At 64.6% G+C, this 56672-nt stretch carries 52 protein-coding genes and 2 tRNA genes (1 of these 54 running past the window's edge); 37 read left to right on the top strand and 17 right to left on the bottom strand.

All coding sequences use genetic code 11. From position 1 onward, the window contains the following. The 12 genes from dcd to RLQ26_02755 all read left to right on the top strand — a co-directional run bounded on the left by dcd (position 1) and on the right by RLQ26_02755 (position 8287). A complete protein-coding gene (gene dcd, locus RLQ26_02810; protein ID MEQ9087654.1) occupies positions 1-555 on the top strand; it encodes a dCTP deaminase in 555 nt (184 codons plus the stop codon). 12 nt (positions 556-567) lie between these two features. Beyond that, positions 568-1848 (top strand): UDP-N-acetylglucosamine 1-carboxyvinyltransferase, encoded by a 1281-nt coding sequence (gene murA / locus RLQ26_02805; GenBank protein MEQ9087653.1) that lies wholly within the window; start codon positions 568-570, stop codon positions 1846-1848. Positions 1849-1852: 4 nt separating this feature from the next. Then, a complete protein-coding gene (locus RLQ26_02800; protein MEQ9087652.1) occupies positions 1853-2326 on the top strand; it encodes a DUF2948 family protein in 474 nt (157 codons plus the stop codon). A 141-nt stretch (positions 2327-2467) separates the two neighbouring features. Continuing rightward, complete coding sequence (gene hisG / locus RLQ26_02795; protein MEQ9087651.1) at positions 2468-3139, top strand: ATP phosphoribosyltransferase; 672 nt, start codon at positions 2468-2470, stop codon at positions 3137-3139. Then, entirely contained in the window at positions 3129-4433 is a 1305-nt protein-coding gene (gene hisD, locus RLQ26_02790; GenBank protein MEQ9087650.1) for a histidinol dehydrogenase, read from the top strand. Before hisG ends, hisD begins: the two co-directional genes overlap by 11 nt. Then, complete coding sequence (locus tag RLQ26_02785) at positions 4423-4953, top strand: UPF0262 family protein (protein MEQ9087649.1); 531 nt, start codon at positions 4423-4425, stop codon at positions 4951-4953. The genes hisD and RLQ26_02785 overlap by 11 nt, the downstream gene beginning before the upstream one ends. 5 nt (positions 4954-4958) lie before the next feature. Beyond that, a complete protein-coding gene (locus RLQ26_02780; GenBank protein ID MEQ9087648.1) occupies positions 4959-5402 on the top strand; it encodes a low molecular weight phosphatase family protein in 444 nt (147 codons plus the stop codon). 140 nt (positions 5403-5542) lie between these two features. Further along, positions 5543-5761, top strand: coding sequence for a translation initiation factor IF-1 (gene infA, locus RLQ26_02775; GenBank protein ID MEQ9087647.1), 219 nt, complete (start codon positions 5543-5545; stop codon positions 5759-5761). Continuing rightward, positions 5721-6377, top strand: a complete 657-nt coding sequence (locus tag RLQ26_02770) for a nucleoside triphosphate pyrophosphatase (protein MEQ9087646.1) — start codon at positions 5721-5723, stop codon at positions 6375-6377. Before infA ends, RLQ26_02770 begins: the two co-directional genes overlap by 41 nt. A gap of 43 nt (positions 6378-6420) precedes the next feature. Next, complete coding sequence (locus RLQ26_02765; protein ID MEQ9087645.1) at positions 6421-7809, top strand: ribonuclease E/G; 1389 nt, start codon at positions 6421-6423, stop codon at positions 7807-7809. Positions 7810-7819: 10 nt separating this feature from the next. Next, the gene (yacG, locus tag RLQ26_02760; protein MEQ9087644.1) at positions 7820-8083 is read left to right on the top strand and encodes a DNA gyrase inhibitor YacG; all 264 of its coding nucleotides are present in this window, start codon (positions 7820-7822) and stop codon (positions 8081-8083) included. A 128-nt stretch (positions 8084-8211) separates the two neighbouring features. After that, positions 8212-8287 (top strand) — tRNA-Phe (locus RLQ26_02755). A 182-nt stretch (positions 8288-8469) separates the two neighbouring features. On the opposite strand, the gene RLQ26_02750 is transcribed toward RLQ26_02755, so the two are convergent. Further along, positions 8470-8964 (bottom strand): hypothetical protein, encoded by a 495-nt coding sequence (locus RLQ26_02750; protein MEQ9087643.1) that lies wholly within the window; start codon positions 8962-8964, stop codon positions 8470-8472. Between the two features lie 446 nt (positions 8965-9410). Here RLQ26_02750 and RLQ26_02745 point away from each other — a divergent pair, with 446 nt between their 5' ends. The 4 genes from RLQ26_02745 to fghA all read left to right on the top strand — a co-directional run bounded on the left by RLQ26_02745 (position 9411) and on the right by fghA (position 15461). Continuing rightward, positions 9411-10055: a class I SAM-dependent methyltransferase gene (locus RLQ26_02745; GenBank protein MEQ9087642.1), complete on the top strand. Its 645-nt coding sequence runs from the start codon at positions 9411-9413 to the stop codon at positions 10053-10055. Positions 10056-10272: 217 nt separating this feature from the next. Further along, positions 10273-13302 carry a PAS domain S-box protein gene (locus RLQ26_02740; GenBank protein ID MEQ9087641.1) on the top strand — a complete coding sequence of 1010 codons (3030 nt, stop codon included), beginning with the start codon at positions 10273-10275 and terminating at the stop codon, positions 13300-13302. Positions 13303-13428: 126 nt separating this feature from the next. Continuing rightward, the gene (locus RLQ26_02735) at positions 13429-14538 is read left to right on the top strand and encodes an S-(hydroxymethyl)glutathione dehydrogenase/class III alcohol dehydrogenase (GenBank protein ID MEQ9087640.1); all 1110 of its coding nucleotides are present in this window, start codon (positions 13429-13431) and stop codon (positions 14536-14538) included. Positions 14539-14612: 74 nt separating this feature from the next. Then, on the top strand, positions 14613-15461 hold the full coding sequence (gene fghA / locus RLQ26_02730) for an S-formylglutathione hydrolase (GenBank protein MEQ9087639.1): 849 nt from the start codon (positions 14613-14615) through the stop codon (positions 15459-15461). Between the two features lie 26 nt (positions 15462-15487). Here fghA and RLQ26_02725 read toward each other — a convergent pair whose 3' ends face one another. The 5 genes from RLQ26_02725 to RLQ26_02705 all read right to left on the bottom strand — a co-directional run bounded on the left by RLQ26_02725 (position 15488) and on the right by RLQ26_02705 (position 20264). Further along, a complete protein-coding gene (locus tag RLQ26_02725) occupies positions 15488-16132 on the bottom strand; it encodes a hypothetical protein (protein ID MEQ9087638.1) in 645 nt (214 codons plus the stop codon). Between the two features lie 115 nt (positions 16133-16247). Continuing rightward, a complete protein-coding gene (speE, locus tag RLQ26_02720) occupies positions 16248-17111 on the bottom strand; it encodes a polyamine aminopropyltransferase (GenBank protein ID MEQ9087637.1) in 864 nt (287 codons plus the stop codon). After that, positions 17108-17554 carry an adenosylmethionine decarboxylase gene (gene speD, locus RLQ26_02715; GenBank protein ID MEQ9087636.1) on the bottom strand — a complete coding sequence of 149 codons (447 nt, stop codon included), beginning with the start codon at positions 17552-17554 and terminating at the stop codon, positions 17108-17110. The genes speE and speD overlap by 4 nt, the downstream gene beginning before the upstream one ends. Before the next feature lie 247 nt (positions 17555-17801). Further along, on the bottom strand, positions 17802-19220 hold the full coding sequence (locus tag RLQ26_02710; GenBank protein MEQ9087635.1) for an FAD-binding oxidoreductase: 1419 nt from the start codon (positions 19218-19220) through the stop codon (positions 17802-17804). A 24-nt stretch (positions 19221-19244) separates the two neighbouring features. Then, positions 19245-20264, bottom strand: a complete 1020-nt coding sequence (locus tag RLQ26_02705; protein ID MEQ9087634.1) for an L-threonylcarbamoyladenylate synthase — start codon at positions 20262-20264, stop codon at positions 19245-19247. Between the two features lie 76 nt (positions 20265-20340). Here RLQ26_02705 and RLQ26_02700 point away from each other — a divergent pair, with 76 nt between their 5' ends. Continuing rightward, the gene (locus RLQ26_02700; protein ID MEQ9087633.1) at positions 20341-21051 is read left to right on the top strand and encodes an SOS response-associated peptidase; all 711 of its coding nucleotides are present in this window, start codon (positions 20341-20343) and stop codon (positions 21049-21051) included. A 16-nt stretch (positions 21052-21067) separates the two neighbouring features. Here the strand turns inward: RLQ26_02700 and RLQ26_02695 are convergent, their stop codons facing one another. Then, positions 21068-23881 carry an EAL domain-containing protein gene (locus tag RLQ26_02695; GenBank protein ID MEQ9087632.1) on the bottom strand — a complete coding sequence of 938 codons (2814 nt, stop codon included), beginning with the start codon at positions 23879-23881 and terminating at the stop codon, positions 21068-21070. A 54-nt stretch (positions 23882-23935) separates the two neighbouring features. Then, complete coding sequence (locus RLQ26_02690; protein MEQ9087631.1) at positions 23936-25579, bottom strand: FecR domain-containing protein; 1644 nt, start codon at positions 25577-25579, stop codon at positions 23936-23938. 527 nt (positions 25580-26106) lie between these two features. Here RLQ26_02690 and RLQ26_02685 point away from each other — a divergent pair. Next, positions 26107-27717, top strand: coding sequence for a ShlB/FhaC/HecB family hemolysin secretion/activation protein (locus RLQ26_02685; protein MEQ9087630.1), 1611 nt, complete (start codon positions 26107-26109; stop codon positions 27715-27717). Between the two features lie 90 nt (positions 27718-27807). Here RLQ26_02685 and RLQ26_02680 read toward each other — a convergent pair. After that, positions 27808-27882: transfer RNA gene (locus RLQ26_02680), tRNA-Val, on the bottom strand. 306 nt (positions 27883-28188) lie between these two features. Here RLQ26_02680 and RLQ26_02675 point away from each other — a divergent pair. From RLQ26_02675 to RLQ26_02595, 17 genes are all read left to right on the top strand, one after another. Then, entirely contained in the window at positions 28189-28455 is a 267-nt protein-coding gene (locus tag RLQ26_02675; protein MEQ9087629.1) for a FeoA family protein, read from the top strand. Then, on the top strand, positions 28445-30346 hold the full coding sequence (locus RLQ26_02670; protein ID MEQ9087628.1) for a ferrous iron transporter B: 1902 nt from the start codon (positions 28445-28447) through the stop codon (positions 30344-30346). The genes RLQ26_02675 and RLQ26_02670 overlap by 11 nt, the downstream gene beginning before the upstream one ends. 93 nt (positions 30347-30439) lie before the next feature. Then, entirely contained in the window at positions 30440-31402 is a 963-nt protein-coding gene (locus RLQ26_02665) for a DUF3108 domain-containing protein (protein ID MEQ9087627.1), read from the top strand. Positions 31403-31539: 137 nt separating this feature from the next. After that, positions 31540-32910 carry a bifunctional UDP-N-acetylglucosamine diphosphorylase/glucosamine-1-phosphate N-acetyltransferase GlmU gene (gene glmU / locus RLQ26_02660; GenBank protein MEQ9087626.1) on the top strand — a complete coding sequence of 457 codons (1371 nt, stop codon included), beginning with the start codon at positions 31540-31542 and terminating at the stop codon, positions 32908-32910. A 26-nt stretch (positions 32911-32936) separates the two neighbouring features. After that, on the top strand, positions 32937-34760 hold the full coding sequence (glmS, locus tag RLQ26_02655; GenBank protein MEQ9087625.1) for a glutamine--fructose-6-phosphate transaminase (isomerizing): 1824 nt from the start codon (positions 32937-32939) through the stop codon (positions 34758-34760). A 15-nt stretch (positions 34761-34775) separates the two neighbouring features. Further along, positions 34776-35477 carry a DUF599 family protein gene (locus tag RLQ26_02650; protein MEQ9087624.1) on the top strand — a complete coding sequence of 234 codons (702 nt, stop codon included), beginning with the start codon at positions 34776-34778 and terminating at the stop codon, positions 35475-35477. A 91-nt stretch (positions 35478-35568) separates the two neighbouring features. Further along, the gene (gene gor, locus RLQ26_02645; GenBank protein MEQ9087623.1) at positions 35569-36975 is read left to right on the top strand and encodes a glutathione-disulfide reductase; all 1407 of its coding nucleotides are present in this window, start codon (positions 35569-35571) and stop codon (positions 36973-36975) included. A gap of 162 nt (positions 36976-37137) precedes the next feature. Beyond that, positions 37138-38520 (top strand): 3-deoxy-7-phosphoheptulonate synthase class II, encoded by a 1383-nt coding sequence (locus RLQ26_02640; GenBank protein MEQ9087622.1) that lies wholly within the window; start codon positions 37138-37140, stop codon positions 38518-38520. A 27-nt stretch (positions 38521-38547) separates the two neighbouring features. Then, positions 38548-40233, top strand: a complete 1686-nt coding sequence (locus tag RLQ26_02635; GenBank protein MEQ9087621.1) for an NAD+ synthase — start codon at positions 38548-38550, stop codon at positions 40231-40233. Beyond that, positions 40233-41591: a glutamate--tRNA ligase gene (gene gltX / locus RLQ26_02630; GenBank protein MEQ9087620.1), complete on the top strand. Its 1359-nt coding sequence runs from the start codon at positions 40233-40235 to the stop codon at positions 41589-41591. Before RLQ26_02635 ends, gltX begins: the two co-directional genes overlap by 1 nt. Positions 41592-41651: 60 nt before the next feature. Then, positions 41652-43253 carry a citramalate synthase gene (gene cimA / locus RLQ26_02625; protein MEQ9087619.1) on the top strand — a complete coding sequence of 534 codons (1602 nt, stop codon included), beginning with the start codon at positions 41652-41654 and terminating at the stop codon, positions 43251-43253. A gap of 6 nt (positions 43254-43259) precedes the next feature. Beyond that, positions 43260-44087 (top strand): RNA methyltransferase, encoded by an 828-nt coding sequence (locus RLQ26_02620; protein MEQ9087618.1) that lies wholly within the window; start codon positions 43260-43262, stop codon positions 44085-44087. A 153-nt stretch (positions 44088-44240) separates the two neighbouring features. Beyond that, positions 44241-44858, top strand: coding sequence for a 30S ribosomal protein S4 (gene rpsD / locus RLQ26_02615; GenBank protein MEQ9087617.1), 618 nt, complete (start codon positions 44241-44243; stop codon positions 44856-44858). A 236-nt stretch (positions 44859-45094) separates the two neighbouring features. Then, positions 45095-45817, top strand: coding sequence for an SDR family oxidoreductase (locus RLQ26_02610; GenBank protein ID MEQ9087616.1), 723 nt, complete (start codon positions 45095-45097; stop codon positions 45815-45817). Positions 45818-45854: 37 nt separating this feature from the next. Continuing rightward, entirely contained in the window at positions 45855-46577 is a 723-nt protein-coding gene (locus tag RLQ26_02605; GenBank protein MEQ9087615.1) for an SDR family oxidoreductase, read from the top strand. A gap of 70 nt (positions 46578-46647) precedes the next feature. Beyond that, positions 46648-47406 carry an SDR family NAD(P)-dependent oxidoreductase gene (locus tag RLQ26_02600; protein MEQ9087614.1) on the top strand — a complete coding sequence of 253 codons (759 nt, stop codon included), beginning with the start codon at positions 46648-46650 and terminating at the stop codon, positions 47404-47406. Between the two features lie 27 nt (positions 47407-47433). Further along, positions 47434-48318 carry a sulfite exporter TauE/SafE family protein gene (locus tag RLQ26_02595; GenBank protein MEQ9087613.1) on the top strand — a complete coding sequence of 295 codons (885 nt, stop codon included), beginning with the start codon at positions 47434-47436 and terminating at the stop codon, positions 48316-48318. Positions 48319-48364: 46 nt separating this feature from the next. Here the strand turns inward: RLQ26_02595 and grxD are convergent, their stop codons facing one another. Genes grxD through RLQ26_02565 form a run of 6 tightly spaced genes read right to left on the bottom strand, consistent with a single transcriptional unit; the run spans position 48365 to position 52895 of the window. Then, positions 48365-48700 (bottom strand): Grx4 family monothiol glutaredoxin, encoded by a 336-nt coding sequence (gene grxD / locus RLQ26_02590; protein MEQ9087612.1) that lies wholly within the window; start codon positions 48698-48700, stop codon positions 48365-48367. Between the two features lie 48 nt (positions 48701-48748). Continuing rightward, positions 48749-48988 (bottom strand): BolA family transcriptional regulator, encoded by a 240-nt coding sequence (locus RLQ26_02585; GenBank protein ID MEQ9087611.1) that lies wholly within the window; start codon positions 48986-48988, stop codon positions 48749-48751. 32 nt (positions 48989-49020) lie between these two features. Further along, complete coding sequence (gene purL, locus RLQ26_02580; GenBank protein ID MEQ9087610.1) at positions 49021-51225, bottom strand: phosphoribosylformylglycinamidine synthase subunit PurL; 2205 nt, start codon at positions 51223-51225, stop codon at positions 49021-49023. Positions 51226-51238: 13 nt separating this feature from the next. Further along, positions 51239-51928, bottom strand: coding sequence for a phosphoribosylformylglycinamidine synthase subunit PurQ (gene purQ / locus RLQ26_02575; protein ID MEQ9087609.1), 690 nt, complete (start codon positions 51926-51928; stop codon positions 51239-51241). Continuing rightward, on the bottom strand, positions 51925-52164 hold the full coding sequence (gene purS, locus RLQ26_02570) for a phosphoribosylformylglycinamidine synthase subunit PurS (protein ID MEQ9087608.1): 240 nt from the start codon (positions 52162-52164) through the stop codon (positions 51925-51927). Before purS ends, purQ begins: the two co-directional genes overlap by 4 nt. Next, positions 52161-52895 carry a phosphoribosylaminoimidazolesuccinocarboxamide synthase gene (locus RLQ26_02565; GenBank protein ID MEQ9087607.1) on the bottom strand — a complete coding sequence of 245 codons (735 nt, stop codon included), beginning with the start codon at positions 52893-52895 and terminating at the stop codon, positions 52161-52163. The genes purS and RLQ26_02565 overlap by 4 nt, the downstream gene beginning before the upstream one ends. 658 nt (positions 52896-53553) lie before the next feature. Between RLQ26_02565 and RLQ26_02560 the strand changes: the two genes are divergently transcribed. Then, complete coding sequence (locus RLQ26_02560) at positions 53554-54903, top strand: DUF1329 domain-containing protein (protein ID MEQ9087606.1); 1350 nt, start codon at positions 53554-53556, stop codon at positions 54901-54903. Between the two features lie 75 nt (positions 54904-54978). On the opposite strand, the gene RLQ26_02555 is transcribed toward RLQ26_02560, so the two are convergent. Then, positions 54979-55752, bottom strand: coding sequence for an NRDE family protein (locus tag RLQ26_02555; protein MEQ9087605.1), 774 nt, complete (start codon positions 55750-55752; stop codon positions 54979-54981). A 135-nt stretch (positions 55753-55887) separates the two neighbouring features. Here RLQ26_02555 and RLQ26_02550 point away from each other — a divergent pair, with 135 nt between their 5' ends. Further along, on the top strand, positions 55888-56208 hold the full coding sequence (locus RLQ26_02550) for a DUF1476 domain-containing protein (protein MEQ9087604.1): 321 nt from the start codon (positions 55888-55890) through the stop codon (positions 56206-56208). 17 nt (positions 56209-56225) lie between these two features. Here RLQ26_02550 and purB read toward each other — a convergent pair whose 3' ends face one another. Further along, positions 56226-56672, bottom strand: the 3' portion of a protein-coding gene (gene purB, locus RLQ26_02545; GenBank protein MEQ9087603.1) for an adenylosuccinate lyase. The gene runs 852 nt beyond the window's last position; only the last 447 of its 1299 coding nucleotides appear in the window; the start codon falls outside the window, past its right edge — the gene reads right to left on this strand; its stop codon occupies positions 56226-56228.

Raw genomic sequence — 56672 nt, 5'->3', positions numbered from 1 at the left:
ATGGCCGTCATGCCTGATCGCTGGATTCGGGAGAACGCGCTTGGAAACGGCATGATCGAGCCATTTTCCGAAACCCTGAAACGCGAGGGCGTGATCTCCTACGGGCTTTCGTCCTTTGGTTATGACGCCCGCGTCTCGAGCGAGTTCAAGGTCTTCACCAATGTCGATTCGGCGGTGGTCGACCCCAAGGATTTCTCGACCAAGAGTTTCGTGGATCGGCCGGGCGACGTCTGCATCATTCCACCCAACAGCTTTGCGCTGGCGCGAACGGTCGAGTATTTCCGCATACCGCGCGATGTCATCGTCATCTGCCTCGGTAAATCCACCTATGCCCGCTGCGGGATCATCGTCAACGTCACGCCGCTCGAGCCCGAGTGGGAGGGCCATGTGACACTGGAGTTCTCCAACACAACGCCTCTGCCCGCCAAGATCTACGCCAACGAGGGCGCCTGCCAGTTCATCTTTCTCAAGGGCGATGCGCCGTGCGACGTTTCCTATGCGGACAGGGCCGGAAAATACATGGGCCAGCGCGGCGTGACCCTGCCAAAACTCTGACGCGGCCGGCCGATGGATCGCATTCGCATTGAAGGCGGGGTACCGCTCAGGGGCAGCGTCGAGATTTCCGGCGCCAAGAACGCCGCCCTGCCGCTCATGGCGGCCAGCCTGCTTACCGACGAGACCCTGACCCTCGCGAACCTGCCGCACCTCGCGGATATCTCAACCCTGGCCAATCTGCTGGTCCAGCACGGGGTTGAGATCTCCATGAATGGTGAACATGAAAACGGTCATGGCGGCCGCGTTCTCTCGCTCAAAGCCGGGAAGATCACCTCCACCGAGGCGCCTTACGAGCTTGTGCGCAAGATGCGCGCCTCCGTCCTCGTACTCGGCCCGCTGCTGGCCCGCGCCGGCGAGGCCAGGGTCTCCCTGCCGGGGGGCTGCGCCATCGGGACCCGGCCCGTGGATCTGCACCTCAAGGGGCTGCAGGCGCTCGGCGCCGAGATCGAGCTTGCGGGCGGCTATATCCATGCCCGCGCCCCAAAGGGGCTCAAGGGCGCGCAGGTGACCTTTCCCGTCGTCTCGGTCGGCGCGACGGAAAACCTCCTGATGGCGGCCAGCCTAGCTGATGGCGTGACCGAGCTGATCAACGCGGCACGCGAGCCCGAGGTCGGCGATCTTGCGAGCTGCCTCGTCGCGATGGGCGCGCGGATCGAGGGAATTGGCACGGACAGCCTGAAAATCACCGGCATGCCCCGACTGCACGGCGCGGCCCATCCGGTCCTGGCCGACCGCATCGAAACCGGTACCTACGCCCTGGCCGCGGCCATTACCGGCGGGGACCTCGAGCTGGTGGGCGCCCGGGCCGACCTGCTGGAGACAGGGATCACCATGCTGCGCGAAGCGGGAATCTCGATCACGCCGACCGATCGGGGACTTCGCGTGTCCCGGGACAACGGCTCGCTTCATGGTATCGATATCATGACGGAACCCTATCCCGGTTTTCCGACCGACCTGCAGGCGCAAATCATGGCGGTCATGACCCTGGCGGATGGCGCGTCCATGCTGACGGAGACGATTTTCGAGAACCGCTTCATGCATGTGCCCGAGCTGTGTCGCATGGGGGCGAATATCCACGTCCACGGGGCTTCCGCGATCATTCGCGGCGTGCCGCGCCTGACCGGCGCGCCGGTAATGGCGACCGATCTGAGGGCCTCGGTGTCGCTGGTGCTGGCGGGGCTCGCGGCCGACGGCGAGACGATTGTCAACCGGGTCTATCATCTGGACCGTGGATATGAACGGATCGAGGAGAAACTGTCCGCTTGCGGGGCGAGGATCGAGCGGATCAAATAGGGTCATGACCACCGAGGCTCCTCTCAGACTGCGCGCCCGGGACAAGGCGGATATCGAGACCTTGTCGCTGCTGCTGCAGGACGCGGTGGTGGCCCTGGCCGACATCGCCTATGTGCCGGAAGAGGGGCTGTTCGCCCTGACGGCAAGCCGGTTCTGTTGGGAAAACCTCCGGTACGGTCCGCTCAGCCGGGGCTTGCATGCCCGGCCCCGCTTCGCGCGGGTGCTGTCCGGTTTCGCCGTCCACCACGTCCGGTCGGTTCAGCGCCGCGCGCTGGAAGAGGCGGCAAAGGGCGGGTTTCTCGAACTCCTCGCCCTTTCCCTGGAGAACCGGCCGGCCGGCGCGGACGATGGCACCCTCGTGCTGCGCCTGACCTTTGCCGGCGGGGCAAGCCTGCGGCTGACCCTGTCCGCCCTGTCCTGCGAGCTGGAGGACCTGGCTGATCCGTGGCCCACCAGATGGCGGCCGTGGCACGGCTGAAAGCGATTTTCCGTCCCCGGCCGGGCCTTGCCCGGTTAAGGTGGCCATCCCGCCCGACTTCGTGATAAACGGGCGGCCCGCCGCCCGGACGGCCCCTGGACGGGCGCCCAGTCGGGAACAGGTGCAGATCAGGGAGGCTTCGTGCCGGACAACGCAAATTCGACCGACAAGCTTGTGCTGGCCCTGCCCAAGGGCCGCATTCTGAGCGAGGTCATGCCCGTGGTGCGCCGGGCCGGGATCGAGCCCGAGCCCGCCTTCGACGATCCCGAGAGCCGGCTGCTCAGATTTGCGACCAATCTGGACAAGCTGGAGATCATCCGGGTGCGCAGCTTCGACGTCGCCACTTTCGTTGCCTTCGGCGCCGCCCAACTCGGCGTGGCCGGCAGTGATGTCCTGATGGAATTCGACTATTCCGATCTGTATGCGCCCCTAGATCTGGGGGTCGGGCGCTGCCGGCTGGCGGTGGCCGAGCCGGCCGAGATGGTGGCCGGCGACGACCCGGCGCTCTGGAGCCACGTTCGGGTCGCGACCAAGTATCCCGAGATCACCCGGCGCCATTTCGCCGCGCGTGGCGTACAGGCCGAATGCATCAAGCTGAACGGCGCGATGGAACTCGCCCCCAGCCTCGGGCTTTGCCAGCGGATCGTCGATCTCGTCTCCACCGGCAATACCCTCAAGGCCAATAATCTGATTGAGATCGAGCATATCGCGGACGTCTCCTCCCGGCTTATTGTCAATCGCACCGCCCTCAAGACCCGCCCGGATGTGGGCGAGTGGATAAATAAATTCAGCGAGGCTATCAATGGCGCATAGGTTGTCGACCGTTGATCCGGATTTCGAGGACCGGTTCGCCGAAATCATCTCTGTTCGCCGCGATCAGGATGAGGCGGTGGATGATACCGTCGGCCGCATCATCCGGGATGTCCGCCGCGAAGGCGACAAGGCGCTGGTGCGCCTGACGCGGGAATTCGACCGTTTCGAGCTCACCGCGGATGCACTTCGCGTCGGCGCGGCAGACATCGCCCGAGCTTGCGCCCGCGTGCCGGCCAAAACACTCGACGCCCTCGACCTCGCAGCCCGGCGGATCGAGACTTTTCACGCCCGGCAGCTTCCGCAGGACGACCGGTACACTGATGACAGCGGAGTCGAGCTGGGCGCGCGCTGGCGCCCGGTCGAGGCGGTCGGCCTTTATGTTCCGGGCGGGCGGGCCGCCTATCCAAGCTCTGTTCTGATGAATGCACTGCCCGCTATCGTCGCGGGGGTGACGCGCCTCGTGATGGTCGTGCCGACTCCGGGAGGCGAACTCAACCCGCTGGTCATGGCCGCGGCCGATCGTGTGGGCGTTCACGAGATTTATCGCATCGGGGGTGCGCAGGCGGTGGCCGCGCTCGCTTACGGGACGGAATCGATTGCGCCGGTCGACAAGATCGTCGGGCCGGGAAATGCCTATGTGGCTTCGGCCAAACGTCAGGTTTTCGGACAGGTAGGCATCGACCTTATCGCCGGTCCGTCGGAAATTCTCGTGGTCGCCGACCGCGGCAATGATCCCGAATGGACGGCGGTGGACCTTCTCAGTCAGGCGGAACACGACCCGCTGGCTCAGGCCATCCTGCTGACCGACGACCGCGATTACGCACTGGCGGTCGAGGCGGCCGTCGAGTCCTGGCTCGACAAGTTGCCGCGCGCCGAGATCGCGCGGGCGAGCTGGCTGGATTTCGGTGTCGTGATCGTGGTCCGCGATTTCGACGAGGCGCCGCGCCTCATCGACCGCCTCGCGCCCGAGCACCTTGAGCTTGCCGTGGCCGATCCCGAAACGATTGCGTCGCGCGTTCACAACGCCGGCGCCATCTTCATGGGTTATCATACGCCCGAAGCCATCGGTGATTACGTCGCCGGCCCCAATCATGTCCTGCCGACATCGCGGGCGGCCCGCTTCGCGTCGGGCCTGGGCGTTCTCGACTTTATGAAACGCACCTCGGTCGTCCGTTGTCTGCCCCGGGGGCTGCGCAAGATCGGCCCGGCGGCCGTCATCCTGGCAGAAGCCGAGGGGCTGGGTGCTCATGCGGAATCCGTGCGGGTTCGGCTGGACGCGTCGGATGGCGAATGACGCGGGAAAGCGCATTGCGACGAAACGGCTGCCCGCGGCGGGGTTCGGCGAATCGCGCCAGCGCATCCAGCGTCTCGAACTGGATGAACGCGTCTTCATCCGGCGCACGCCGGAGGTCGAACATGAACGCGCTGTCGCGATCTTCGATATCCTCGAGCAGAATCATTTCTCGCCCAAAGGCCATGAGGGCGGGCCGTACAATCTTGTGCTTTCGCTCGAAGATAACCGTCTTGTGTTCGATGTCAGCGACCAGGAGGGTCAGCCCGTGTCCAGGTTCTCCCTGTCGTTGAAGCCGCTGCGCCAGGTGGTGAAGGACTACTTCCTTGTGTGCGAGAGCTATTATTCCGCGATCAAGACGGCTCCACCCTCGCAGATCGAAGCGATCGATATGGGCCGGCGGTCGCTTCACAACGAAGGCTCGGAGCAGCTTCGCGAAACACTGGCCGAGCGGATAGAACTCGATTTCGACACGGCCCGGCGTCTTTTCACGCTGCTGTGCGTGTTGCACGTTCGGGGATAGCCGCCATGACCAGCCGCCCCAGCGCCATACTTTTCGCCTGTACCAGCAATGCCGTGCGCTCACCAATGGCCGAGGCGCTGATGAAATCTCTGATCGAGTTTGCCGCTTATGTCGATTCGATCGGTGTTCTTGCGGCCGAGCGCAACGAGTTTGCCGTGGCCGCGATGAAGGAAATCGGGATCAATCTTTCCACACACAAGCCCAAGACCTTCGATGATCTCGAGGATGGCTCGGCCGATCTGATCATCACCCTTTCGCCGGAGGCGCACGAACGGGCGCTGGAGGTGACGCGCCATTCCGCGACGGAGGTCGAGTTCTGGGATATCCCCGATCCCATGCTGGTGGGGGGAAACCGCGATTCGCGCATGGAGGCGTTCCGCGACGTGCGTCGCCTGCTGACGGAAAGGATCAAGGCGCGATTTCCCGATTTGATCTCAAAACGGGCCTAACTATTTGAAGTTAAATAGGAAAAATTGACGTCTCTCGAGCGGTGCTTTCGGGCGGAGTTCATGTATAGTCCCCCCGCCGGATGCCGGGAGCGCGCCGGCGTCCTGCAAACACAAGAAAAGGTCGCAAGAACGGGTATTGTATGGCTAAAGAAGAACTTCTGGAGTTTTCCGGAGAGGTGCTGGAGTTGCTGCCGAACGCGATGTTTCGCGTAAAGCTGGAAAACGGCCACGAAATCCTCGCCCACACATCGGGCAAGATGAGAAAAAACCGCATTCGTGTTCTCGCTGGTGACAAAGTCACCGTTGAAATGACGCCCTATGACCTCACCAAGGGCCGGATCACCTACCGTTTCAAGTAATTCCGCGACGGAGACGGCCGCGCCGGACCGGCGCTCCACGGCCGCCGAGCTCGTGCTGGCTTCTGCCTCTCCCCGCCGGCGGGACCTGCTGGCCCAGATCGGCATCGTCCCGGGCGAAGTCCTGCCCGCCGAAATCGACGAAGCGCCCGGCCGGGACGAATTGCCGCGCGATCTTGCGCGCCGGCTCGCGCGCCAGAAGGCGCAGGCCGTCGCCGCCCACCGGCCGGGAAAATGCGTTCTCGCAGCCGATACGGTCGTGGCGCTTGGCCGGCGCGTTCTGCCCAAAGCCGAAGATCGCGATGACGCCCGGCGATGTCTGGCCCTGCTGTCGGGGCGGCGCCACCGGGTGCTCGGCGGCATGTGTCTGATCGACGCCTCGGGCCGCGAGCGCGAACGTCTCGTGACAACGGTGGTTTCCTTCAAGCGTCTCGCGCCGGCAGAGATCGAGTGGTATCTCGAGTCCGGCGAGTGGCAGGGCAAGGCCGGCGGGTACGCGATCCAGAGCCGCGCCGGCGCTTTCGTACGCCAGATCAACGGCTCTTATTCGAACGTCGTCGGGCTCGATCTCTTTCACGCCGCCCGGCTTCTCCGCAGTGTCGGTTTCTGGCCGGTCTGAAATGCTCGCCCCCGCCAGGCCGGACGCCGCCCGGTCCATTCTGATGGAGAACCTCCCTGGCGAGAGCCGGGCCGCGATCCTCGACGAGGACGGGCGGGCGATCGCGATTTTGCTCGAGCGCGATACCGGTGACATCGTGCCGGGCGATATCTACCGCGCGCGGGTGGAAAAAATCGTCCCTGGGCTGGGCGGGTTTCTCGACCTGGGCCCGGATGGCGCGGGTTTTCTCCCTGAAAACGCGCTTCGGGCGGTGCCCGATCTTTCCGTCAGCCAGACGGTCGTGCTTCAGGCCACCCGTCCGCCCCGACATGGCAAGGCGGCCGAATTCTCGCCCCGGATCGTCCTGGCCGGCATGTTTCTGGCCTATGCGCCGGCCGAAACCGGCGATCGGCTGTCACGCCGGCTCGCAGCCGTGGCGGGTGTAGCGGGCGTGAAAGACGGGCTCGCGCGCCTCGCCGACCTCAGGGCCGGCCTCGCGCTCGCAAGTGTGGAAGGCGGCTTCACCCTGCGTTTGGCCGGCTTCGCGGCCGATCTGCCCACGCTCCGGGGCGAAGCCGGCGATCTGGTCGCCCGTTGGCAGGCGGCCATGGGCGAGGCCGGACGCGGGGGTGCGCCGGGCCGGCTTATCGCCAGCCCGCCGGCGGCCGAGCGTGTTTTTCGTGACATCCTGGCCCGGACGGGCGGTGTTCGTCCGCTTACCCTGGTCGGCCCGGCCCCGGCGGGAGACCTCGTGGGCGCCGGCAAGAAGGCGCGCGCCCTTGGCTTCGCCCCCCAGGCCGGCGGGCCCAATGATGGCGCCCGGCTGGCCGATATTTTCGATGCTGCCCTGGCGCCCCGGGTATCGCTGGCTTCGGGAGCAGCGCTCGAGATCGACGAGACCGCACTCGGTGTGACGATCGATCTCGACCGGGGGCGCGCCGCGGGAACCGCTGCCACCATCAACCGGGAGGCGGCGGCGGCAGTCATGCGTGAGACGGCCTGCCGCGGGCTGGGCGGCCTGATCGTCATCGATTTCCTCAGGCTTTCCAGCAAGGCCGCGCGCGCGGCGCTTTTTGCTGCCATGCAGGAAGAATGCGCGGCCGCGGGCCTGTCCGTGCGGCTGCATGGGTTTACCCGGGCCGGGCTGTTCGAAATGACGGCGGAACGGGCGCGCCTGTCGTTGCTCGAACAAATGGCCTGCCGGGAGAGGACGGGTCCGGGCGGCTGGCGGATCCGCGATGAAAGCCTGGCCTTCGCGCTCATGCGCCGCGTGCTTGCCGAGACGGCGGCCGATCCGGGCAGACCGCCACGGGTGACGGCGGCGGCCAAAATTTGCCTGTGCCTTGAGGGAAAGCTAAGGTCGTCCTGGTCGGCCGTGGCCGCCCGCAGCGGCGCCCGGCTGGTCGCGGGCGGCGCCGACTGGCCACACAACCGCATCGACATCACACGCTGAAAGGCCGGCCATGGCGAAAGGCGGGAAGACGACGGAAGCACCGGGACAGGCGGCGAATGACCGCACAGCCCCGCCTTGTCCCATTTGCGGCCAACCGGCCCGGCCCAGGAATCGCCCCTTCTGTTCCGGCAGGTGCGCCGACCTGGACTTGCACCGCTGGCTTTCAGGCGGGTACCGGATCGAGACCGAGGAGCGTCCCGGCCCGGAAGACTGGGAGCAGCCGGGCGGGCTCGACCTCGCGGATGACGGGGGTCGAGACCGAGAGGGCCACTAGGCGGGCACGCCCGCCGGCGACCGACCGTTTCGGGGCGGATATCGCGCTGCCCGGTCTCTGGACAGGGGGCGGGAGTTCCCCTAAAACGGCCTTCCTTCCACGGCCCGCGCCCCGCGCGGCCATCGGGCGCCCAGGTAGCTCAGTTGGTAGAGCAACGGACTGAAAATCCGTGTGTCGGTGGTTCGAATCCGCCCCTGGGCACCATTTCCCGCCCGTGCAGGGACACTGCATACCCAAACTCCGGACAAGAAAAGATCCGGCGGCCGGGCCTACCTGGCGGGCCACCGGATCATCGTGTCGACGCTGGGAAGGACGTTCCGTTCCGGTCTCGCGCCCTTCGTGTGAGGCAGGTTCAGCGCCGCCTGTCGAGCCGCTCCAACGTGAAATCAGAAGCCCAGCCGGCCGTTGGCGACCTGGTGCAGTGCCATGAGGACGGCCGCGCCGATAATGATGACGCCAATGGCGAGGCCAGCGCGTCCGGCAAGCGCCCAGTCGGACGCCCTGACTCCGGGGCGAGAGGCCTGCCGGTAGGCCCTGCGCCGGGCTTCCCGCGCCAGCCCCGGGTCCGGCCGGCGCCGGGCTGCCGGGGCCAGGTCGCCCGGACCCCGGACCGGGTTTTGACTCCGGCTTTGACCGGTCCGCGCGGGGCTGTTGTGAGTGCGCTGGTAAATCATTTCCGAGACGAAGAGCTCCTTCTTCGGGTCGTACCGTTCGGCCCGGACGCGAACCCCTGCATAGCGGCCCTTTTTACTCAGCCGACCGGCTTCGCTGAGGGCTTCCTCGCGATCGGCCGTGGTCATTTTCGACACCCAGCTGCCTTGGCTCAGGGCATCGATGTCATAGAGGATTTCCTCCCCGTTCGTCACCGCATTGAACGACATGGCTCTGTCCCTCGTTCTCCCGGTCGCGCCGGACCGTATCTGTCCTGTGCTGTTCGCATTTTCCAAGCAGACCCGTTAGCCCGGGCCCGGATTGCCGCGTGTTTCCGGCAGACTCTCGAAAAATTTTTCCTGCCTTGCAAAGGAATTTAATCCGGGATTTTGAGCTTAGTTGTTGAAAATTTTAGAGATTTTTTCTCGACCCCGGAAACCGGCCACGCAGCGGCGGCCGTATGGTTAATAATAGGCCGAAATTTTTTTCAGAACCCGGCATAGTTAACGCGCCCAATCTGCGATGGTCGGGCGCTGTACGGGAACGAGCCGGCGCCGACGCCCGGAAATTGCGTTGCCGCACCGTACGCCGGACACAGCGCCGCGGGGAAAAGGACGCCAAAAACCAAAGATGGAGTCCGGCGGACGAGGCTCGTCCAAAAAAAAGGGGGACTGCTATGAAGAATAACGAGAGCGGCATTTTTGGCCGGGCCTATGAGCGCCACGTGCTGCCACGTCTCATCAACCTGGCGTGCGGCACGGAAGATATTGCTGCCCAGCGTCGAAAGATCGTCCCGGCCGCGGCCGGTCGCGTGCTCGAGATCGGCATCGGATCCGGCCTCAACCTGCCGTTCTATGACCGGGCCCGGGTGGACAGGCTCTGGGGGCTCGAGCCGGCTGAAAGTATGCGCCGGCAGGCCGAGAGCCGCGCGGCTGCGCTCGGCATGGAGGTGTCCTTCCTTTCGCTCGAGGCCGAAGAAATTCCGCTCGAGGCCGGCTCGGTCGATACGGTTCTGGTGACCTATACGCTTTGCACCATTCCGGATGTGGAACGGGCGCTTCGCGGCATGGCGCGAGTATTGGCGCCGGGTGGTCAGCTCCTGTTCTGCGAACATGGGCGGGCGCCCGATCCGGCGGTGCGACGCTGGCAGGACCGGCTCAACCGGCCCTGGGGCAAGATCGCGGGCGGGTGCAATCTGAACCGGCCCATCGCGGAACTGGTGCGGGCCGGCGGCTTCCGTATCGGATCGCTCGAAGAAAGCTATATTCCGGGTCCGCGGTTCCTGAGCTACCAATCCCTCGGCCGCGGAGTGCCGGGCTAGGTGGCGCCGCCCGCCCCGCCCGTGCCGGGCAGGATCAGATATTAACCCTGTGACCGGGTGGCGCGGGTCGGGCGATCCGGCCAATTGCCCGCCCGAAGGGTCGTGGGAAAGCCTTTCTTAAGCCTAATCCCGGAAGCTGGATGCGGGGCATCAGCACCGGGCGCGGCCCGATGCGGTCAAGACGGGGGACGCTGCCATGGCCGGTGTCCGGTAAACCATGATCGAATTTCAATCCTTGCCTGAACGCCTTGCGCTGGACAAAAGCGCTCCGCCGGCTGTCAACCTGGTCGATCTCCTGCACGACGCCAAGGTCGACGGGCTATTCTCCGGCGCGTTTGCCGCCCTGGCGGCGAACCTCGGCTGCGGCATCGCCGCAGTGTTCCTGACCTGGGGTCAGATCGAACGGGGGCCAGTCCTGATCTGGGCGGCTCTGCTCGCGCTGCTGAGCCTGGCGCGGGCGGGCCTCGCGCTGGCCTATCACCGCAAGACGCTGGCTGCGCCGCGCGCGCGTCATTGGGAACGCCTGTATCTTGCCGGAGCCGGCCTGTCGGGGGCGGTTTGGGGCATCGGCGGCGCCTACCTCCTCGTGCCGGACGACCCGCTGGTCCGTGCATATATCTTCGTTATCCTGGCCGGGCTCGTGGCCGGCGCCCTGGCAACGCACTCTATTCATCTCCCCGCGTTCCTGGTCTTCGCCGTGCCGGCGATCGTGCCGCCCACCGTCGTCCTGGCGCTTCAGGACAACCCCGCCCTGCAAACCATGTCGGGGCTCATGGCACTGTTCGCCCTGGCAATTTTCTGGGCGGCGCGCAGCCTGAACGCCACCGTCGGGGGCGGACTTCAGGCCGGGTTCGAAAATGCTGCCCTGGTTGACGAACTCATTCAGTCAAACCAGGAAAACGAGACATTTCGCACGCTGTTCAATGCTGCCGCCGTCATGGTGCTGATCCTCCGCACCGATGGTACCGTGAAATGGACCAACCCGCGTGTCCGGGAGGTGCTCGGTCTTTCGCCCGACAAGCTGGTCGGGCAGCCGTTTGGCGATCTTGTCCATCCCGATGATCAGCGCGTCTATCTTGAATCGCTCGCCGCGCCGGCGCAGGGGGCGCGAGTGTCCTCTCTCGAGATTCGTTGCCGGAATGCGGTCGGTGCCTACCGCTGTCTTCACTGGCGTGTATCGGCGAACCCGGCCGGGGACGAACTCTATGTCATCACGCGCGATGTAAGCGAAGAGCGCCAGGCCAACGCGGCATTGGCGCGCGAGCGAAATTTCGTGTCAGCACTTCTGGACGCGCAGGCGGCGCTGGTGACCGTACTCGACTCCAAGGGCCGGATTCTCCGCTGGAACCCGGCTTGCGAGCGGCTGACCGGATACACGGCTGCCGAAGTCGTCGGGGTTTCACCGCTTGACTTGCTGATCCCGGCGGAAAGCGAGGAAACGGTCCGCCGGGTTCTCGCCGACCTGACCCAGGGCCGGCCCCGGAATCACGCGCAGAATTACTGGCGGACCAAGGCTGGCGAGCTGCGGCTGATCGAGTTTTCCAATACCACGCTTTTCGATAAGGACGGAGGGGTCGAGTTCGTCATCTCCACGGGTCAGGATATTACCGAGCGCAACCAGGCCCAGAGAGCGCTGGAGCTGAGCGAGGCCCGCCTCGCCCACGCTCAGCGGATCAGCCGTCTGGGAAGCTGGGAATGGGATATGACGAACGACGTGGTCGTCTGGTCGGACGAGATGTACAAGATATTCGGCCGTCGCGAGGGTGAATTCGAGTTGAGTTTCAAGACCATCTCGGCCTGCGTCCATCCCGAGGACAGGGCGGCATTTGTCGAGACCTATGATCAGGCGATTCGGGAAAAGAAAGGATGCTCTCAACAATCCCGCATCCTGCTCCCGGGCGGGGCGGTCCGTCACGTCTACTCGGAATGCGAGTTCGCGCAGACCGGGAGAGACAAATCCGGCATCCTTCGTGGCATCGTCCAGGATATGACCGAGCGTCTGGAGGCGGAGCAGGCGCTGGAAGAAAGCGAAATGCGTTTCCGTGCCATATTGGAGAACGTGCCGGCCCTGGTCTTCATGAAGGATATCGAGGGCCGTTACCTTCTCGTGAACGATCGCTGGGAGGATATTTTCGGCATCCGGGTGGAAGACGCGATTGGCCGCACGGAACAGGACCTCTTTGAACAGGCAGAATTTCTGGAAGACCTTCGTCTGCACGACCGCGAGGTTCTCGCGACGCAAAAGGCGAAATCCTATGAAGAGCGGGTCACTCTCGGCGGCCAGGAGCGTGTGTTCGCGGCGGTCAAATTCCCGCTTACCGATTCGCAGGGGAATGCCTACGCGGTGGGCGGCATGGCCACCGAAATCACCGAACGCATCCGGCAGAGCGAAGCCATCGAGGCACAGGCGAAGCAGCTCGAGGAATATTCCGACCAGCTTCGCCGGTCCAATGAGCAGCTTTCGGAATCAAAGGCGAAGGCAGAGCAGGCCAATCGAGCCAAATCGGAATTCCTTGCCAATATGAGTCACGAATTGCGGACTCCGCTGAATGCCATCATCGGGTTTTCGGAAATCATGAAGGAAGCCACGCTTGGGCCGCTCGAGGAACGCTACTGCTCCTATGCGAAGGATATCTACGATAGCGGCTCGCACCTCCTGTCAGTGATCAACGATATCCTCGATCTGTCCAAGGCCGAAGCCGGGCGGCTTGAGCTCGATCTCGAAACATTCCGGATCGATGAAATCGCGGCAGGCTGTCTGCGTATGGCGTCGCGAAACCTGCGCGCGGATGAATTGCAGTTCCGCACCGAGATCGCCGAGGGGTTGCCCAAGCTCAGCGCCGACCGTCGCAAGGTGTCCCAGATTCTCATAAACCTGTTGTCGAACGCGGTAAAATTCACCGATGCGGGCGGCGTGATCACCCTCGCGGCGACGCTGACCGAGGCCGGCGCCATCCGGATTACAGTCAGCGATACCGGCATCGGCATGAAGCCGGAAGACATCCCGGTCTCTCTCGAGCCATTTTCGCAGATCGACACGGGGCTCGCCCGGCGGCACGAGGGGACCGGGCTTGGTCTGCCGCTTTCCAACCGACTGATGCAACTTCATGACGGCCAGTTTCACATCCAGTCCGAGGAGGGCCGGGGGACGACGGTGACCTTGACCTTTCCCGCCCATCGCACGGTCAACTCGCCGTCTCTCAGACTTGTCGATGTCCCGTCCGACGGGCTGACCGATCGCGCCTAGCCTTCCCCCGGCTCTCCCGTCCAGAAGGCCTATCGACAACGCCATGGTGGGGTCAGTATGGTGCCCGCGTACCCGGGGCCGCGGCGACGCGGCGAGTGAGGGAAGGCGAAAGACGGAAGGAGCATCATGGAAGTCAAGGCCGCAGTCGCCCACAAGGCGGGAGAACCGCTTTCAATCGAAACCGTCCAGCTCGAAGGCCCCCGCGAGGGCGAATGCCTCGTGGAAATCAAGGCCACCGGTGTTTGCCACACGGACGCCTTCACGTTGTCGGGCGAGGACCCGGAAGGCAACTTTCCTGCCATTCTTGGGCATGAGGGCGCCGGTATCGTGGCCGAGGTGGGGCCGGGCGTGACGTCGCTCAAGCCGGGCGACCATGTGATTCCGCTTTACGTCCCGGAATGCCGGCAATGCGAATACTGCACCTCGGGCCGGACGAATCTGTGTCAGGCCGTCCGCGAAACCCAGGGCAAGGGCGTGATGCCCGACGGCACCAGCCGGTTTTCGATCGGCAAGGACAGGCTGTTCCATTACATGGGGACATCGACCTTTTCCAATTACACGGTGGTGCCCGAAATCGCCCTCGCCAAGGTGCGTGAAGATGCTCCCTTCGAGAAGATCTGCTACATCGGCTGCGGCGTGACCACGGGCATCGGCGCCGTCATCAACACGGCGAAGGTCTGGCCCGGCGCTAATGTGGTTGTTTTCGGGCTTGGCGGCATCGGGCTCAATGTTATCCAGGGCGCGCGTCTGGTGGGCGCCAATATGATCGTCGGCGTGGATATCAACCCCAAGCGCAAGGCGCTGGCCGAGAAATTCGGCATGACCCATTTCGTTAACCCGAACGAGGTGGACGAGGATATCGTCCCCTACCTCGTCAACCTGACCAGGGGTGGCGCCGATTTCAGCTTTGAATGCGTCGGCAACGTGAAGCTGATGCGCCAGGCGCTGGAGTGCTGTCACAAGGGATGGGGTGAATCCATCATCGTCGGCGTTGCCGGCGCGGGCCAGGAGATCGCGACCCGCCCGTTCCAGCTCGTCACCGGCCGGGTCTGGAAAGGGACGGCTTTCGGTGGCGCCCGGGGACGAACGGACGTGCCCAGGATCGTCGACTGGTACATGGACGGCAAGATCAACATTGATGACCTCATCACCCACGTGATGCCGCTTGATGAAATCAACGAGGCATTTCACCTCATGCACGAAGGCGAATCGATCCGTAGCGTCATCACATTCTGATCAGCCCGAACTAGCGAACGGCGAAGCCCCTCGTACTTGCTGGGCTTCGCCGTTTCCTTATCTGGAAGGACAAGATGCCCGAAGCCCCCGAGACGATCAGCGAACAGAAGTGTTTTGGCGGCATCGCCGGTTTCTACCGCCATCCGTCATCTGTCTGTGGAACGGACATGCGGTTTGCCGTCTACCAGCCGCCGCAGGCCCGCGAGCGGCGCGTGCCGGTGGTGTTTTATCTGGCCGGCCTCACCTGCACAGAAGAAACCTTCATGATCAAGGCCGGCGCGCAGCGCCTTGCAGCCGAATACGGGCTCATGCTGGTGGCTCCCGATACCAGCCCGCGTGGCGCGGGCATCCCGGGCGAGGATGACGACTGGGATTTCGGCGCTGCAGCCGGCTTTTATCTCGATGCCACGGAATTGCCCTGGTCAAGAAATTACAACATGTACAGCTACGTCACGCAGGAGCTGAGCGACATCATCTTCGGCCATTTCCCCGCCGACGAGGCCCGGCAGGGTATCTTCGGCCATTCCATGGGGGGGCATGGGGCGCTTACGATCGCGCTCAAGAATGCCGATCGCTTCAGGTCGGTTTCCGCCTTCGCCCCCATCGTGGCGCCGATGCAGGTGCCTTGGGGGCAGAAGGCCTTTTCCGGCTATCTGGGTCAGAATCAGGCTGCCTGGCGTGCCTATGACGCGACCGAGCTGCTTGGGGAGGCAACCTTTCCCGGCACGATCCTTATCGATCAGGGCATGGATGATCAGTTTCTGGGGGCGCAACTCCGTCCCGAACTTTTCGAGGCCGCCGCGCGGGCAACGGGCCAGGCGCTCCAGTTGCGTCGCCAGCCGGGCTACGACCACAGCTATTATTTCATCCAGACCTTCATCGCCGACCACCTGGCGCATCACCACGTGGCCCTGTCACGCTAGAGGGCGCCCGCTGCGCCGGCCGTTTTCTACCTCATGTGCGGGCGGATGGTGGAACGCTGGAAATCGCGGAACATTTGCTGCGGAAAGACCGCGCGCATGGCGGCAACGATCTTGCGCTCGAAATCCTCGTCTTCCAGCCCGGAGATGTCCGCCAGCGACATATGGCTGGCGCCGATGACGGTGCTCTCGCGGCAAAAGGCGACATTGATCTTTTGTGGCCCGTCGCCATAGGCCGGCAGATTGCCGTCGCGCTGACAGAGAGATTCCACCGGCACATCCTCGTTCAGGTTGAAGAAGATCGCCAAATCGTAATCATCCCGGCTTACGCCGGTCGGCTCCTGAGAGAATTTGATCTTCCGGCCCAGCGTCGTGTCCGGGCGAATGTCGCGCGGGTAATCCCAATTTCCGAGCTGCATATGTTCGATGACTGCCGCGTCCAGTTTTTCCTTGGGCGCGTCGAAGGGATTGCCGAGGATCCGGGTCTTGACGTCCTTGCCCACGGCGGCGATGGCGAATTCGGCCACCGTATAACGCGGGGAGACATCGGTCTCCGCCTGTTCCGGCGGTTCGGGCAGCAGGATCGAGCCGGCCGAGGCCGAGCCTGCCACCAGCGTGGCGGCGGCAAAGAGCATGAGGAGAGAGCGGGGATGCTTTGTCGTGGGGGGGAACACGATAGCCTCCTTTGCTGTTGGGAGAGGGGGGACGGGCCACCCTGAGGGTCAATTGTGACGAAATCGTGGGGCCCGGGACAATGCCGCGGTTCGCCCGATCACGGTGATGTGACGATCAGTCCGTCAGACGCATCAGGCGCCGGATGCCCTCCGGCAGCGCAAAACAGGCACGGTGGATGTCCGCGTTATAGTAGCGGAGATCAAGGCCCTGCGCGTCGATCCGGGCTGCCAGTTCCGCCTGGTCCCAATTGCGGGCACCGGCGTCGAGGGCTGCCCAGGCCAGGGTCATGGCGCCACCGTAATAGGTGGGCACCGGCGCGAGATAGAAGGTGACGTCGGCGAATAGCGGGTGAAGGCGGCGATAGCTGGTCGTCACCTCGTCGCCCTGAAAGAACGGTACCCCGTTCTGCGCCACCATGATGCCCCCGGGGCTGAGGCGTTTCCGGCAGTTGCCGTAAAAGGTCTCGCCGAACAGCACTTCCGCCGGCCCGATCGGATCCGTCGAATCGCTGATGATGACGTCGAATTCGCCGGCACTTTCGGCGACATATCTGGCGCCGTCGCCGATAATCAGCTCGGTTCGCGGATCGTCGAATGCATTGTTGGAAATGCCCGGCAGGTAGGTCCGGCATATGTCGACCACGCCACCGTCCAGCTCCACCATGACGGCCTTCTCGACGTCATGCTTGAGCACTTCTTCAAGGATGCCGCCATCGCCGCCACCGATGATCAGAACCCGCCGCGCCCGCCCGTGGGCAAACAGCGGCACGTGTACCATCATCTCGTGATAGATGTGTTCATCCGCCTCGGTTGTCTGGACGATGTCATCCAGAAACAGGACGCGGCCCAGCCGGCTGTTCTCGATGATGCGGATCTTCTGGAATCCGGTTTCGCCCTCGTACAGGACCCTGTCGGCGACAAAACCCTGCCGCACATCGTCGTAAAGGGTCTCGTCGTACCAGCGCGGGGACGGCGTCAACGGATCGGGTCGGGGTCTGTTACGGGGCGCGGCCCGGCCAGGCCGATGACCCCGCGTTTCTGGTCGGAAATCTGCATCGTGCGCGGGCCAAGTTGTTCCTGCAGCACGGCGATTGCCTTGAGCGGATCGCAGCCGCCGCACATGAACACGTCGATAGCGGCGAATTCGCGTTCCGGCCAGGTGTGGATCGAGATATGGGATTCCGCCAGCACGGCGACGCCCGAAACGCCGGAGCCATCACCGAAATGGTGCAAATGGATGTGCAGCAGGGTTGCCTTCGCGGCCGAGACGGCGCTGCGCAGCGCCGCTTCGATGTAGTCGAGGTCGCTCAGATGGGTGGCGCCCCAGAAATCCGCAAGCACATGCGCGCCCGCGAATTTGAGCCCGTCACGGGTGATGAAATAGTCCGGCCCGTGATCGATGACGGCGTGCTGATCAGGCACAGCGGACGCCGGAGAAGAGGTTGCTACGGCGTTCAAGGTGCCAGTCCGAGGCGCGGTGCTCTTGTTCTCTTCGCGCAATTTGGCGACGTTGGTGCTCTTTGCCAATTCGGCGTCTCCATGACTGGGGAAATGATTGGCGCCCCGGGGAAAACGGCCCCGTTTTTGGACGAATTGACCCGCCAATGCAAGCCAAATAGAGGCTTTTTTGTGACAGTCGGCGTCCCGGTGCCGGCGGGACAACGCACTGTTAATCAAAGATCTTTCCGGGATTCAAGAGGCCGGCCGGATCAAGGGCGGCCTTGAGGCGGCCCATAAGCTCGATTTCGAGTTCCGATTTATGCCGGTCCAGCGCCCGCCGTTTGGTCAGTCCGACGCCGTGCTCGGCGCTGAAGCTGCCGCCCAGGCCGACCGCAATGGCGTCGATGGCTTCGTTCACCTCGTCCCAGCGTGCCAGGAAATCCGCCGCCACGGCCCCGACGGGCTGGCTCAGGTTGAAATGAATATTGCCGTCGCCAAGATGACCGAAGACGACGGGGCGTACGCCCGGCGCCAGCGCCGCCGCCCGCTCCAGCGCCTCGCGGATGAAGGTGTCGATGCGGTCGATCGGCACGGAAATATCATGCTTGATACTCGCGCCCTCGGGCTTCTGGGCTTCGGGAATGGTCTCGCGCAGGCGCCAGAACTGTTCCGACTGGGTCTCGCTCTGTGCCAGGGCCGCATCGGTCACGAACTCACGCTCGAAAGCATCGCCAAGGATATTTTCCAGTCGTTCCCGAAGCGAGGTCTCGGCGTCCTCGGACGCGAGCTCGATGAGGACGTAATGCGCGTGCCGTTCGGCCAGCGGCGCCCGGGTGCCCGGCACGTGTGCCAGCACCATCTCAAGCGCCGGCCCCGCGATATATTCGAAGCCCGTCAGCGCGCCGCCCGCCCGCGCGCGTGTCAGCCCGAGGAGCGCGAGCGCGGCCGGGACATCCCGTACGGCGGCAATCGCCGTCGCACGTTGCCGGGGCAGCGGAAAGAGGCGGAGTGTCGCCGCGGTGATGATGCCGAGCGTGCCCTCGGAGCCGAGAAAAAGCTGTTTGAGATCATAGCCGGTATTGTCCTTGCGCAGTTTGCGGAGCCCGTGCCAGATGCGGCCGTCGGCCAGGACCACTTCGAGGCCGAGCACCAGGTCGCGTGCGTTGCCGTAGCGCAGCACATTCGTGCCGCCGGCATTGGTCGAGAGATTGCCGCCGATCTGGCAACTGCCTTCGGCCCCGAGCGACAGCGGGAAAAGCCGGTCGTGTTCCCGCGCCGCTTCCTGGATGTCGGCGAGAATGCAGCCCGCCTCCACCGTCATGGTATCGCCGACGGTATCAATCTCACGCACATGGCGCAGCCGTTCGAGGCTAAGGAGGATGCCCGGCCGGTCGCGCGTGACGACGGCGCCGCCGACCAGGCCGGTATTGCCGCCCTGGGGAATGACGGCGCACCGGGCCTCGGCACAGATGAAGACGGTCTCCGCCACCTCGTCGGCGGTTGCCGGCCGCGCCACGAAAGGCGCCACGCTTTCATAGCGCCCGCGCTGCTCACTCAGATAGCGCTCGAGCAAGGCCGGTTCGCGAATGATCCCTCGGGGGCCGAGGCGGTCGGAAAGGCGGCCGGCCAGTGCGTCCATATCCGTCATTCTCGCTCCCCAGGTCGCGGCCAGTCAGCCCCTGGCCGGGTCCGGCATGGCGCCCCGCGCGAGCCGGTCGTTGATCGCCAGGCCCAGTCCGCGACGGGGCACGGGCATGACGGCGATCCGGCTGGCGCCTGCCGCATCCAGTTCTCTTAACATGGCAAACAGGTTGCTGGCAGCCTCCTCCATGTCACCCGACGGGCTCAGGTTGCGCTGGGCCTTGCCGCCGGGCGTTGCCGGGTCGAGCGGGCCGAAGGCGAGGAGCGCTTCGTCAGGACCGGCCTCCGTGGCCTCGAGGCGGAGCGGCGTCCGCGGGGCATAATGCCGCGCCAGCAGGCCTGGCGACCGGCGGGGGCTCGAAGCATCGGGCCCGCCGGGCTCCGGAAGCGCCACGGGGATTTTCAGGACCGCCTCGAGGGCCTCGCGGGTGATTGCCCCGGGGCGGAGCAGGACCGGCCGGTCGCCCGACAGGTCGAGGACCGTCGATTCGAGGCCAATCTCGCTTGGCCCGCCATCCAGGATCAGCGAGACCCGGCCGTCCAGCCCGGCCGCCACATGCTCGGCCCGGGTCGGGCTGAGCTGTCCGGAGGGGTTGGCGCTGGGCGCGGCGATCGGGTGCGGCACCCGTTCCAGCAGCGCCCTGGCCACCGGGTGGGCGGGGGCGCGGATGGCGAGTGTGTCGAGACCCGCGCTGGCCAGGAGGCTGACGGGGCAGGACGGCACACGGGGCAGGACGAGTGTCAGGGCGCCCGGCCAGAAGGCGGCGGCGAGCTTCCGTGCGTCCCCGTCCAGGCGGACGAATTTTCCGGCTTCGGCCGCGTCCGGCACGTGGATGATGAGTGGGTTGAAGCTGGGACGGTCCTTGGCTGCGAAGATCCGGGCCACGGCTGCGTCCCGGGTAGCGTCGGCGCCAAGCCCGTAGACGGTTTCGGTCGGGAAGGCGACGAGTTGGCCGGCCGCGAGCAGTTCGGCCGCGCGGTCCAACGCGGCATTATCGGCGAAAAGAATCGGCGGCTCGCCAGTCTTGATCCTGTGGGGACGGGGAGTCATGCAGTTCTTGTATGGCGCTGCCCCGGCGGCTGCAATAGAAGAGACGTGAAGCCCCGCGCGCAGCATGAGAGGAGCCATGTGCGGACGCTATACCCTGACAGCGCCGGTGGACGCGGTGCGCCGGTACTTCGGCGTTTCGGGACCGGTGCCCAATCTTTACCCGCGCTATAACCTGGCCCCCACGCAGGATGCGCCGGTGATCGGCCTCGCTCAGGGCGGGCAGCGCGAATTTCGCATGATGCGTTGGGGCCTCGTCCCAGGCTGGGCGAAGGATGCGGCGATCGGCGCCCGGATGATCAATGCCCGGATTGAAACCCTGTCGGAAAAACCCGCTTTTCGCCAGGCCTACAGGAAGCGGCGCTGTCTTGTCCCGGCGGATGGGTTCTTTGAGTGGCGCGTGAGCGAGGCATCCCCGGCCGGGGGCGATGCCGGCAAGGAGCCGCTTCTGATCCGCCGGGCGGACCGCAGCGTTTTCGCCTTCGCCGGGCTCTGGGAAGCATGGACCGGGCCGGATGGCCAGGGCCTGCGGAGCTTCACGATCGTGACCGCTCCGGCAAGCCCGTTTCTCGCCCGGTTCCACCACCGCATGCCGGTGATGCTGGATGAGGCGGGCGGGGCGCGTTGGCTCGATCCCGACGCGAAAGCACCGGCCGCGATCCTGAGGGATCATTTTCTCGCCGATGAGCTGCTCGAGGCTGTTCCGGTTTCCCGCCGGGTCAACCGACCGGCTCATGATGATCCCGGCGTGCTGGAGCCGGTCGGGCCGGCCCTGCGCGCGGCGGCCTGACGGACGGGCAGGATTTCTAGGCGGTCCGCAGGAACGGTACGGCGTCGCCGGAATCGGGCGTCCCGTCGTCGGCGCCGTTGGCCCGTGCCCGGTTCCAGGCCAGGAGATCGGCCACACCGAGCGCCTTGCTGTAAAAATAACCCTGTCCGATGTCGCATCCCCAGCTCTTGAGCGTGTCCACGACGCCGGCCGTCTCGATGCCTTCGGCGACCGCCGCCAGCCCCAGGTTGTGGGCGAGCTCCACAGTGGATTTGACGATCACGCGGTCGTTTTCGTTGGTTTCCATGTCGAGGACGAAGGACTTGTCGATTTTGATCTCATCGACCGGAAGTTGCTTCAGATAGGCAAGCGATGAATACCCCGTCCCGAAATCGTCGATCGCCAGCCTCACTCCCAACCGGTCCAGCTCCTCGATCACGCGGCGCGACGAGGCCGGGTCTTGCATGATCGCGCTTTCGGTGATTTCAAGCGTGATCCGGCCGGCATCCACATTGCATTTTGTCAGCGCGTTCCGAATACGTTTCGGCAGGCCGATATCGAGGAGGCTTCGCGTGGACAAGTTGATGGCCATGTTGAGCGGCGCTGCCGTTTCATCGAACTGCTCGAGATCACGAAGCGCGCGCATCAGAACCCAGTCGGTCAACTGATCGATCAGGCCGGATTGTTCGGCCATGCCGATGAACTCGTCAGGCGCAATGAAGCCGAGTCGCGGGTGAGTCCAGCGCAGCAGCGCCTCGACGCCGTAAATCCTGTCGTTTTCAAGAGAAATCTTGGGCTGGTAATGCAGGTCGAGCTGGTCCTGCTCCAGGGCCGATCGCAGCTCGCCCATCAGGGTCAGGTTGCGAACGCTGTTCCTGTCCCGATCGGGATCGTAGAACTCGTAAGGGTGGCGCAGTTCTTTCGCGAGGTACATCGCGACATCGGCTTTCCGCAACAGCTCAGAAGGCAGATTTCCGTGCTGCGGGTAAAGGGTGATTCCGACGCTGACCCCTACGGTCAATGTGTAACCCTCGCACTCGAAAGGCGCATCCAGCGCCGCGCCGACCGTCTTGGCCACCGCGGCTGCCCGAACTTCGTTCGCACCGGGCAGAAGTACCGCAAATTCGTCGCCCCCGATGCGGGCCAGAACGTCGTCCCGGCTCAACGTGTCACTCAGCCTGTCGCAGACCATGCGCAGGAGGACGTCTCCCACATGATGGCCGAGTGTGTCATTGACTTCCTTGAAGCGGTCAAGGTCGAGCAACAGGACCGCGAAGCTTCCGCTCTCTTCGTCGGTCATCTCGCGGACCGTTCCCATGCGCTGAAACAAGAAGGTCCGGTTGGGTAGATCCGTAAGGGCGTCGTGCAGGGCCTGATGTTCGAGCTGCGCCTCGCGCTTCAGCCGCTCCGTAATGTCCCGGGCGAAGGCGACATACCGCCGGCCCTGCTCCATCTCGGCCGGCTGGATCGCCAATTCCACCGAAACCTGGCTGCCGTCCGCCCGCTGCGCCACCGAGATCCGCCGTCCCGAGAACCGTTCGCCGGGCGCCAGGCGGACAGCCCCGAAATTGGGGAAGATCGTGCTCACGTGATTGCCGCGAAATTCCCGGTTTTCGAGCCCGAGCAGTTGAATGGCGGCAGGATTAAGGGTTTCGAGCCGCAGATCCTCGTTCAGCACGATGATCGCGTCCAGACTGGCATCGACGACCTCGCGGGCGAAGTTTCGGCTCTTCGTAAGAGCCACCGATTGCGCCATGAGCTTGACGCTCTGCCAGTCCACCCGTCCCGCAAAGGCAAATCCCATGACCAGGAAAATTTCGGCGATGACCGCCGCCTGCGGCGTCAGGGTGCTGGCGCCAAGATAAAGAAACGCGCTGCCGGTCAGGAGGACCGCGATGGCGGCGATCGAGACGACGATGGCAGTCGACCCGCGCACACGCTGGAAGATGGCCGAGAAGGCAAGCGCGACGAGAAGCAGGAAAATCGCGTAGGCGGCAAAGGGGACCGTCGCCAGCACCCGGTTCTGGAGGATCGTTTCCAGTGCGATGGCCTGAAATTCGGGGCCCGGGATAACTTTCCAGCGCGGCACCGGGATGCGGTCACCCAGCTCGATGGCGGTGGCACCGACGATGACCGTCTTGCCGGCAATCTGGGCCGGCTCGAAATTACCATTGAGCACATCGGCATAGGACAGCCGCGGCAGCGTGCCGTGATCAATCGAAAAGTCGATCCCGAGCGGCGCGGGGTCGAGGATCAGCCGGCCGGCCAATGCTACCGGAAAGGACGGGACCAGCCCGGAGGGCCAGGTCTCAAAGGGTTGGATCGCGAGGACCCGCCCGTCGGCGTCGGGCATGATGGAAACAGTGGCCAGGCTGGCGTGAGCCATCAGGGCCGGTAGCGGCTTCGTGTATGTCAGGTCGATCAGGCTATCGCTTGCCCAGCGTGTCTGGCGGTGGCCCGGGAGGACGATCTGGGCTTCCGCCTCGGCCAGGGCCGCGGCCAGGGCGGCGTCTTCATTCTCGCGCGAGGGTGAGCTGAAATCGATGTCGAGCCCGATGCGCACGGCGCCGGCGGCATCCAAGCGGCGGACCAGTTCGGCGTGAACACTGCGAGGCCAGGGCCATACGGCCATCTCGCCGAGGCTCTTACTGTCGATGCCGACGACAACGAGGTCACCCGACGCCGGCCGATTGGCCGCGGCGAAAAGGAATTCCTGGTAGATCCGGTCAACCGGTCGAAACAGGCCGAATATCTCGAGGCCGAGACAGAGGGCAAAAACGGCAAGGCCGCCTTTGTGCAGCGTCCAGCCCTGCTGCCCGGCATCCGGGCTGCGCCTGCGCATTCGGGTCATGTGATGTCCCGGGAAAGAGCGGTGAATTCTGGCAAGGCCGGCCCGGCGCTGGGCTCAGCCCTTGCCATTGCCATTGCCATTGCCACCGTTGCCCCCGCCACCGTTGCCATTGCCGGGGTTGCTATTGCCACCTCCCGGGCCACCTCCCGGGTTGCCGAGGCCGCCATTGCCATTGCTGTTGCTGTTGCCATGGCCATTGAAGCCAGTCTGCGCGTTGCCGCCGGCGTTGCTGTTTCCGCCGCCAAGGCCGCCGACGTTGCCGTTGCCGTTGCCATTGCCGGCGCCGTTGCCGGCACCCAGGCCGTTGCCAGCACCCAGGCCGTTGCCGCCGGCGTTGCTGTTTCCGCTGCCAAGGCCACCGACATTGCCATTGCCATTGCCATTGCCGGCGCTGTTGCCCGCACCCAGGCCGTTGCCGCCGGCGTTGCTGTTTCCGCCGCCAAGGCCGACGTTGCCATTGCCATTGCCGGCGCCGTTGCCGGCACCCAGGCCGTTGCCGCCGGCGTTGCTGTTTCCGCCGCCAAGGCCACCGACATTGCCATTGCCATTGCCATTGCCCCCGCCGTTGCCGTTGCCGCCGGCATTGCCGCCGGAACCGAGGCCGCTGGTGCCCTGGCCAACGGATACAGCCTGCCCGACACCGCTTTCCGAGCCCTTAATGCCGCCCGTTCCGAGGCCGTTTTTAGGGCCATGTCCGAGGCCATTCGTGCCGGTTCCGCGGGCGCCGGCGCGGTCGCCCGCCCGCCGTTCGCCGGTCTTGCGCCCGTCGCCCGCGTCGACGAAGGCCGCGAGGCTGAACTCGCCGGGGAAAATGTCTCCCGGCTTGGCGTTCATCAGGATCGTGGCGGCGTGGGAGTATTTCTCGCTCACGGCGCGAATTGTCCGGCCATTGTTCCGGATCTTGATCCTGGAGCCGGAAGCGGCCGCGTCCTTGCCCTTCTTCTCCGCGGCCGACACGGCCTGCCCGGCGCCGACCTTCTCCTTGGCCGCCGTGTCGTCATTGTCGTCGCCGTCCTTGTCGGCCAGTTGGCCGGCCGCGGTGCCGCCGGCTGGCGGGTTTGTGGCATCCTGGCGCTCGATCTGGAGTGTCGCGCCTGGCGAGTTGTGGATTCGGGCCACATCGCCGGCGCTCAACAGACCATTGCCGGTCGTCAGGGGCGAGGCCACGGCCACGAGGCCTTCGGTTACGCGAACACTGGCATTGTCGCTCGCCGCGTCGACGCGAAAGGTCGTGCCTTTCACCACGGCGGCGAGAAAGGGCGTCTCGACGCCGAAATCCTTGAGCTCGGCCGCGCGCTGCTTCACCTTGTAGATTGCGGACCCGATGCTTTGCACGATCCGGTACGCGGTGCCGGCCTCGGCTGTCTTGGGCAGAGTAAGCTTTGTCCGGGGGCTGAGGGTGATCCTGGAGGTGCCGTGGGTGAGCACGGCCCGGGTATCGGCATCGGTCGCAATTTCATCGCCGCCGCCAAGGACCGCGCCCGGCTCCAGCGCCAGGCGCACGCCGTCGGCGCGCGTGATCGTCCCTGTGCCGTCGACGCTCTGGACCTGCCAGGCGGGATCGGCCGCGAGAGCCGTCTGGCCGGCCACCAGCAGAGCCACCAGCCAGGCGGTGGCGAGCGCCATCCGCAGGTGCCCGGCGCCATCCCGCAGGATGGCGCGGGAACCGGTGTTCTGATCTCGGCAAAGGAACCGCATCGTTTTCCTCCAGTACTCGGTCTGGCAGTACTCGGTCTGGCCAGGCCGCGCCGGGTCCGACCGCTCCACCAAAAAAGGGGAAAACACGCTATGCAGTCAAAATAAAATAATTCGTATTTTTATTACTAGTTTACGAAAAGTATTTACTTATTTAATATTCATTTATCTAAAATTTTATATAAATCCCGGCCTTAAGATTTGGGCGCGGCGCGGCGCCACGGAAAAGGGGACTCGTGGTTAACCCTTTGTCAGGGGCCGGCGACTAGGCTGGCGGCCCGGTCGGGGGGCCGGCGCGGTTAAAGACCGGGACGGAGGCTTGGCCCGGGCGCGCCAATTTTGGGGGGAATATGGTTAACCGTGCGCATGGCCGTGTAGGGCGCGTTTTTCTGCGGTTTTTCGGTAAGACCTTTTCTCTGCCCGGCGGCCCCGGCCGGAAAAGTCCCGAAAAACCGCCGGGTCGGGCGGCCCGCCGGGTCTGTGGCCTGGCTCTCGCTCTCTGCCTCGCCCTCCTCGAGGCGGTCCCGGCCATGGCGCAGCAGGCGGTCAACTCTGCCTCACCCGGCCAGATCGACAAGCGCTTCGCGGTCGAACCGACCCGACCGATGCCCACCGGCCCGGACATGGCGCCGACCGGGCCGGCGCCGGGGGTGCCGGACACGGCGCTCGGCTTCACGGTCAAGTCGCTCCAAATCCAGGGCGCCAGTATTTTGACCGATGCAGATCGCGAGATGTTGGCGGATTTGCTGGTTGGCAGAGAACTTACGCCCGCGCGCCTCAATGAGGCTTTGGCGGCGCTGACACGGCTCTACCGTGAAAAAGGCTATTCGCTCAGCCGGGGTGCGCTGCAGGACACCGATCCCGTGGCCGGTAGCGTCACGCTCCGCGCGATCGAGGGATATATCGACAATATCGTGATCGAGGGCCAGGTCGAGGGCTCGGCCGCGCTGATCGAATCCTACCTCAGGGCAATCACCGGCAGGGCGCCCATTGGCAATCGCGAGCTGGAGCGCGCCGTGCTGCTCGTTTCCGACCTGGCGGGCGCTACGGTCCGGCCGCTCGTCGAACCATCGGAAACAGGCGAGGGGGCCTTTAACCTCGTGCTGCTGATGGAACATCGCGACAGTTCCGGCTTCGTGCAGTTCGACAATCGGGGAACCCGCTTCAACGGGCGCTTTCAGCTTTGGGGCGGGGTGACGCTGAACTCGCCGCTGGGTTTCTACGAGAGTGTCGATGTGCGCTACGTTACGGTAACCCAGACCGAAGAGCTCCGGTTTGCCAGTCTCTTCTACCGCCAGCCCCTGGGCGGCGACGGGCTGGTGGCGAGCTTCGCCGCCAGCCACGGCGACAGTGAGCCGGGTTTTACACTGGAAAATCTCGGCGTGGAAAATGTCAGCCTTCGGTTCGAGCTCGGCCTTTCCTACCCGATCATTCGCTCCCGGTCGGAAAACCTTTATTTCAATGGCCGGTTCACCTATCGCGATACCGACAGCGAGCGCTTCGAAGAGCTGCGTCTGTTCAAGGACCATCACCGTGTCCTCGGGCTTGGCCTGTATTACGGGACGCGCGATCCGTGGGACGCAGATCTCAGCGCCAGTTTCGAAATCAGTCAGGGCCTCGACGCCTTCGGCGCCTCTGGCCGTGACGGCCTCAATCTGAGCCGCTTTCGGGGACGGTCGGATTTCACCAAGGCGACGGTGTTCCTGTCCCGTTACCAGCGGTTCTGGGAGCGTGTCGGCCTTTACTGGGCGGCGCGCGGCCAGTGGGCGGCCCATCGCCTGCTGGAATCGGAACTCGCGGGATTTGGCGGCAGCCGTTTTGGCCGCGCCTACGACCCGTCGGAAATTCTCGGCGATGACGGCGTTGGAACCGAGGTCGAGCTGCAACTGGACGCACCCGCCTGGGAGCCTTATCTCACGGGCGTGACCTTTTACGGGTTCTATGATGTCGGCGCGACCTGGCTCAAAGGCGGGCTCGGGCGGCAGTCGATGGCATCCGCGGGGGCCGGCCTGCGCCTGGGGCTCGGCGCCCATCTTTACGCCACGGTGGAGGGCGCCCAGCCATTGACCCGGCCGGTCTTCGCCGAGGGCAGCGCTGGTGACGACCCGCGGGTCTTCTTCACCCTGCGCGCCTATTATTAGTCCCCGCGCATATCAGCCGGCCGGACAGCGCGCCGCGCGGCGGCCTGGCCGGGTCACTCGGCCAAGCAACCTGGCCAGGTGGCGGGGAGATGGTGGGCGCGGCTGGGATTGAACCAGCGACCTCTCGCGTGTGAGGCGAGCGCTCTCCCGCTGAGCTACGCGCCCGGCCCGGTGTCGCGCGCTGCCAGGGGCGGGCTGGGGTCCGCATATAAGGGGGCGGATTTTCCCCTGTCAAGAAATCGCCGTCCGGGGCGGCCGCCCGTTGCCGTCCGATCCCGCCAGACCCCGAAAAGCGGCCTTTGACCTCCTGAAATAGGGCTGTGTGCCGGCGCCCGATGTGATATGCCTCTCGGTCGGCGCCAGACTGCAAATGATTTTCATTTTCAGAGTGGCCCGAGATATGCTGGATCAGGCAGATCCCGGGTGAAGCCGGGGAAAGCGGGCTCCCGCGCGAGCCCGCAGGAGGGACATTTGGCGACCCTGAGCGAAAATACGGTTTGTCTCGCCGATCTGAGGCCGGGCGCCCGGGGGCGCATTGCCGCGATCCTGCTCGACGCGGCGCGCGCCGAGGTCGCTAATCGCCTGCGCGAAATGGGATTTATCGAGGATGCGCGCATTGTGGTCTTGCATGAAAGCCCGTTCGGCCATGACCCGATCGCGGTCAAGATCGACGACGTCCGCGTCGCGCTTCGCCGCGTGGAGGCAGCCTCGATACTGGTAAGCCTCGATGAAGACTGATCCGCAACCCGATATCCGGCCTCTGCGTCTGGCGCTGGTGGGCAATCCCAACAGCGGCAAGTCGGCCCTGTTCAACACGCTGACGGGCGCGCGCCAGAAAGTCGGCAATTATCCGGGTGTGACCGTGGAGCGCCGCGCCGGCGCGTTCACCCTGAAGGCCGAATCGGGCGCACCCATCCAGGTGGAAGCCGTCGACCTGCCCGGCACCTACAGCCTCGATCCGAAAAGCCCGGACGAACAGATCGCGCGGAACGTCATCCTGGGTGATCAGCCGGGCGAAGCCCGGCCCGATCTCATTCTTTGCGTTGTCGATTCGACCAACCTGCGCCGCCACCTGCGTTTCGTGCTCGAACTGAAGCAACTGGGCGTGCCGCTCGTCATTGCGCTGAACATGGCCGATCTGGCGGAACGCGACCGGATCGATATCGATGCGGCCGAACTGTCGCGCGAGTTGGGCCTGCCGGTGGTCCCCACCGTGGCAGTGCGCAAGGCTGGCGTCGGCGCGCTTCTCGATCAACTGGCGGCGAGCGCCGCCGAGCTGGCGGTCCGCGCCGTTCCCCCGCCGGGGAAGCCGCCCAGCCCGGCCGATCTGCCGTCACTGCAGCGTGAGGCGCGCGCTCTGGCCGAACGGGTCACGCTCTCGGAAGGGATCGAACACCGGCTGACCCGCCTTGCTGACACTGTGGTGCTGCACCGGCTCATCGGGCCGCTCCTCCTGTTTGCGCTCTTGTTTTTCATGTTCCAGGCAGTCTTTGCCTGGGCAGAGACACCGATGACCTGGATCGACGACGGCATCGTCGCCCTGCAGGGGATCACCGCAGCCACCCTGCCAGCCGGCTATCTCCAGAGCCTGATTGTGGACGGTGTTCTGGCCGGCGCCGGCAGCGTGGTGATCTTCCTGCCGCAGATTCTGATCCTGTTCGCCTTCATCCTCGTGCTTGAAGCGACAGGCTACATGGCGCGCGCGGCCTTCATCATGGATCGCCTGATGGCCGCGGTCGGTCTCAATGGCCGGGCCTTCATTCCGCTTCTCTCGAGCTTCGCCTGCGCCATCCCCGGCATCATGGCTGCACGCACGATCGCCCACCCGCGCGACCGTCTTACCACGATCCTGGTGGCGCCGCTCATGACCTGCTCGGCCCGGCTGCCGGTCTACACCCTGATCATCGCCGCCTTCATCCCCAGCGAGACCGTCTGGGGCGGCATCGGCCTGCAGGGGCTCGTCATGTTCACGCTCTATATCGCGGGGATCGTCAGCGCACTCGCCGTCGCCGCCGTGCTGAAGCGCACCGTGACGCGCGGCCAGCCACAGGCGCTTCTCATGGAACTCCCCAAATATCAGATTCCGGGCCTGCGCGACCTCGCCCTCGGCCTGTGGGAGCGGGCGCGAATCTTCCTCGTCAGGGTAGGTAAGATCATTCTCACGGTGATGGTCGTCCTCTGGGGGCTCGCCTCCTTTCCGGCACCGCCGCCCGGCGCGACGGATCCGGCCATCTTTTACAGTTTCGCGGGCCAGATCGGCCAGGCGTTGCACACGGTGTTCGCGCCCATCGGCTTCAATTGGGAAATTTCCATCGCCCTCGTCCCCGGCATGGCGGCGCGCGAAGTAGCCGTCGCCGCGCTGGGGACCGTCTACGCGCTGAGTGGCCCCGACGGCGCGGTAGTTGAAAGCCTGGCGGCCACGCTTCGGACGGCCTGGAGCCTGCCCACGGCACTTGCCTTTCTCGCCTGGTACGTGTTTGCGCCCCAATGCCTCTCGACCCTCGCCGTGACGCGGCGCGAGACCAATAGCTGGCGCTGGCCTCTGTTCATGGCGGCTTATCTCTTTGCGCTGGCCTATCTGGCGGCTTTCGTGACTTTCCACGCCGCCAGCTACCTGACCGGGCTCTAGCGCCGGGGGCTGTTGGCCTGGCGGGACGAAATAGGCTAAGCTCCGCTGGCGGAAAAGAAACTGCAAGAGAACGCGCGGGAGGCGCTGTCGCCCATGCGGCGGCCGGAACACCAGAAAACTGGTGGCACGAAAGACAACGGGCGTGGCGTCTGCCGCGCCAGAGGGCGGGTCGTGCTCGCGACCCTCTGCCTGATTTTCGCATCGGCCGGTACAGGCCTCGCCACGACGTTCCTCGATCTCGACGGCGACCTTCCCGGACTGCGTGCCGGAGAACTGACAGGCGACAGCCGCAATATCTCGCTACGTTACGAAATCACCGTCTCGGGCGTTTATGCGCTCTCGTTCGCGGCAGATATCGAACTTGCCGATCAGGCCTATCAGATGGAGACCGCGGCCGAGACCATCGGTGTCATCGGGGCGCTCTACTCATGGCGGATGAACGCGCTGTCGACGGGGCTGGTCGAGTCCGATCGCCTGCGCCCGCAGAACCATCGCACCAACAGTTTCTGGAAAAACAAGAGCCGCACCGTCTATCTCTCTTATGACGGTGAAGGCAATGTGACGACGAATGCGGTACCGCCGGCCTATCTGGACGAGCGCGACGAGGTGCCGCCGGAGATGATCCGCAACACAGTCGACCCGATGAGCGGTGTTCTGGCCGCGGTCGAGTTTCTGGATGACACACAGAGCTGCAAGCTGACGGTCCCGGTCTATGACGGGCGTCGGCGCTACGACCTCGTTTTTGACGAGGCGCCGCCAGCCCCGCTTGAGCGGCCCGGGATCGAGCAATTGAATGCGACCGACGTCAAGCCCTGCCGACTTCAGATGAATCAGATCACCGGCTTCTGGCGCAGCCCCGACGTCAAGGGGCGCTATCCGTTGGACGGCCGCGTCTGGATGGGCAAGATTCTCGAAGCCGTACCGCCGGTGCCGCTCAAGATCGAATACGAGGGTCGCCACGGGCTGGTGGAAATCCATCTCGTCCGGGTCGCCAGCGGGCAGTATTACCGCGACCTGCCGGTGGAGATAGAGGGCAGTTTTCTCGGCCTGTTCTGACCACCGGCCCGCTGCCGGCAGGTGCCTTTCCCTTTTCCTTTCCGATCTCCTTTGCTAAGTGTGTCAGGGCCTTAGATGGCCCGTAACCCTGTCTCATGGTCTCGTCCCGCGGCCTCGTCTTCTGAATAGGAATCCTGATGGCGGCATCCTCACTCGCCGTTCTTGTCTTGGCCGCCGGCGCCGGCACGCGGATGAAATCCGGTCGGCCGAAGGTTCTTCACGAGATCGCCGGCGCGTCCTTGATCGCCCATGTGCTGGCGACAGCGCAGGCGCTCGCACCCGAGCGCCTGGCGGTGGTGACAGCGGCTCATATGAGCGATGTGCGCGCCGCCGCCGCGCCGGCGGGCTCGGTCATCCAGGACTCGCCGCGCGGAACCGGCCACGCGGTTCTGGCAGCCCGAGATTTCCTGGACGGCTTCCGGGGCGAGGTACTGGTGCTGTTTGGCGACACGCCGCTCCTGATGCCAAGGACGCTGGAAAATCTGGTTGCGACCTTGCGCGGCGACGAATCCTGCGCGGTGGCCGTGCTCGGAATGGAACTCGACGAGCCCGGCGCCTATGGCCGGCTGGTGACCGGCGACGATGGTGGGCTCCATGCCATCATCGAGGCGAAGGATGCCAGCCCCGAGGAAGCCCGGATCAGACTTTGCAACTCGGGCGTGATGGCCTTCGACGGGTCCGTGCTGTTCGACTATCTCGCGAAATTGTCGGACGACAATGCCAAGGGCGAATATTACCTGACCGATCTTGTCGCCATCGCCCGCGCCGCGGGCCGGACTTGCCGCGTGGTGATGGCGGAGGACCCCGAAGAACTGCTCGGTGTCAATTCGCGCGCCGATCTCGCCCTGGTGGAGAGCGTCTGGCAATGGCGGCGGCGGGGAGAGTGCTTGTCAGACGGGGTGACGCTGACCGACCCGGCGAGCGTTTTCTTCAGCTTCGACACCGAGCTCGCGGCCGACGTCTCGGTCGAACCCCATGTGGTCTTCGGCCCCGGCGTGTCGGTGGCCGAGGGGGCGCGAATCCGGGCCTTCAGCCATCTGGAGGGCGCGCGCGTGGCGGCGGGAGCGGTCATCGGGCCCTACGCCCGCTTGCGGCCGGGCGCCGTCATTGGCCAGGGCGCGCGGGTCGGCAATTTCGTCGAGGTCAAGAACGCGGAATTACAGGCCGGCGCCAAGGCCAATCATCTCAGCTATATCGGCGATGCCGAAATCGGCGCAAACGCCAATATCGGGGCCGGCACCATCACCTGCAATTATGACGGGTTCGGCAAATCGAAAACGGTCATCGGCGCGGGCGCTTTCATCGGCTCGAACACGGCTCTGGTGGCGCCGGTCACGATCGGCCGAAACACCATCGTGGGGGCGGGCAGCGTGGTGACGAAGGATGTTCCCGATGACGCGCTCGCGGTGGCGCGCGGCCAGCAGAAGACCTTTCCCGACAAGGCCCGGCAGATCCGCGCCGAGAGAGCGGCCGGCCGCGGCGGTAACCGCGGTGGCGAGACGGAATAGTAATAGTATAGGAGCGGCAGGCCCGTATGTGCGGCATAATCGGTATTATCGCGCGCGAGGATGTGGCGCCCCATCTCGTCTCGGCGCTCAAGCGGCTCGAATACCGGGGGTATGATTCGGCCGGTATCGCCACCCTGACCAATGGCCAAATCACCCGGTGCCGGGCTGAGGGTAAAATAACCAATCTCGAGAAGCGGCTCGAAAAGACGCCGTTGAACGGTGTCATCGGCATCGGTCATACCCGTTGGGCAACCCATGGTGCACCCAACGAAACCAACGCCCATCCCCACGCCACCGATCGCGTGGCCCTCGTCCATAACGGGATCATAGAAAACTTCATGGAACTCCGCCGCGAGCTCGAGGGCAAGGGCCACCGGTTCGAGACGGAGACCGACAGCGAAGTCGTGGTTCAGCTCATCACCTTCTATCTGACCGAGGGCCTCGCCCCGCGCCAGGCCGTCAGCCGGGTGCTGGAACGCCTGACAGGTGCCTTTGCGCTGGCGATCATTTTCGCTGGCGAGCACGATCTCATGATCGGCGCCCGGCTGGGCAGTCCGCTCGCTGTGGGGTACGGGCAGGATGCGATGTATCTAGGATCGGACGCCCTGGCGCTGGCGCCGTTCACACAGCGCCTCAGCTATCTCGAAGAAGGCGATATGTGCGAGATCACCGGGGCGGGGGTAACCATGTGGGATCGCGATGGCCGCGAGGTGACGCGCGAGATCAAGCTTACGGCGAATTCCGGTGCCGCCGCCGGCCGGGGCAACTATCCCCACTTCATGCTCAAGGAAATCTACGAACAGCCCGCTGTCATCGGCGATACGCTGAACGCGCTGATCGATCCGCACAATCGCACCATTCACCTCCCGGATCTGCCCTTCGATTTCAGGGATATTTCGCGTCTGACCATGGTGGCTTGCGGCACCTCCTTCTACGCCGCCCTGACGGCGCGCTACTGGTTCGAGCAGCTCGCGCGCCTCCCCGTCGAGGTCGAGATCGCCTCCGAGTTCCGCTACCGCGAAGCGCCCATGGACGCGCGGGGGCTGGCGCTCTTTATCTCGCAATCGGGGGAAACGGCCGACACGCTGGCAGCGCTGCGCTACGCGCGGACTCAGGGCCAGGTGGTGGGCGCGGTGGTGAATGTGCCGGAGAGTTCGATGGCGCGGGAAGCGGATTTCCTGCTCCAGACCTATGCCGGGCCCGAGATCGGCGTTGCCTCGACCAAGGCCTTCACGACGCAATTGACCGTGCTGGCCTGTCTCGCGATCGGGGCGGGGCTGGCGCGAGGCACGCTTACGGCCGAGCGCGCCCAGGCCCTGACGGCGGCGCTGATCGAGGTGCCGGCCCGCGCGGCCGACGTGCTCAATCACGATGAGCGGCTGAAGGCGCTGGCCGAGGAAATCAAGGATCATCGGGACGTTCTGTATCTGGGTCGAGGCACGGGATTTCCCATCGCGCTCGAGGGCGCGCTCAAGCTCAAGGAAATCTCCTATATCCACGCCGAAGGCTATGCCGCGGGCGAGATGAAGCACGGTCCCATCGCGCTGATCGACGATGGCGTGCCGGTCATCGTGATCGCGCCCTCGGACCCGCTCTTCGAGAAAACCGCCTCCAACATGCATGAAGTCGTCGCCCGTGGCGGCCGGGTGATTTTTCTGAGCGATGCGGACGGGGTGGCGCGGCTGGGTCAGGACCATATCACCGCCATCGCGCTGCCCGCCGTCGATCCGCTGGTGGCCCCCATTCTCTACGCCATTCCCGTCCAGTTGCTCGCCTACCATGTCGCCGTTGCCAAGGGCACGGATGTGGACCAGCCGCGCAATCTCGCCAAATCGGTGACCGTGGAATAGACCGGGGGGACGGCGATGGAATTTCTCGACGAATTTTCTCTTCAGGACGGGATCGCCCTTCTCTGGTTCCTCGCCGCCTGGCTCGGCTATTCCCTCTACGCCGACCGCGACCGCGAGACGGGGCGCAACCTCATGCAACTTCTTGCCGGTTACAGGCTCGACTGGATGCGGGCCATGGTCCGGCGCGACATGCGCATGGGCGACCTGATGGGCGCGGGCAACATCATGCGCAGCGTCACTTTTCTCGCCTCGACCACGATTTTCATCATCGGCGGTCTGATCGCCGTCCTGGGAGTCAGCCACAAGGTGGTGGAAACCGTGACCGAGCTCCCCTTCGCCGTGCCGACGACACGAGCGGAGGTGGATATGAAGCTGATGATCCTGGTGACCGCCTTCGTTTACGGGTTCTTCAAGTTCACCTGGGCCCTGCGGCAGTTCAATTATCTCTCGATCTTCCTCGGCGCGGCCCCGCCCGCCAATTCGGATGACAAGACCGTCGATGACTACGCTCATATCGGCGCCGGGCTGATTGCGCTCGCCGCCAATCACCTGAATGGTGGAATTCGCGCCTATTATTTCGGGATCGCCGGGCTCAGCTGGTTTCTCAACCCGATCCTTTTCATGCTGGTTACCGCCTGGGTCGTGGCCGTGCTGTACCTGCGCGAGTTCCGCTCCAAGACGCGCCAGGTTCTGTCAGGACAGAAGCGGATTCTCTGACCCGGCCTCCGCTTTCCGCCAGCACTGCGCTGCGATATAGTCCGGCGCGTCCCCGCCGGGCGGGGCCCGGGCCGGTTGAAAGGTTGAACGAATGACGCAGGATTCCCAAAGCTACGACTACGATCTTTTCGTGATCGGGGGCGGCTCGGGTGGTACGCGCGCCTCGCGCATTGCCGCGGGCTTTGGCGCCCGAGTTGCCGTGGCTGAAGACATGTATCTGGGTGGTACTTGCGTCAATGTGGGCTGCATCCCCAAGAAGCTTTTCGTCTATGCCTCGCATTTCGCGGAGGATTTCGAGGACGCAGCCGGCTTCGGCTGGACGGTGGGTGCGCGGCAGTTCGACTGGTCGCGACTGATCGAAAACAAGGACGCGGAAATCCTGCGTCTCAATGGCATATATGATCGTCTCATCCGGGGGGCGGGAGCCGATATTTTCGATGGCCGGGCCAAAATCCTCGATCGTCACACGGTCGAGGTGAACGGCACGGCCTACCGCGCCAGATACATCCTGGTGGCCGTCGGTGGCTGGCCGCAAATGCCGGAGATCGAGGGCGTCGAGCACGCCATATCGTCAAATGAGGTCTTTTATCTGAATGAGTTTCCCAGGCGGATCCTCATCGTCGGGGGCGGGTTTATCGCGGTCGAGTTTGCCGGCGTGTTCAACGGGCTTGGCGCGAAGGTGACCCAGCTCTACCGCGGCCCCCTGTTTCTCCGGGGGTTCGACGACGACATGCGCGCCGGGCTGGCCGAGGAAATGGGCCGGAAGGGCGTGGATCTTCGTTTCAATACCGTCGTCTCGCGCATCGAGAAGACCGGGTCGGGACTCCGCGTTCACCTGACGGGCGGTGCCGGGGATGATACGGGCGGCGAATCGGTGGAGGTGGACCAGGTGCTGTTCGCGATCGGGCGACGGCCGCGGACGCAGGATCTCGGACTGGAAAGCGCGGGCGTCAAGGTGGATCAAAACGGGGCGATCCCCGTCGATGAATTTTCGCGCACCAATGTAGATAATATTTATGCTGTTGGCGACGTCACCGACCGGATCAATTTGACGCCGGTTGCCATTCGCGAGGGCCATTGCTTCGCCGAGACGGTCTTTAACAACAACCCGATCAGGCCCAACCATGAAAACGTGCCGAGCGCGGTATTCAGCCAGCCCGCTATCGGCACCTGCGGGCTGACGGAGGCGGCGGCGCGGGAGCGCTATGGCGAGGTCGATATCTATCGCTCCAGCTTCCGGGCGCTGAAGCACACTCTGTCGGGCCGGGGGGAGAAGTCGGTCATGAAGCTCGTGGTCGAGCCCAAATCCGACCGCGTGGTGGGCTGCCATATCCTGAGCCCGGAGGCGGCGGAGATCATGCAGGGGATCGCGGTCGCCATCAAATGCGGGGCGAAAAAGGCGGATTTCGACGCTACAGTGGGGATTCATCCGACCTCGGCCGAGGAGTTGGTCACCATGCGCCAGAAGATCGAGGCCCCCGCGGCAACGGCCCGATAGGCCGGCGGCCGGCGCTCCCGGCCGCGCGGGCTGCTTTAACGCTGGAAAAGCGGGTCAATCCCGCCTATACCCCCGGTTTCGGGCGCCCGAACCGCCGGCCCGGCCAGGCCGCCGGGCGAATTTTGGCCGGATGACGGCCCGATGAATTAAGGTAGCGAGCCCATGGCCCAGAAATGGACACCCCAGATTTGGCGCGACCTGCCGGCCCTGCAGCAGCCGGACTACCCGGATGCGGCCGCCCTGAGGGGCGTGGAGGCGCGGCTCAGGACCTATCCTCCGCTGGTTTTCGCGGGCGAGGCACGCCGGCTCAAGGCGCTCCTCGGCGATGTCGCGCGGGGCGACGCTTTCTTGCTGCAGGGCGGTGATTGCGCCGAAAGCATTGCCGAATTCAACGCCGACAATATTCGCGATACTTTCCGTGTCCTCCTGCAGATGGCGGTGGTGCTGACCTTTGGTGCGGGTTGCCCGGTGGTCAAGGTAGGGCGCCTCGCCGGGCAGTTCGCCAAGCCGCGCTCGCAGCCGACCGAGACCCAGAACGGCCTCGAACTGCCGAGCTATCGCGGCGACATGGTCAATGCCATGGACTTCACCGCCGAGGCGCGGCGACCCGACCCCGAACGGCTGGTGACGGCCTATAACCAGTCGGCGGCGACGCTGAACCTGCTGCGCGCCTTCGCCCAGGGCGGCTATGCGGACCTTCATCAGGTTCATCGCTGGAATCTCGGCTTCATCGAAGCGAGCAGCCAGGGCGAGAAATACGCCGATCTGGCCGACCGGATCAATGAAACCCTGGCCTTCATGGCGGCTTGCGGCCTGACCTCGGAAACTGCGCCCCAGATCCGCGAGACGGAGTTCTTTACGTCTCACGAGGCGCTGCTTCTGCCTTACGAAGAGGCGCTCACGCGGGTGGACAGCACGTCCGGCGACTGGGTCGACACCTCCGCCCACATGGTCTGGATCGGTGACCGGACGCGCCAGCTTGACGGCGCGCATGTGGGATTCTGCCGTGGCATCGCCAATCCCATTGGCGTGAAAGTCGGGCCGAATCTGGCGCCGGACGAATTGCTGCGTCTGATCGACATACTCAATCCCGCGAACGAACCGGGTCGGCTCACCCTGATCTCGCGCATGGGGCGCGACAAGGTTCAGGAAGCGCTGCCGAAGCTGGTTCGCGCGGTGGCGCGCGAGGGACGCCATGTCGTCTGGTCCTGCGATCCCATGCACGGCAACACGATCAAGTCCTCGAATGGCTACAAGACCCGGAGCTTCGATGCGGTCATGGCCGAGGTAAAGGGCTTCTTTGCCGTCCACCGCGCCGAGGGGACCCATGCGGGGGGTATTCATATCGAGATGACCGGTCAGGACGTGACCGAATGTCTCGGCGGCGCGCAGGAAATCAGCGAACAGAGGCTGGCCGACCGCTACCACACGCACTGCGATCCGCGACTGAACGCAAGTCAGGCGCTGGAACTGGCCTTCCTTCTGTCCGAAGCGCTCAAGGCCGAGCGCGTCGCCCGGACGGGGGACGTGCGCCAGGCGTCCTGACCGCGCCGCGCCGGGTCCTTTTCCGCCATGTCGGATCGCCTCGTCATTGTTGCCGCCCAGCTAAACCCGCTCGTCGGGGATATGGAGGGCAATATCGCGGGGTTGCGCCGTTGCCGCGAGGACCATGGCGCGGCCGATCTCATCGTGGCGGGCGAGCTGGCGATCTCGGGGTATCCGGCGGAAGATCTGGTGCTCAAGCCCTCCTTCCTCGAGGCCGTTCGCCGCGCGGCCGAGACCCTGGCGGCCGAGACCGGCGATGGCGGTCCGGCCCTTCTCGTGGGTGCGCCCTGGCGCCTCGAAGACGGTGACGAGCCGGGCGTCCCGGCGGGCGTCTACAACGCCGCGCTGCTGCTCGATGGTGGCGAGATTCGTGCCGTCCGTTGCAAGCACGAACTGCCGAATTATGGCGTCTTCGACGAGGTGCGCGTCTTCCGGCCCGGCCCCCTGCCGGGGCCCGTCAGATTTCGCGGCACGCGGCTTGGCATCATGGTCTGCGAGGATATGTGGTACCCGGATGTGGCGGAATGCCTCGCCAAATCGGGTGCTGAAATTCTCCTTGTGATCAACGGTTCGCCCTTCGATGCGGGCAAGCGTGGCCAGCGTCTGGCGCTTGCCGCTGACCGGGTGGCGGAATCCGGCCTGCCCCTCTTATACGTCAATCAGGTAGGCGGCCAGGATGAGCTGGTTTTCGACGGCGCCTCATTCGCACTCAATGGCGATGGCGCGCTCGCCTATCACGCACCGAGCTGGGTCGAGCGACGGGACCCCATCACCTGGACACGCCCTAGGGGGCGGGCGGGCTGGCAGTGCGCCGGTGCTGCGAAGGCCGAAGCCGAGGACACCCTGCCGGCGGTCTACCAGGCGCTCGTTCTGGGCCTGCGCGACTATGCGCGCAAGAATCGCTTTCCCAGCATGCTGATCGGACTGTCGGGCGGTATCGATTCGGGTCTCTCGGCCGCGATCGCGGTGGACGCGGTTGGTGCCGACAGGGTGCACTGTGTGATGATGCCGTCGCCCTATACCAGCCAGGAAAGCCTCGAGGACGCGGCTGGCTCGGCCGAGCTGCTTGGCCTCAATTATCATACCATCGATATCGCGCCCGCCATGCGTGCCTTCGCGGAGATGCTGGCTCCTGCTTTCGAGGGTCAGGCTGTGGATGTCACGGAAGAAAACATCCAGGCCCGCGCGCGGGGCATCACGCTGATGGCGCTGTCGAACAAGTTCGGGCATCTCCTGGTATCGACCGGCAACAAGTCCGAGATGTCGGTCGGCTACGCGACGCTTTACGGCGACATGGCCGGCGGCTTTGCGGTGCTCAAGGATGTCTACAAGACACTCGTTTACGCGCTCGGCCGGTGGCGCAATACGCATCATCTGGCCGGATTCCTCGGGCCAGCCGGCGCCGTCATTCCGGATCGCGTGTTCACCAAGGCGCCGTCGGCCGAATTGCGCCCCGATCAGACCGATCAGGACAGCCTGCCGCCTTATGAGGAGCTGGACGCCATCCTGAAAGAGCTGATCGAGAAGGACGCGGGGCTCGATGACATTGTCGCCGGCGGGTTCGAGCGCGCGACAGTGCTGCGGGTCTGGCACATGCTGGAAAACGCCGAATACAAGCGCCGTCAGGCGCCGCCCGGCGTCAAGGTCACCGCGCGGTCTTTCGGCCGCGATCGGCGCTACCCCATAACCAACGCCTTTCGCGGCGGGGTGTGATGGTGCGCCTGCGTTTCGCGCCAAGCCCGACCGGACTGCTTCATGTGGGGAACGCCCGGATTGCCCTGGTCAACTGGATGCTGGCACGCCGGGAAGGGGGCACGTTCTTTCTGCGTCTCGACGATACCGATGCCGAGCGCTCCCGCCCGGCGTTTTCCACGGCGATTGTCGAGGACCTTCACTGGCTTGGTCTTGATTTCGAGGGGCCGGTCCATCAGTCGGAACGGCTCGACCTTTACCGCGAGTGCCTGGACCGGCTTGTCGCCGCGGGGCGGGTGTATCCCTGTTTCGAATCCCCGGAAGAGCTCGAATTGCAGCGCAAGCGGCTTCTCGCTTCCGGCAAGCCGCCGATCTACAACCGCGCGGCACTCCATCTTTCGACGGCCGAGGTCGAGGCGTTCGAGGCGGAGGGCCGCCGGGCCCATTATCGTTTCAAGTTGTCGCCCGGCACTATCGAATGGCAGGACATGGTGCACGGCCCGCTTCGTTTCGAGGCGGGCGACCTGAGCGACCCGGTGGTGATCCGTAGCGATGGCCGCCCGCTCTTCACCTGGTCATCCTGTGTGGACGACGCCGATATGGGGATCACGCATATTCTGCGTGGCGACGATCATATCTCCAACACCGCGGCCCAGATCCAGATCTTTGAAGCGCTGGGTAATGCGGTCCCGAGCTTCGGGCATCTGCCGTTGCTGCTCGACGCGCGCGGGCGCAACCTGTCCAAGCGGGACGACAGCCTCAGCCTGAACGCCCTGCGTGAAACCGGGATCGAGCCAATGACGGTGGCGAGCTATCTCGCGCTCATGGGAACGTCGGCCGCGATCGAGCCCCGCCCGGACCTCGACTCGCTGATCGCGGATTTCGATCTCGGGACGTTCTCGACAGCGTCGCCGCGCTTCGATCCGGACGAACTCGTCCAGCTCAACGCGCGGCTGCTGCACGCGCGACCCTTCGATGACGAGCTGCGCGAACGGCTCGAAAGAGAGGTCGGCGGCGGCCCGGTTCCCGAGGAGTTCTGGCTTGCTGTCCGGGCCAACCTGACCACGATGGCCGATGCGGTGCCCTGGTGGCGGGTGTGTTTCGCCGAGATCACCCCCGTCATGGAGGATCCCGACTTGTGTGCCGCCGCGGTGTCGGCGTTGCCGGCCGCCCCCTGGCATGCCAGCACCTGGTCGCAAGAATCCTGGCAGGCCTGGACCGCGCGTCTGTCGGAAGAGACCGGCAGAAAGGGTCGCTCCCTGTTCTTGCCGCTGCGCGTGGCGCTGACCGGCGTTGCACATGGACCGGAATTGCGGAATTTGTTACCCCTTATCGGCTATGATCGCACGCGGGCCCGGCTGTCGGGCCATGTGGCCTGATCGGAAGCGGCAACCTGCGCGCGGCCCGGGCAGGGCAGGCACTCGACCACGGCCGGAAAAATGACAGAAAATCGCGTCTATATTTACGACAGCACGCTACGTGACGGCGCCCAGACCCAGGGCGTCGATTTCGGCCCCGGCGACAAATCGGCTATTGCAAGTCATCTCGACGAGCTGGGGGTCGACTATATCGAGGGTGGCTGGCCTGGCGCCAACCCGACCGACGACGTGTTCTTCCGCGACCCGCCCAGGCTCGTGCGGGCGCGGCTGGCGGCGTTCGGCATGACTCGCCGCTCCGGACGGAGTGCCGCCAACGATCCGGGCCTGACGGCGGTGTTGGGGGCGGGCGCAAAGGTTGCCTGCCTCGTCGGCAAGACATGGGATTTTCAGGTCGAGGTCGCGCTCGGTGCCGGGCTGGACGAAAATATCCAGATGATTCGCGACAGTATCACTCACGGTGCCGAACGGCTCGAGGAGGTTATGTTCGATGCCGAGCATTTCTTCGACGGGTATCGCGCCAATCCCGACTACGCGCTCCGCTGTGTCGCCGCCGCCTACGAGGCAGGTGCCCGCTGGATTGTACTGTGCGACACCAATGGCGGCTCCCTGCCGGAGGAGGTGAGCGCGATCGTCACCGAAGTGACCAGGCATGTCCCCGGCAGTCATCTCGGCATTCACTGTCACAACGATACCGAAACCGCTGTCGCCAATTCGCTCGCCGCCGTCCGGGCGGGGGTGCGTCAGGTGCAGGGGACGATGAACGGGCTGGGTGAGCGCTGCGGCAACGCCAACCTGGTTTCGGTCATCGCCAATCTGACGCTGAAGATGGGGTTCGAAACCGGTGTCGATCGCGAGCGCCTCAAACTCCTGACCCATGTCTCGCGCCTGATCGATGACCGGCTCAACCGGCCCCCCAGCCGTAACGCGGCCTATGTCGGCGAATCGGCCTTCGCCCATAAAGGCGGTCTGCATGTTTCCGCCATCCTCAAGGATCCCCGGTGCTACGAGCACGTGCCGCCCGAAAGCGTCGGCAACCGGCGCAATATCGTGGTGTCCGACCAGGCCGGCCGGGCCAATATCCTCAGCCGCTTCGCCGAGATCGGGCTCGAGGTCGACCCGGAGGACCCCAAGGTGGTCGATCTGGTGGACCTGGTCAAATCCCGCGAGCACGAGGGGTATGCCTATGATGGGGGCGAAGCCAGTTTCGAGCTTCTCGCACGTCGGACCCTGGGCACCGTGCCGCAATATTTCAAGCTTAACTCGTTTCGGGTGATGGATGAGCGCCGGACCAATGCCAACGGGGCGCTGATCACCTTGTCCGAAGCGACGGTCAAGGTGGACGTGAACGGGGAAGAGTTCATGACCGTGGCGGAAGGCGTGGGCCCGGTCAACGCACTCGATTTTGCACTCAAGAAGGCGTTGCTGCCTTTTTATGCCGAACTCGAAGACATGCGGCTCGTGGATTACAAGGTCCGGATCCTGACACCCGAATCCGGTACCGCGGCCGTCACGCGTGTGATGATCGAAAGCGCCGATCGTGCCGGCCGGCGCTGGGCGACGGTGGGGGTTTCGGCCAACGTGATCGACGCGTCCTACAACGCGCTTCACGACAGCATTACCTACAAGCTGTTCCGCGACGGGGCAGGGGCCCGGGCGGCCTGACGGCGCATGGCCACGACCTCCCCGGAGCAGACTGCCCCCGTGGCGCCGGCGATCATCCTCGTCGAGCCCCAACTGGGCGAGAATATCGGATTCGTCGCCCGCGCCATGCTCAATTGCGGCCTGACCGAATTGCGGCTCGTGGCGCCGCGCCAGGGTTGGCCCAACGAAAAGGCGCGCAAGGTCTGTGCCGGTGCCGATTCTGTGCTGGACGGTGCGAGCGTGTTCGCCTCGGCCAGGGATGCGGTTGGAGATCTGTCTTACGTGTTGGCGACGACAGCGCGGCCGCGTGATACGGCACAGGATATCCTGGACGGCGGCGAGGCAGCCGGCCGGCTGGTGGCGACGGGCATGATGGGGGCGAGGAGTGGCATCCTCTTTGGGCGGGAAGCGACAGGACTTGTCAACGACGACCTCGTTCTCGCCGATGCCCTCATCGAGATTCCACTGAATCCGGATTTCGCCTCACTCAACCTGGCTCAGGCGGTACTGATCGTCGCCTATGAATGGTTTCAGGCAAGCCGGCAGGGAGGCGGCCGCTCGCGTCATCCCGACGGCCGGCGGGATGGCGCCGGGCCGCAGCCGCGCCAGCTAGCCAGGAAGGCGGATTTCGAGGCGATGCTGGCGCATCTCGAAACCGAGCTCGATGCCTGCGGGTTCCTCCGCGTGCCGGAGATGCGGCCCGTCACGGTGCGCAACATCCGGACCATGCTGACCCGTGCCGGGATGAGCGATGCGGAAGTGCGCACCTTTCGGGGCATAATTGCGGGCCTTGCCCGCCTGGGCCGCGCCCGTGTCGAGGATGACGTTCCCCCGGCCCGCGAAGATGAAAAGTAAAACATTGTTATATCAGATGAATTTCAGGCCCCCGGGGGCCCATTTGGGGATTTGACAAGCGCCCGCGGGCTGGGGTATTACGCGCCTTTGTTTTCGCCCGGCGGCAAGGCGCGTTCCGGCCGGGCACTCTCATGAAAGGCGATGAGCCAGCCGATGTCGAAACGGCAACAGTCAAAGTACAAGATCAACCGCCGTCTCGGTGTCAATCTCTGGGGCCGGCCGAAGAGCTCCTTCAATCGCCGCGAGTATGGCCCCGGCCAGCACGGCCAGGCCCGTCGCCGGAAGCCTTCGGACTTCGGCCTTCAGCTCATGGCGAAGCAGAAGCTGAAGGGCTATTACGGCAATATCACGGAAAAACAGTTCCGCCGGTATTTCGCCAGGGCCGAACGCCTTCGTGGGGATACGGGCCTGCGTCTCATCCAGCTTCTGGAAGCACGCCTGGACGCCGTGATCTATCGGATGAAATTCGTGCCCACGGTGTTTTCCGCGCGGCAGTTCGTCAGCCACGGGCACGTGAAAGTGAACGGCCAGCGGGTCACGATTCCGTCCTACGCCGTCTCTCCCAACGATGTCATCGAGATTACGGCGAAAATGAAGGAAAACCCGGTCCTGCTCGAGGCGGTCGGCTCGGCCGAGCGCGACGTGCCGGAATATGTTCAGGTCGATTACGACAAGATGACCGGAACATATGTCCGGATCCCCGACATAGAGGAAGTGCCCTACCCGGTCCAGATGGAGCCGAATCTGGTGATCGAGTACTATTCGCGCTAGGCGTTCGATTTTTACGCGCCGCCCGTCTGACGGTGATGGCGCGCGGATCTTTCGGGGGGAAGATCCGGAAAGCCGCCCCATACGGGGCGGCTTTCATTTTGGGCATTCGGTCAGTGTTCAGGCGTCTGTGCTCCGGGTTCGAGCACCGGTAGCAAGGCGAGGGGCTCTTCGTTAGAATGACGTCACGAGAACGGGCCAGCCGGTCCGTTCGCGCGCACCTAGCCAGGGAGAGAAGCATGAAGATCGAGGGGTCGGTCGCCCTCGTGACGGGGGCCAATCGCGGCATCGGACACGCTTTTGTCGAGGTGCTCCTGGCACGGGGCGCGGCCAGGGTTTATGCCGCCGCGCGTCATCCCGACCAGCTTGATTTCACCGACCAACGGGTCGAGAAAATCGGGCTCGATATCACCGATCAGGCGCAGATCAGCGCGGCGGCGGCGCAGTGCGATGACGTCAACCTGCTGATCAACAACGCGGGCGTGCTTTACACCCAAGGCTATATTACCGGCTATGACGAGGCCCATCACAAGAATGAGATGGACGTCAACCTGTGGGGGACCTGGGATATGTGCCGGGCCTTCGCGCCCGTCCTGCGGCGCAACGCACCCGCCGGCATCGTGAATATCTCCTCGATCGTGGGCAAGGTCGCCATGCCCATGATCGGCCCTTATTCGGCAAGCAAGGCGGCACTATGGGCCTTGACGCGCGGCATCCGGGCCGAGTTGTCGCGGGATAACGTCCTGGTCATGTCCGTCTTCCCCGGGCTGACCGATACCCGAATGGCAGAAGCCATAGATGCGCCCAAGACGCCCCCGGCCGAAGTGGCGGGCACCGTTCTGGATGGCGTCGAGGTCGGGGAAGAGGACGTGGTCGTGTGCGAGAACGCCATCGAGATCGAGGCTGGGCTCAGGGCCGACCCCAAGGGCGTCGAAAAGGACCTGGCGAAAGCGCTTCCCTGATCAGGGGTGGCAGGATCCGGCACGGGAGAGGACAGCCATGAAGATTGACAACTGTGTGGCGCTGGTAACCGGCGCCAATCGGGGGATCGGCAAAGCCTTCGTTGACGAGTTGCTGGCGCGCGGCGCGAAGAAGGTTTATGCGGCCGGTCGCCGCCTGGAGGAGATCGAGGCCCGCGACCGGGTCGTGCCGGTTCGGATCGACGTGACGTCGGAACAGGATGTCAAGGCTGCCGCCGCGGAATGTGGGGACGTCAACCTGTTGATCAATAATGCCGGGGTCGTTCAATGGAAAAACAGTTTTGAGGACGGGGCGCGGGAAGGTCTCGAACAGGAGATGGCGGTCAATTACTGGGGGTCGTTGGCCATGTCGCGGGCATTCGCCCCGGTTCTTGAGGCCAATGGTGGCGGTGCGCTGGTCAATATCCTGTCCATCGCGGCCCTCATGACGTTTCCGTTTGCGACCACTTATTGCGTCTCCAAGGCGGCGGAGCATTCCATGACCCAGTCGTTGCGCGGCGAGCTGGCGGGGCAGGGCACGCTTGTCGTCTCGGTCTATCCGGGTCCGGTCGACACGCGGATGATCAAGGATTTGAGCGGCGAGAAACTGCCTCCCGCGGAGCTGGCGGCCACCGTGTTCGATGGGATCGAGGACGATGTGGAATATATCGTGCCCCGGCTCGCGCGGGAGATCGTGGAGAACAACTTCGCTGATCCCAAGGATGTGGAGCGCCAGTTGACCGAGGAATTTTTCGCCTCCTAGGCGGGCCTGTCGCCCGCAGTCGGCCAGAGTCCGACGGGCCGTTTCTGCCCCTGTTGGATAGGGAAACACGATGAAAGTAGCGGGAAAAGTGGTCCTGGTGACGGGGGCCGCCGGCGCGATCGGAACGGAACTGATCCGCGCGGTGATCGAGCTTGGTGCCGCCCGCGTGCATGCGGCCGACCTGCCCGAAGCGCTCGCCAGGGCGGATTTCTCCGACATCGACGCAGGCGGCGAAATCCGGATCAACCGTGTGCCACTGGATGTCGGCGACCGCGCGCAGGTCGACGAACTCGCCTCGAAGGCAACCAATCTCGGCCTGTTGATCAACAATGCCGGTTATTGCCGCTGGCAGGGGGCGCTGGCCCTGCCGGATCCCGACGCGGCACGGCGCGAGATGGTGGTGAATTACTGGGGGCCAGTCCATACCTGCCAGGCCTTCGCGCCGATCCTGCGCGAGACGGGAGGGGGCATCATCAATGTGGGCGCCTTCGCCGGGCTCGCGACGTTGCCGGCGGCTGGCAGTTACAGCGCCTCCAAGGCGGCGCTGCACGCTTTCACCCAGGCGCTTCGGGCGGAACTCGCGCCGCAGGGGATTCCGGTGGTCGAGGCGTTTCCCGGCCCCGTGGACACAACCGTGATTGCCGGTGCGCCGGACTTCGCGCCGGCCTCGCCGACGGCGGTGGCCGACCGCATCATCGAGGGATTCGAGGCGGGCGAAGAGGATATCTTTCCCGATGACTGGTCTTCCGCCGGGGTCGTCAGGCTGCGGGCGGACCCGAAGGCGGTGGAGAGGGATTTCGCCCGCTTCGCCGCCGTGCGTCCCGACTGAGTACGGCTGCGATCGGACCGGGCAGCGATGGATTTCACGCTCTACTGGTTCATGCTGCCGGTCGCCTTCATCATCGCGAACCTGGCGATGCTGACCGGCATCGGCGGATCGGCCCTCTTCACCCCGATTTTTCTCGTCGTCTTTCCGCTTCTGGGGCCCGCCTATCCGCTCGAAAGCGCGGCGGCGGCGATCGGGGCTTCGCTGCTGACGGCGACCTTCGGTTTCTTCTCCGGCTTTCTCGGATATGTCCGGCGTGGGCTGATCGATTTCCGGGCGGTGCCACCCTTCGTCTGGGTCGGAGTGCCGCTGGCCATCGCCGGCGCCGTCGCCGCGCAATTCCTGAACTCCGACGCGTTGCGAGGCGGGTATGCGCTCCTCATGGTGGTGCTCGCGATCGTCATGTTGCGCCACCGAAAGCCCGTCGTGGAGGAAATCGAGGCGCTGGCCGGCTCGGGCGCGGCGGCAGGCCGGCTTCGTGATACCCGGCGCATCGTGTCGCGCGATGGCACGGTCTACACTTTCCCGGTGCCGCGCCAGGGGCGGGGAGCCTACGCCACCGCGCTGGGCGGTTTTCTCACCGGGTTACTGTCGACCGGGATCGGCGAGGTTGTGATGCCGCAATTGCTGCGCGCGAACCGCGTCCCGTTTCCGGTCGCCGCGGCCACTTCGGTCGTGATCGTTATTCTGGTTCTTCTCGCTGCCTCGATCACGCAGATGACGGCACTGGCCCTCCGGGGGGGTGCGGCGGCCGTGCCGTGGGATCTCGTCTGCTATACGATTCCGGGCGTCCTCCTGGGCGGGCAGGTGGCTCCCCGGCTACAGGGGCGTGTCTCCAGGCGTGTGATGGAGAGCGCGATGGGCGTGACGTTCCTTGTCATCGCTGTCGCGATGATGTGGATCGCCATCCGATAGAAGCAAGGAAGGGGTGCGCGGCACGCGAACCGCCGACGCTGCCCGGTTACTGGAGTTCGACCGCAACGCCCCGTGTGGTCAGAAGCTCGGTCAGCTCGCCCGTTTCAAACATTTCGCGGATGATGTCGCATCCGCCGACGAATTCGCCCTTGACGTAAAGTTGGGGAATAGTGGGCCAGGTACTGAATTCCTTGATACCCTGGCGCAGTTCATCATTGGCCAGCACATCGACGCCCTTAAACTTGACGCCCAGCACTGTCAGGATCTGTACGACCGCCGCCGAAAAACCGCACTGGGGGAAGACGGGGTTGCCCTTCATGAAGAGCACAACGTCGTTCTCGGCGATTTCGTTCTGGATCGACTCGGGAACCGTCAGCGTCATGGAGATTCTCTTCCTTTCCTTCTGGGCGCGCCGGCCCCGACCCTCAGTTCAGGCCGTTTCGGGCGCGGCAGTTTGCAGGGCCAGCGCATGGAGTTCGCTTCCCATTTTTCCCTGGAGCGCCTGGTAGACCATCTGGTGCTGTTGTACCCGGCTCTTGCCCTTGAAGACGGGCGAGACAACCAGCGCCGCGTAATGGTCGCCGTCGCCCTTGAGGTCCTGTATCTGGACTTCGGCGTCGGGGATGTTCTCGCGGATCAGTCGCTCCAGCTGGGCGATGTCCATGGCCATGGCAGACTCCGGTGATGGGCGAGGCCGTGGGCCTAGCTGCCGCTCATGTAAGCGGGAAACCAGGTCTCGAACGCCTCGATCAGCCTGTCTATGGATATGGTGCATTGATCGGGGAGTGTCAACGTCGCCCCGCCCGTCCGGCCGACAATTTCAACCGGGACTTTTGCTTTTTTCGCCAAAGCCATTAAAGGCTCTGTGGTCTTTACCGATACCAGATAGCGCCCCTGGTCCTCACCAAAGAACCGCGCGACCAACGGCACGTTCGAATTGGCCAGTTCGATGCGCGCACCGAGCCGGGCGGCGATGGCCATGTCGGCCAGGGCGCACAAGAAGCCGCCATCCGAGAGGTCGTGGCACGCGGTCACGAGCCCGTCCGTGATGGCGGCGCGAACGAAATCGCCGTTCCTTTTTTCTGCCGACAGGTCGACGGGCGGCGGTGCACCCTCCTCGCGGCCCAGGATGTCGCGCAGATACAGGCTTTGTCCGAGATGTCCCTTCGTCTCGCCAACGAGCACGAGGGTCTCGTCCGCCCCGTATGCCGCGCCCACCCGTCTGCTCAGATCGGGGAGGAGTCCCACGCCGCCGATCGCCGGCGTGGGGAGGATCGCCTCGCCGTTGGTCTCATTGTAGAACGAGACATTGCCCGAAACGACGGGGTACTCGAGCGCTTCGCAGGCTTCGCGGATGCCGTCGATGCATCCCTTGAACTGACCCATGATGCGTGGCTTTTCGGGATTGCCGAAATTCATGTTATCGGTGATTGCAAGCGGCGTGGCGCCGACGGCGGTCAGGTTGCGCCAGGTTTCGGCTACTGCCTGCGCGCCGCCGAGGCGCGGGTCGGCCTGGCAGTAGCGTGGCGTGCAGTCGGTCGTGATCGCGAGTGCCTTGTTGGTGCCGTGCACCCGAACCACGCCCGCGTCGCCGCCCGGCCGGCCGATCGTGTCGGCCCCCACCATATGATCGTACTGTTCCCAGATCCAGCGCCGGCTGGAAAGGTGCGGGCCGCCCACAAGCCTGAGCAGGACGTCCCCGGGATCCTCCGGCGGCGCGATTGAGTCGGCCGCGATTTCGTCCTGAGCGGGCGTTTCCTCCCACGGGCGATCATATTCGGGCGAGGCGGCGGCAAGAGGCTGGATCGGCAGATCGGCCGCGATCCTGCCATCCTTGCGGATCACCATGCGTCCGGTCTCGGTCAGATGGCCGATCACGGCGAGGTCCAGTTCCCATTTCCGGAAGATCCGGCGGGCGAGGTCCTCCTTGCCCGGTTTGAGTACCATCAGCATGCGTTCCTGGCTTTCAGACAGCATGATTTCATAGGCCGTCATGCCGGTCTCACGAACGGGAACGCGGTCGAGATCGAGCTCCACGCCAAGATCGCCCTTGGAGGCCATCTCGAAGGAAGAGGAGGTCAAGCCGGCAGCGCCCATATCCTGAATGGCGACGATGGCGTCGGTGGCCATCAGTTCCAGACACGCCTCCAGCAACAGCTTTTCGGTAAACGGGTCGCCCACCTGGACCGTGGGGCGCTTTTCGTCCGATTCGTCGTCGAACTCGGCCGAGGCCATGGTCGCGCCATGGATCCCGTCCCGCCCCGTTTTGGCGCCGACATAAACGAGCGGATTGCCCGGTCCGGCGGCGGCGGAATAGAAGATCCGGTCACGATCGGCAACACCCACGGTCATGGCATTGACCAGATTGTTGCCGTTATAGGCACGATGAAACTCGCATTCCCCGCCGATCGTTGGCACGCCGATACAGTTGCCGTAAAAGCCGATGCCGCCCACCACGCCGTTGACGAGATAGCGGGTCCGGGCATCGCCCGCATCGCCGAAACGGAGCGCGTTCATGTTGGCCACCGGCCGGGCGCCCATGGTGAAGACGTCACGCAGGATGCCGCCCACCCCCGTCGCCGCGCCCTGAAAGGGCTCGATGAAGGAGGGGTGATTGTGGGATTCCATCTTGAAAATGGCCGCCTGACCGTCGCCGATATCGATGACGCCCGCGTTCTCGCCGGGTCCGCAAATGACCCAGGGAGCCTCCGTCGGGAGCGTCTTGAGCCATTTCTTCGATGACTTGTAGGAGCAGTGCTCGCTCCACATGACGGAAAAAATGCCAAGCTCGACGAGATTCGGGGTGCGCCCCATGATGCGGAGCATTTCCGCATATTCGTCGTGGCTCAACCCGTGCTCCGCCCCAATTTCGGGCGTGACTTCAGCGCTCGTAACGGTCCCCGTCATCGCCTGTCACCGGTCACGACAGCGCCGCCACGAGGCCGTCCAGCATTCGCTTGCCATCGGTTCCCCCCAACGCCGGCTCGGCGAGCCGCTCGGGGTGCGGCATGAGGCCCAGTATATTGCGCCGCTCGTTATAGATGCCGGCGATATTGCCGAACGAGCCATTCGGGTTGGCCGCCGCCGTCACTTCGCCTGAAGGCGTGCTGTAGCGGAAGGCGATACGACCCTCGCCCTCGAGCGTGCGCAGCGTATTGTCATCGGCATAATAGTTGCCGCCATGATGGGCGATCGGCATGCGGAGGGCCTCTCCCCGCTTCAGTCCCGCAGTGAAGACACCGCCAGTATCCTCGACGCGCACGTGTACATCGCGGCAGATGAATTTGAGGTTCGCATTGGCGAGCAGCACGCCGGGCAGGAGCCCGGCCTCGGTCAGGACCTGAAAGCCGTTGCAGATGCCGAGCACGGCCACACCCGCCTGCGCGCGCCGCCCCACCTCCTGCATCACCGGCGAATGGGCCGCCATGGCCCCGCAGCGCAGGTAATCGCCGTAGGAAAACCCGCCCGGCACGACGATCAGGTCGACCTCGGGCACCGTCCTGTCGCCGTGCCAGACCATGGCCGGCTCGCGGCCCATGCTGGCCCGCAGCGCCACCTGCACGTCCCGATCGCAATTTGAACCGGGAAAGACGATCACCGCCGCTTTCATGCGATCTCGATGTCGTAGGTCTCGATCACGGGATTGGCGAGAAGCCGCTTGCACATGGCCTCGACCTGCTGCCGCGCCGCCTCGGTCGATCCGGCCGCCACGTCCAGCTCGATGAATTTGCCCTGGCGTACGTTTTCGACCCCCTCGAACCCCATGCGGCTCAGCGCGTGGCCGATCTCGCTGCCCTGGGGGTCGAGCACGCCGCTCTTGAGCGTGATCCGGATACGGGCCTTCATGCCGCACTTTCCGGCAGGATGCCGAGCCGCCGGGCGACCTCCTGATAGGCCTCCGCAACGCCCCCCAGATCGCGGCGGAATCGGTCCTTGTCCATCTTCTCGTTGGTCTGCATGTCCCATAGCCGGCAATTGTCGGGGCTGATCTCGTCCGCGACGACAATCCGCATTTCATCGCCGTTCCACAACCGGCCGAATTCGAGCTTGAAATCCACAAGGCGCAGTCCAACGGCAAAGAAAAGCCCCGACAGCAGGTCGTTGACCCGGAGCGACATGGACATGATCTCGTCGAGGTCCTGCGGGCCGGCCCAGCCGAAGGCGGTGATGTGTTCCTCCGCGATGAGCGGATCGCCCAGCTCGTCGTTCTTGTAATAGTACTCGACGATCGAGCGGGGCAGGACGGTGCCTTCCTCGATTCCGAACCGCTTGCTGAGGGAGCCAGCCGCCACGTTGCGGATGACCACTTCGATCGGGATGATCTCCACTTCGCGGACGAGCTGCTCGCGCATGTTGAGGCGGCGCATGAAGTGGGTGGGAATCCCCACGTCCTGAAGGCGTAGCATCAGGTACTCGGAAATCCGGTTGTTCAGGACCCCCTTGCCATCGACAATGGCGTGCTTCTGGTTGTTGAAGGCCGTGGCGTCGTCCTTGAAATACTGAACGATCGTGCCGGGTTCCGGTCCCTCGAAAAGGACCTTGGCCTTTCCTTCGTAGATGCGCTTGCGCCTCGCCATACCTGGGGCAATCCTCGAAAAACTCCGGTGCCAGGGCGTCGGCGCCGAAAACCAGCGATAGGGACCGGTACACGGGCCCGGCCGGACAGGCGCATGATATAGCAACTGCTGGGCCGCAAAACAACGGGGCCGCGTTGTCTCCCGCCGCAGAATCGTCTGGCGCAAGGTATGATTTTTCCCTTTAATATCAAATATCTGGGAAATACCGGTCCGCCCGGCCCCGGTGCCGGAGAAAGGCCGGAGAAAGGCCGGAGAAAGGCCCGACAAGGGACAGCGTCCGCGGGGCGCGGGCGACCGCTCACGAATCTGTCAGGAACGGCAGCCAATTTTGTTGCGGGCGGGCGGCCGAGTTTATGGCATAAATTCACAAGTAAAGTCCTGGCGGTGCCGGAAGCGAGCCATAAGAGGAGGAGGCCTGCGCCGTCGGCGCATCCGCGCTACCCTGTCGGGCCAACCGGCAGAGGCGAACTGACACAGCAATATGCCCGAAGGCCGGTCGACACAACGAGGCCGATCAGGCCAGCAAGGGCCGGCCCGGGCCGAAACACGTCTGGCGGGCAGTGTCCCCTGCCGCCAGACCGGATCCCGGCCTTGGATGACAAGGTGGATCCGGCTGCCGAAAGGTGGCGGGAACAAACGGGGGCAGAGGAGCGAAAGCATGACGATCAGTTTTAACCACAAGAATTTCCTGAGAGCATTTCGACGGAGCTCAGTAGTCGGCGGTGCCGGTCTCCTGGCGGCGTCGTTGCTCGCCACCGGCGCATCAGCGGCGGAATTGACGCCCGGCTATGTCATCAATTCCGGCAACCTGGATCAGGCGCTGGAATCCACTTTCGACGGGACGAGGGTGGCGGATATGTTGCCGGAACGGATGCAATGGCTGGTTCGCAACCAGGGCCTGACCATCCCGCTGGGCACGCCGCAGGATAAACTGCCGTTTCCAGAGCGAATCACGGAAGCGACCGAAAAATATGCGGGACAGGCCCGGCTCAAGGACAATCTGATGCTTGAGAATTACCGCGCCGGCATCCCCTTTCCCGATGTCGACCTGAACGATCCCCAGGCCGGCGCCAAAGTGGTCTGGAACCACATTCACGGACGCCCGCGTAACGGCGACGGGAGTGACGGGACCGATATTCTCGTCCTGATCGACGGTGAAAGCGGGAGTTCCCGCCTGCAGCGCTGGCATTACACGCGCTGGTACGGGGCTGGCCGGATTACCGATGAGGTCCCGCAGGTCGATCCGCCGATCCTGTACAAGGAGCTTCTGTTCGCCCGCACTCCCCTGGATATCCGGGGGCTCGGCACGCTGACCATCCGGTGGAACGAGGACCGGTTCGACGCCATCTGGGCCTATGTCCGCACCGTCCGCCGGATTCGCCGGCTGTCGGGCGGCGCCTGGCTGGACGCCATTGGCGGCACTGACTTCCTGCGCGACGACATCGAGTTCAATGCCCTGCCGGCCTGGTACGAGGGCTTCAAGGTTGTTGGCACGCGCCGGATCCTCGCCATGACCTGGCCCGACGGCGCCAGCGAGGGCCAGGTGCGCCAGATGCGGGGCTATGCGCCAGAGGGGGACACCCTGGGCGCGCAGATGCCGCTACATGACGTCAAGACCGCGCCCTACTGGAATCCGGTGATCAAGTGGATTCCGCGGGAGGTCTACGTCGTCGACGCGCTAACGCCGATCGAACATCCCTACGGCCGGAAACTCGCCTATTTCGACACGGTGAACTACAACTACTACGCCACCGAGACGTTCGATAAAAAAGGTGAATTCTGGAAATGGCAGATGCAGTCTTTCGCCCCGGTGCCGTCAACGGATGGGTATGTCACCTCGGAAGGCAAGCCGGAAATCTGGCTCATCGTGCAGTCCGACAACATCTATGACTTCCAGCGCATGCACGGGACCATTTACGCGGCCGATATCGAGAATCGCAGCGTGAATGACCTGGCCCTCGCGGAAGAGGATGTTTCTGTCGCGGTTCTGGAACAGGCGGGCCGATAAGCCCGCCGCCGGTCCCTCCCCGGGGGGACGGTCGGAACACCGAGCCCGCCGGCCATTGCGCCGGCGGGCTTTTTTTCAGGCCAGGCTGATGGGCCGATAGGGCACCGTGCCGGGGCGGGCGGCCGAAAAGAGCCAGATGGGCCTCCGGTTTGGCCGGTCGGCCGCGGGCAGGGCCAGCAGGCTTGAACTGCACGTACCGAAATCGCGCCCATCGACCGCGTTCTCGAAAAAGATCGACAGCGCGCCCGCCGGGCCTTCTGCCGGATCATGTCCGGTATCCGCCATGAGCCGTTCCCAGCTTCGCCAATCGCCGGATTCGGGGTCGGGCACGGGAGCTGCTTCAAAGCGCGGCAGGTATCGGGCGATTCTGGGTGATGTGGGATCGTTGAGATCGGTTTCCGCCAGCATCGAAAATCCGTCCGGCAGACGCCGGACCTCAATACCGTTTTCCTCGGGGCCTGTGTTGCGGAGCCAGAACCCGTCGCGGTTGTCTATGAGGACCAGATTGAAAGTCCGATAGGCAGTCGGCTCGAGGGCCGCCAGCGCCTGGGCGGCCGCGGCGGCGTCCGCATGATCGAGGGCGTCGAGCACGATCTCGCCCCGGGAGCGTTTGTTCGGGGCCGGGCCCAGCGATTGCGCGCGGTTGAGGATGCAGGCGACCAGCCCGTGATTATTCACGCCGAGCCAGGTGCCGCCGGCCAGAAGGTCGCGCCCGGCGACCACCTCGGGCCGCTCGGGCCAGTGGCGCGCCGGCGAGGACCAGGGGCGATCCAGCATTTCGTCACGGTTGGCGGCCAGCAGGGCTGGCCAGGCATGACCCGGACGGCGGAGAAGGAGGACTGTGCACATGATGCTTTCGATAGTGCGGGGGCATCGTTATAACAGCAAGAGTCGAGTGCCGGATTCGGCCGTCCCAAGGTTGCCGGCGGCGCCCCGTCCCGGGGCCCGGCACGGGATACGAAAAACTCAAGCAGCGGAAAGCAAATGAGCGGTTTTAACGAGCGTGAAAAAGGCCAGATGGCCAAGATCCATCACGACGAAGAGATGCATTTCCGCGCGGTCCAGCGCCGGAACAAGCTTCTCGGCCTGTGGGCGGCGGAACTTCTGGGAAAGTCGGGCGCGGACGCCGACGCCTACGCGCGCGAGGTGATTGAAAGCGATTTCGAGAAGCCGGGCGTTGACGATGTGATCGAAAAGATCATGAAGGATTTCGAGCAGTCGCCTGTGGATATGACGGAAGAGCGCTTGCGCAAGCAGCTGGACCGGTTTTTCGCCGAAGCGGTGGAGCAGATAAAGGCTCAGTAGCCGCCGGCTGCGGGTGGCTAGGCCCGGCCGAACACCCGCTCGAAGATCATATCGACATTACGGGTATGGTAGGCGGGATCGAAAAGCGCGTCGATCTCGCCAGCCGAAAGCCTGGCCGCCACATCTGGATCCTGCTTCAGAAGCCCGGCGAACGCTGTCCCCGTCTCCCAGCACGTCATGGCGTTGCGCTGAACAAGCTCGTAGGCGTCCTCCCGGCTGACGCCCGCCTGGGTCAGGGCCAGAAGGACTCGCTGCGAATAGACCAGGCCGCCGAGGCGGTCGAGATTGGCCCGCATCGTCTCCGGGTAGACCACGAGGCGTTCGATGACATTGGCCAGGCGCGCGAGGGCGAAATCGAGCGTGACCGTAGCGTCGGGCGCGATCATGCGCTCCACTGAAGAGTGCGAAATATCCCGCTCGTGCCAGAGCGCGATGTTCTCCATGGCGGGAACCACGGCGGATCG

It is taken from the genome of Alphaproteobacteria bacterium, assembly GCA_040220875.1.
Taxonomy (GTDB): Bacteria; Pseudomonadota; Alphaproteobacteria; order JAVJVX01; family JAVJVX01; genus JAVJVX01.
The sequence above is the reverse complement of the archived record's forward strand: the minus strand, read 5'-3'. Positions and strand labels throughout refer to the sequence as shown.

Coding starts and splice junctions, on each gene's coding strand:
- dcd (MEQ9087654.1), top strand. CDS start 1: ATGGCCGTCATGCCTGATCGCTGGATTCGGGAGAACGCGCTTGGAAAC.
- murA (MEQ9087653.1), top strand. CDS start 568: ATGGATCGCATTCGCATTGAAGGCGGGGTACCGCTCAGGGGCAGCGTC.
- RLQ26_02800 (MEQ9087652.1), top strand. CDS start 1,853: ATGACCACCGAGGCTCCTCTCAGACTGCGCGCCCGGGACAAGGCGGAT.
- hisD (MEQ9087650.1), top strand. CDS start 3,129: ATGGCGCATAGGTTGTCGACCGTTGATCCGGATTTCGAGGACCGGTTC.
- RLQ26_02785 (MEQ9087649.1), top strand. CDS start 4,423: ATGGCGAATGACGCGGGAAAGCGCATTGCGACGAAACGGCTGCCCGCG.
- RLQ26_02780 (MEQ9087648.1), top strand. CDS start 4,959: ATGACCAGCCGCCCCAGCGCCATACTTTTCGCCTGTACCAGCAATGCC.
- infA (MEQ9087647.1), top strand. CDS start 5,543: ATGGCTAAAGAAGAACTTCTGGAGTTTTCCGGAGAGGTGCTGGAGTTG.
- RLQ26_02770 (MEQ9087646.1), top strand. CDS start 5,721: ATGACCTCACCAAGGGCCGGATCACCTACCGTTTCAAGTAATTCCGCG.
- RLQ26_02765 (MEQ9087645.1), top strand. CDS start 6,421: ATGGAGAACCTCCCTGGCGAGAGCCGGGCCGCGATCCTCGACGAGGAC.
- yacG (MEQ9087644.1), top strand. CDS start 7,820: ATGGCGAAAGGCGGGAAGACGACGGAAGCACCGGGACAGGCGGCGAAT.
- RLQ26_02750 (MEQ9087643.1), bottom strand. CDS start 8,964: ATGTCGTTCAATGCGGTGACGAACGGGGAGGAAATCCTCTATGACATC.
- RLQ26_02745 (MEQ9087642.1), top strand. CDS start 9,411: ATGAAGAATAACGAGAGCGGCATTTTTGGCCGGGCCTATGAGCGCCAC.
- RLQ26_02740 (MEQ9087641.1), top strand. CDS start 10,273: ATGATCGAATTTCAATCCTTGCCTGAACGCCTTGCGCTGGACAAAAGC.
- RLQ26_02735 (MEQ9087640.1), top strand. CDS start 13,429: ATGGAAGTCAAGGCCGCAGTCGCCCACAAGGCGGGAGAACCGCTTTCA.
- fghA (MEQ9087639.1), top strand. CDS start 14,613: ATGCCCGAAGCCCCCGAGACGATCAGCGAACAGAAGTGTTTTGGCGGC.
- RLQ26_02710 (MEQ9087635.1), bottom strand. CDS start 19,220: ATGACGGATATGGACGCACTGGCCGGCCGCCTTTCCGACCGCCTCGGC.
- RLQ26_02705 (MEQ9087634.1), bottom strand. CDS start 20,264: ATGACTCCCCGTCCCCACAGGATCAAGACTGGCGAGCCGCCGATTCTT.
- RLQ26_02700 (MEQ9087633.1), top strand. CDS start 20,341: ATGTGCGGACGCTATACCCTGACAGCGCCGGTGGACGCGGTGCGCCGG.
- RLQ26_02695 (MEQ9087632.1), bottom strand. CDS start 23,881: ATGACCCGAATGCGCAGGCGCAGCCCGGATGCCGGGCAGCAGGGCTGG.
- RLQ26_02690 (MEQ9087631.1), bottom strand. CDS start 25,579: ATGCGGTTCCTTTGCCGAGATCAGAACACCGGTTCCCGCGCCATCCTG.
- RLQ26_02685 (MEQ9087630.1), top strand. CDS start 26,107: ATGGCGCAGCAGGCGGTCAACTCTGCCTCACCCGGCCAGATCGACAAG.
- RLQ26_02670 (MEQ9087628.1), top strand. CDS start 28,445: ATGAAGACTGATCCGCAACCCGATATCCGGCCTCTGCGTCTGGCGCTG.
- RLQ26_02665 (MEQ9087627.1), top strand. CDS start 30,440: ATGCGGCGGCCGGAACACCAGAAAACTGGTGGCACGAAAGACAACGGG.
- glmU (MEQ9087626.1), top strand. CDS start 31,540: ATGGCGGCATCCTCACTCGCCGTTCTTGTCTTGGCCGCCGGCGCCGGC.
- glmS (MEQ9087625.1), top strand. CDS start 32,937: ATGTGCGGCATAATCGGTATTATCGCGCGCGAGGATGTGGCGCCCCAT.
- RLQ26_02650 (MEQ9087624.1), top strand. CDS start 34,776: ATGGAATTTCTCGACGAATTTTCTCTTCAGGACGGGATCGCCCTTCTC.
- gor (MEQ9087623.1), top strand. CDS start 35,569: ATGACGCAGGATTCCCAAAGCTACGACTACGATCTTTTCGTGATCGGG.
- RLQ26_02640 (MEQ9087622.1), top strand. CDS start 37,138: ATGGCCCAGAAATGGACACCCCAGATTTGGCGCGACCTGCCGGCCCTG.
- RLQ26_02635 (MEQ9087621.1), top strand. CDS start 38,548: ATGTCGGATCGCCTCGTCATTGTTGCCGCCCAGCTAAACCCGCTCGTC.
- gltX (MEQ9087620.1), top strand. CDS start 40,233: ATGGTGCGCCTGCGTTTCGCGCCAAGCCCGACCGGACTGCTTCATGTG.
- cimA (MEQ9087619.1), top strand. CDS start 41,652: ATGACAGAAAATCGCGTCTATATTTACGACAGCACGCTACGTGACGGC.
- RLQ26_02620 (MEQ9087618.1), top strand. CDS start 43,260: ATGGCCACGACCTCCCCGGAGCAGACTGCCCCCGTGGCGCCGGCGATC.
- rpsD (MEQ9087617.1), top strand. CDS start 44,241: ATGTCGAAACGGCAACAGTCAAAGTACAAGATCAACCGCCGTCTCGGT.
- RLQ26_02610 (MEQ9087616.1), top strand. CDS start 45,095: ATGAAGATCGAGGGGTCGGTCGCCCTCGTGACGGGGGCCAATCGCGGC.
- RLQ26_02605 (MEQ9087615.1), top strand. CDS start 45,855: ATGAAGATTGACAACTGTGTGGCGCTGGTAACCGGCGCCAATCGGGGG.
- RLQ26_02600 (MEQ9087614.1), top strand. CDS start 46,648: ATGAAAGTAGCGGGAAAAGTGGTCCTGGTGACGGGGGCCGCCGGCGCG.
- RLQ26_02595 (MEQ9087613.1), top strand. CDS start 47,434: ATGGATTTCACGCTCTACTGGTTCATGCTGCCGGTCGCCTTCATCATC.
- grxD (MEQ9087612.1), bottom strand. CDS start 48,700: ATGACGCTGACGGTTCCCGAGTCGATCCAGAACGAAATCGCCGAGAAC.
- RLQ26_02585 (MEQ9087611.1), bottom strand. CDS start 48,988: ATGGCCATGGACATCGCCCAGCTGGAGCGACTGATCCGCGAGAACATC.
- purL (MEQ9087610.1), bottom strand. CDS start 51,225: ATGACGGGGACCGTTACGAGCGCTGAAGTCACGCCCGAAATTGGGGCG.
- purQ (MEQ9087609.1), bottom strand. CDS start 51,928: ATGAAAGCGGCGGTGATCGTCTTTCCCGGTTCAAATTGCGATCGGGAC.
- purS (MEQ9087608.1), bottom strand. CDS start 52,164: ATGAAGGCCCGTATCCGGATCACGCTCAAGAGCGGCGTGCTCGACCCC.
- RLQ26_02565 (MEQ9087607.1), bottom strand. CDS start 52,895: ATGGCGAGGCGCAAGCGCATCTACGAAGGAAAGGCCAAGGTCCTTTTC.
- RLQ26_02560 (MEQ9087606.1), top strand. CDS start 53,554: ATGACGATCAGTTTTAACCACAAGAATTTCCTGAGAGCATTTCGACGG.
- RLQ26_02555 (MEQ9087605.1), bottom strand. CDS start 55,752: ATGTGCACAGTCCTCCTTCTCCGCCGTCCGGGTCATGCCTGGCCAGCC.
- RLQ26_02550 (MEQ9087604.1), top strand. CDS start 55,888: ATGAGCGGTTTTAACGAGCGTGAAAAAGGCCAGATGGCCAAGATCCAT.